The sequence below is a fragment of the Microcoleus sp. N9_A1 genome (genome assembly GCF_036701795.1).
Lineage (GTDB): Bacteria > Cyanobacteriota > Cyanobacteriia > Cyanobacteriales > Microcoleaceae > Microcoleus.
Genome location: NZ_JAUBRI010000038.1, coordinates 1,683 through 59,353, shown reverse-complemented (window position 1 = coordinate 59,353; position 57,671 = coordinate 1,683). Strand labels below are relative to the sequence as shown.

General features: G+C 44.3%; 50 protein-coding genes (1 of these 50 only partly in view). 20 read left to right on the top strand and 30 right to left on the bottom strand.

The features are described 5' to 3' along the window. Positions 1 to 197, top strand: partial view of a DUF3146 family protein gene (locus QUA58_RS18235; protein WP_194010069.1) — the 3' portion only. Its footprint begins 70 nt before the window's first position; 197 of the gene's 267 nt are visible here — the last part of the coding sequence; the start codon falls outside the window, past its left edge; its stop codon occupies positions 195 to 197. A gap of 176 nt (positions 198 to 373) precedes the next feature. Here QUA58_RS18235 and QUA58_RS18230 read toward each other — a convergent pair whose 3' ends face one another. Then, on the bottom strand, positions 374 to 766 hold the full coding sequence (locus QUA58_RS18230; protein WP_333395168.1) for an S-layer protein: 393 nt from the start codon (positions 764 to 766) through the stop codon (positions 374 to 376). 56 nt (positions 767 to 822) lie between these two features. On the opposite strand from QUA58_RS18230, the gene QUA58_RS18225 reads away from it, so the two are divergent. Beyond that, positions 823 to 2,763, top strand: coding sequence for a bifunctional serine/threonine-protein kinase/formylglycine-generating enzyme family protein (locus QUA58_RS18225; protein ID WP_333395167.1), 1,941 nt, complete (start codon positions 823 to 825; stop codon positions 2,761 to 2,763). Positions 2,764 to 2,913: 150 nt separating this feature from the next. Here QUA58_RS18225 and QUA58_RS18220 read toward each other — a convergent pair whose 3' ends face one another. Together QUA58_RS18220 and QUA58_RS18215 are read right to left on the bottom strand one after the other, a co-directional pair. Next, positions 2,914 to 3,303 (bottom strand): HEPN domain-containing protein, encoded by a 390-nt coding sequence (locus QUA58_RS18220; RefSeq protein WP_333395166.1) that lies wholly within the window; start codon positions 3,301 to 3,303, stop codon positions 2,914 to 2,916. Beyond that, entirely contained in the window at positions 3,300 to 3,626 is a 327-nt protein-coding gene (locus tag QUA58_RS18215; protein WP_333252099.1) for a nucleotidyltransferase domain-containing protein, read from the bottom strand. The genes QUA58_RS18220 and QUA58_RS18215 overlap by 4 nt, the downstream gene beginning before the upstream one ends. A 258-nt stretch (positions 3,627 to 3,884) precedes the next feature. Here QUA58_RS18215 and QUA58_RS18210 point away from each other — a divergent pair, with 258 nt between their 5' ends. Together QUA58_RS18210 and QUA58_RS18205 are read left to right on the top strand one after the other, a co-directional pair. Then, entirely contained in the window at positions 3,885 to 4,349 is a 465-nt protein-coding gene (locus QUA58_RS18210; RefSeq protein ID WP_333395165.1) for a hypothetical protein, read from the top strand. 156 nt (positions 4,350 to 4,505) lie between these two features. Beyond that, positions 4,506 to 4,970: a DUF29 domain-containing protein gene (locus QUA58_RS18205; protein ID WP_333252096.1), complete on the top strand. Its 465-nt coding sequence runs from the start codon at positions 4,506 to 4,508 to the stop codon at positions 4,968 to 4,970. Here the strand turns inward: QUA58_RS18205 and QUA58_RS18200 are convergent. The 5 genes from QUA58_RS18200 to QUA58_RS18180 form a co-directional block, all read right to left on the bottom strand. Continuing rightward, on the bottom strand, positions 4,967 to 5,152 hold the full coding sequence (locus tag QUA58_RS18200; RefSeq protein ID WP_333309746.1) for a DUF433 domain-containing protein: 186 nt from the start codon (positions 5,150 to 5,152) through the stop codon (positions 4,967 to 4,969). The two genes, QUA58_RS18205 and QUA58_RS18200, sit on opposite strands and share 4 nt — an antisense overlap. A gap of 88 nt (positions 5,153 to 5,240) precedes the next feature. Then, complete coding sequence (locus tag QUA58_RS18195) at positions 5,241 to 5,486, bottom strand: hypothetical protein (RefSeq protein WP_333252094.1); 246 nt, start codon at positions 5,484 to 5,486, stop codon at positions 5,241 to 5,243. Next, positions 5,449 to 5,880, bottom strand: a complete 432-nt coding sequence (locus QUA58_RS18190) for a hypothetical protein (RefSeq protein ID WP_333252093.1) — start codon at positions 5,878 to 5,880, stop codon at positions 5,449 to 5,451. The genes QUA58_RS18195 and QUA58_RS18190 overlap by 38 nt, the downstream gene beginning before the upstream one ends. Then, a complete protein-coding gene (locus QUA58_RS18185) occupies positions 5,873 to 6,091 on the bottom strand; it encodes a hypothetical protein (protein ID WP_333395164.1) in 219 nt (72 codons plus the stop codon). The genes QUA58_RS18190 and QUA58_RS18185 overlap by 8 nt, the downstream gene beginning before the upstream one ends. A gap of 63 nt (positions 6,092 to 6,154) precedes the next feature. Next, the gene (locus tag QUA58_RS18180) at positions 6,155 to 6,988 is read right to left on the bottom strand and encodes a lysostaphin resistance A-like protein (protein WP_333395163.1); all 834 of its coding nucleotides are present in this window, start codon (positions 6,986 to 6,988) and stop codon (positions 6,155 to 6,157) included. Between the two features lie 482 nt (positions 6,989 to 7,470). Between QUA58_RS18180 and QUA58_RS18175 the strand changes: the two genes are divergently transcribed. Continuing rightward, entirely contained in the window at positions 7,471 to 8,919 is a 1,449-nt protein-coding gene (locus tag QUA58_RS18175; protein WP_333252090.1) for a GTP-binding protein, read from the top strand. 324 nt (positions 8,920 to 9,243) lie between these two features. Here the strand turns inward: QUA58_RS18175 and QUA58_RS18170 are convergent, their stop codons facing one another. Together QUA58_RS18170 and QUA58_RS18165 are read right to left on the bottom strand one after the other, a co-directional pair. Then, a complete protein-coding gene (locus QUA58_RS18170) occupies positions 9,244 to 9,756 on the bottom strand; it encodes a hypothetical protein (RefSeq protein ID WP_333395162.1) in 513 nt (170 codons plus the stop codon). Positions 9,757 to 10,286: 530 nt separating this feature from the next. Further along, entirely contained in the window at positions 10,287 to 11,489 is a 1,203-nt protein-coding gene (locus tag QUA58_RS18165) for an argininosuccinate synthase (protein ID WP_333395161.1), read from the bottom strand. 380 nt (positions 11,490 to 11,869) lie between these two features. Between QUA58_RS18165 and QUA58_RS18160 the strand changes: the two genes are divergently transcribed. The 4 genes from QUA58_RS18160 to QUA58_RS18145 all read left to right on the top strand — a co-directional run bounded on the left by QUA58_RS18160 (position 11,870) and on the right by QUA58_RS18145 (position 19,591). Continuing rightward, entirely contained in the window at positions 11,870 to 12,808 is a 939-nt protein-coding gene (locus QUA58_RS18160) for a glycosyltransferase (protein ID WP_333252087.1), read from the top strand. A 572-nt stretch (positions 12,809 to 13,380) separates the two neighbouring features. Beyond that, the gene (locus QUA58_RS18155) at positions 13,381 to 16,593 is read left to right on the top strand and encodes a PAS domain-containing protein (protein WP_333395160.1); all 3,213 of its coding nucleotides are present in this window, start codon (positions 13,381 to 13,383) and stop codon (positions 16,591 to 16,593) included. 223 nt (positions 16,594 to 16,816) lie between these two features. Next, positions 16,817 to 18,931 (top strand): bifunctional arginine dihydrolase/ornithine cyclodeaminase, encoded by a 2,115-nt coding sequence (gene argZ / locus QUA58_RS18150; protein WP_333395159.1) that lies wholly within the window; start codon positions 16,817 to 16,819, stop codon positions 18,929 to 18,931. A gap of 144 nt (positions 18,932 to 19,075) precedes the next feature. Beyond that, a complete protein-coding gene (locus QUA58_RS18145) occupies positions 19,076 to 19,591 on the top strand; it encodes a DUF29 family protein (protein ID WP_333395158.1) in 516 nt (171 codons plus the stop codon). Between the two features lie 87 nt (positions 19,592 to 19,678). On the opposite strand, the gene QUA58_RS18140 is transcribed toward QUA58_RS18145, so the two are convergent. The 7 genes from QUA58_RS18140 to QUA58_RS18110 all read right to left on the bottom strand — a co-directional run bounded on the left by QUA58_RS18140 (position 19,679) and on the right by QUA58_RS18110 (position 33,220). Continuing rightward, positions 19,679 to 20,851 carry a hypothetical protein gene (locus QUA58_RS18140; protein WP_333395157.1) on the bottom strand — a complete coding sequence of 391 codons (1,173 nt, stop codon included), beginning with the start codon at positions 20,849 to 20,851 and terminating at the stop codon, positions 19,679 to 19,681. Beyond that, positions 20,841 to 24,350, bottom strand: a complete 3,510-nt coding sequence (locus QUA58_RS18135; protein ID WP_333395156.1) for a sacsin N-terminal ATP-binding-like domain-containing protein — start codon at positions 24,348 to 24,350, stop codon at positions 20,841 to 20,843. Before QUA58_RS18135 ends, QUA58_RS18140 begins: the two co-directional genes overlap by 11 nt. A gap of 349 nt (positions 24,351 to 24,699) precedes the next feature. Then, a complete protein-coding gene (locus QUA58_RS18130) occupies positions 24,700 to 25,872 on the bottom strand; it encodes a citrate synthase (protein ID WP_333252081.1) in 1,173 nt (390 codons plus the stop codon). Positions 25,873 to 26,107: 235 nt separating this feature from the next. Beyond that, positions 26,108 to 26,602 carry a phosphohistidine phosphatase SixA gene (sixA, locus tag QUA58_RS18125; protein WP_333252080.1) on the bottom strand — a complete coding sequence of 165 codons (495 nt, stop codon included), beginning with the start codon at positions 26,600 to 26,602 and terminating at the stop codon, positions 26,108 to 26,110. Between the two features lie 93 nt (positions 26,603 to 26,695). After that, the gene (locus tag QUA58_RS18120) at positions 26,696 to 30,340 is read right to left on the bottom strand and encodes a diguanylate cyclase domain-containing protein (protein ID WP_333395155.1); all 3,645 of its coding nucleotides are present in this window, start codon (positions 30,338 to 30,340) and stop codon (positions 26,696 to 26,698) included. Positions 30,341 to 31,209: 869 nt separating this feature from the next. Next, on the bottom strand, positions 31,210 to 32,484 hold the full coding sequence (locus QUA58_RS18115) for a bifunctional oligoribonuclease/PAP phosphatase NrnA (RefSeq protein ID WP_333252078.1): 1,275 nt from the start codon (positions 32,482 to 32,484) through the stop codon (positions 31,210 to 31,212). Between the two features lie 238 nt (positions 32,485 to 32,722). Next, positions 32,723 to 33,220 carry an HNH endonuclease gene (locus QUA58_RS18110; protein ID WP_190659271.1) on the bottom strand — a complete coding sequence of 166 codons (498 nt, stop codon included), beginning with the start codon at positions 33,218 to 33,220 and terminating at the stop codon, positions 32,723 to 32,725. 368 nt (positions 33,221 to 33,588) lie between these two features. Here QUA58_RS18110 and QUA58_RS18105 point away from each other — a divergent pair, with 368 nt between their 5' ends. Then, entirely contained in the window at positions 33,589 to 34,053 is a 465-nt protein-coding gene (locus QUA58_RS18105; RefSeq protein ID WP_333395154.1) for a COP23 domain-containing protein, read from the top strand. Between the two features lie 72 nt (positions 34,054 to 34,125). Here QUA58_RS18105 and QUA58_RS18100 read toward each other — a convergent pair whose 3' ends face one another. Next, positions 34,126 to 36,900: an AAA-like domain-containing protein gene (locus QUA58_RS18100; protein WP_333395153.1), complete on the bottom strand. Its 2,775-nt coding sequence runs from the start codon at positions 36,898 to 36,900 to the stop codon at positions 34,126 to 34,128. A 147-nt stretch (positions 36,901 to 37,047) separates the two neighbouring features. On the opposite strand from QUA58_RS18100, the gene QUA58_RS18095 reads away from it, so the two are divergent. Beyond that, the gene (locus QUA58_RS18095; RefSeq protein ID WP_333395152.1) at positions 37,048 to 37,806 is read left to right on the top strand and encodes a 5-formyltetrahydrofolate cyclo-ligase; all 759 of its coding nucleotides are present in this window, start codon (positions 37,048 to 37,050) and stop codon (positions 37,804 to 37,806) included. A gap of 459 nt (positions 37,807 to 38,265) precedes the next feature. On the opposite strand, the gene QUA58_RS18090 is transcribed toward QUA58_RS18095, so the two are convergent. Further along, on the bottom strand, positions 38,266 to 39,216 hold the full coding sequence (locus QUA58_RS18090) for a phytanoyl-CoA dioxygenase family protein (protein WP_333395151.1): 951 nt from the start codon (positions 39,214 to 39,216) through the stop codon (positions 38,266 to 38,268). A 117-nt stretch (positions 39,217 to 39,333) separates the two neighbouring features. Then, positions 39,334 to 41,199, bottom strand: a complete 1,866-nt coding sequence (locus QUA58_RS18085; RefSeq protein ID WP_333395150.1) for an AAA-like domain-containing protein — start codon at positions 41,197 to 41,199, stop codon at positions 39,334 to 39,336. 276 nt (positions 41,200 to 41,475) lie between these two features. Between QUA58_RS18085 and QUA58_RS18080 the strand changes: the two genes are divergently transcribed. Then, positions 41,476 to 41,649 (top strand): hypothetical protein, encoded by a 174-nt coding sequence (locus QUA58_RS18080; RefSeq protein ID WP_333252073.1) that lies wholly within the window; start codon positions 41,476 to 41,478, stop codon positions 41,647 to 41,649. 44 nt (positions 41,650 to 41,693) lie between these two features. Next, entirely contained in the window at positions 41,694 to 42,026 is a 333-nt protein-coding gene (locus tag QUA58_RS18075) for a hypothetical protein (protein ID WP_333252072.1), read from the top strand. A gap of 244 nt (positions 42,027 to 42,270) precedes the next feature. Here the strand turns inward: QUA58_RS18075 and QUA58_RS18070 are convergent, their stop codons facing one another. Next, entirely contained in the window at positions 42,271 to 42,447 is a 177-nt protein-coding gene (locus tag QUA58_RS18070) for a hypothetical protein (protein ID WP_333252071.1), read from the bottom strand. Here QUA58_RS18070 and QUA58_RS18065 point away from each other — a divergent pair. Continuing rightward, positions 42,446 to 43,777: a serine hydrolase gene (locus QUA58_RS18065; RefSeq protein ID WP_333252070.1), complete on the top strand. Its 1,332-nt coding sequence runs from the start codon at positions 42,446 to 42,448 to the stop codon at positions 43,775 to 43,777. The two genes, QUA58_RS18070 and QUA58_RS18065, sit on opposite strands and share 2 nt — an antisense overlap. Positions 43,778 to 43,987: 210 nt before the next feature. Here the strand turns inward: QUA58_RS18065 and QUA58_RS18060 are convergent, their stop codons facing one another. Together QUA58_RS18060 and QUA58_RS18055 are read right to left on the bottom strand one after the other, a co-directional pair. After that, on the bottom strand, positions 43,988 to 44,359 hold the full coding sequence (locus tag QUA58_RS18060) for a DUF4342 domain-containing protein (protein ID WP_333395149.1): 372 nt from the start codon (positions 44,357 to 44,359) through the stop codon (positions 43,988 to 43,990). A gap of 274 nt (positions 44,360 to 44,633) precedes the next feature. Then, positions 44,634 to 44,792, bottom strand: coding sequence for a hypothetical protein (locus QUA58_RS18055; protein WP_333395148.1), 159 nt, complete (start codon positions 44,790 to 44,792; stop codon positions 44,634 to 44,636). A 219-nt stretch (positions 44,793 to 45,011) separates the two neighbouring features. Here QUA58_RS18055 and QUA58_RS18050 point away from each other — a divergent pair, with 219 nt between their 5' ends. Then, positions 45,012 to 45,209 (top strand): XRE family transcriptional regulator, encoded by a 198-nt coding sequence (locus tag QUA58_RS18050; protein WP_333395147.1) that lies wholly within the window; start codon positions 45,012 to 45,014, stop codon positions 45,207 to 45,209. Positions 45,210 to 45,259: 50 nt separating this feature from the next. Here the strand turns inward: QUA58_RS18050 and QUA58_RS18045 are convergent, their stop codons facing one another. From QUA58_RS18045 to QUA58_RS18015, 7 genes are all read right to left on the bottom strand, one after another. Further along, entirely contained in the window at positions 45,260 to 45,922 is a 663-nt protein-coding gene (locus QUA58_RS18045; protein WP_333395171.1) for an MAE_28990/MAE_18760 family HEPN-like nuclease, read from the bottom strand. Between the two features lie 102 nt (positions 45,923 to 46,024). After that, a complete protein-coding gene (locus tag QUA58_RS18040) occupies positions 46,025 to 46,582 on the bottom strand; it encodes a DUF262 domain-containing protein (protein WP_333395146.1) in 558 nt (185 codons plus the stop codon). Between the two features lie 138 nt (positions 46,583 to 46,720). Further along, the gene (locus QUA58_RS18035; RefSeq protein WP_096830237.1) at positions 46,721 to 47,068 is read right to left on the bottom strand and encodes a DUF5615 family PIN-like protein; all 348 of its coding nucleotides are present in this window, start codon (positions 47,066 to 47,068) and stop codon (positions 46,721 to 46,723) included. After that, positions 47,058 to 47,441: a hypothetical protein gene (locus QUA58_RS18030; protein WP_096830236.1), complete on the bottom strand. Its 384-nt coding sequence runs from the start codon at positions 47,439 to 47,441 to the stop codon at positions 47,058 to 47,060. The genes QUA58_RS18035 and QUA58_RS18030 overlap by 11 nt, the downstream gene beginning before the upstream one ends. Positions 47,442 to 47,503: 62 nt before the next feature. After that, complete coding sequence (locus QUA58_RS18025; protein ID WP_333395145.1) at positions 47,504 to 47,839, bottom strand: hypothetical protein; 336 nt, start codon at positions 47,837 to 47,839, stop codon at positions 47,504 to 47,506. Positions 47,840 to 47,847: 8 nt separating this feature from the next. Beyond that, the gene (locus QUA58_RS18020; RefSeq protein ID WP_333395144.1) at positions 47,848 to 48,231 is read right to left on the bottom strand and encodes a hypothetical protein; all 384 of its coding nucleotides are present in this window, start codon (positions 48,229 to 48,231) and stop codon (positions 47,848 to 47,850) included. A gap of 68 nt (positions 48,232 to 48,299) precedes the next feature. Next, the gene (locus QUA58_RS18015) at positions 48,300 to 50,903 is read right to left on the bottom strand and encodes a DEAD/DEAH box helicase family protein (protein ID WP_333395143.1); all 2,604 of its coding nucleotides are present in this window, start codon (positions 50,901 to 50,903) and stop codon (positions 48,300 to 48,302) included. A 366-nt stretch (positions 50,904 to 51,269) separates the two neighbouring features. Between QUA58_RS18015 and QUA58_RS18010 the strand changes: the two genes are divergently transcribed. From QUA58_RS18010 to QUA58_RS17990, 5 genes are all read left to right on the top strand, one after another. Continuing rightward, on the top strand, positions 51,270 to 53,192 hold the full coding sequence (locus tag QUA58_RS18010) for an ABC-F family ATP-binding cassette domain-containing protein (RefSeq protein WP_333395142.1): 1,923 nt from the start codon (positions 51,270 to 51,272) through the stop codon (positions 53,190 to 53,192). Between the two features lie 77 nt (positions 53,193 to 53,269). After that, positions 53,270 to 54,388 (top strand): AAA family ATPase, encoded by a 1,119-nt coding sequence (locus QUA58_RS18005; protein ID WP_333395141.1) that lies wholly within the window; start codon positions 53,270 to 53,272, stop codon positions 54,386 to 54,388. Continuing rightward, entirely contained in the window at positions 54,375 to 54,932 is a 558-nt protein-coding gene (locus QUA58_RS18000) for a hypothetical protein (RefSeq protein WP_333395140.1), read from the top strand. The genes QUA58_RS18005 and QUA58_RS18000 overlap by 14 nt, the downstream gene beginning before the upstream one ends. A gap of 452 nt (positions 54,933 to 55,384) precedes the next feature. Continuing rightward, entirely contained in the window at positions 55,385 to 56,599 is a 1,215-nt protein-coding gene (locus QUA58_RS17995) for a hypothetical protein (protein ID WP_333252059.1), read from the top strand. A 165-nt stretch (positions 56,600 to 56,764) separates the two neighbouring features. Beyond that, the gene (locus tag QUA58_RS17990; protein ID WP_333252058.1) at positions 56,765 to 57,340 is read left to right on the top strand and encodes a TIGR04376 family protein; all 576 of its coding nucleotides are present in this window, start codon (positions 56,765 to 56,767) and stop codon (positions 57,338 to 57,340) included. Positions 57,341 to 57,671 lie beyond the last annotated feature (331 nt).

The following is a 57,671-nucleotide window of genomic DNA, read 5'->3' as shown; positions in this document are numbered from 1 at the left end:
CCATTGAGGGTGAAGTAAGTGCCGGCAATTTTGAGTGGCAGTTTCAGTGGCGTTTCACCGCAGAAAAAACACTGATACTGGAACCATCTCGGGGTAGGGCATTGATTCAAGAACCGCTGCACCGTTTTCTGGAAAAATGGGATTATCAGCTTGAACCGGGCGGGGACTATTCCTTTACGGTTCGGGCCCAGTTTTGATACTCAGAAACCGGGTTTTTACGAAATACTTCGTTACCGCACCCTAAAACTCTCAAAAACCCGGTTTCTTTGGCCTGGAAACACCTTGAGTCAGAAACCGGCTTTTTACGACAATACCGCACTGCAGCACGCTAAAACTCTCAAAAACCCGGTTTCTTTGGCCTTGACGCTACGAACTAAGAAACCGGGTTTTTCCGAGATTTATGGTTTTCAACAAGTATTTTCGTAAAAAACCCGGTTTCTAGCCTCTGATGAAATGCGGGATAATCAATTGATTGCAGTAATTCTTGAATTAAAGCAGGCGGGGTTGCTTCTCGGTAAGCGCCGCAATAATACATCGTCAAAACCGCTTTGTAAGCCCAGTGATTTGATGGCACATCGGTAAAAGGATTTGGCAAAGTTTCAGCCTGATTGAGCACGCAAGCATTGAGAATTTGTTCTCGCGTTGGCTGCACTTGAACTAAAGAGTTATTTTGCTTGATTTGTGCATAATTTTGTGCTTGTGCGGGAGATGAACAACAGGCACTAACTAGCAGTATAATTGTGGAAACGATTCTGAGTTTAAGCATCTCATTACTTTTTGTGCGACAATATATCCTAACTTCCACTGCATTCCCTGAAAACTATGCTGGGTCGTACCCTCCGCAATCATTATCAAATTATCAAATTCTTGGGACAAGGCGGTTTTGGTGATACTTACCTAGCCAAAGATTTAGACTTACCCGGACATCCTCAGTGCGTTGTCAAACATCTTAAACCGAAAGATCCCAATCCCGACCATTTACTAATTGCCAAAGGCTTATTCGACAAAGAAGCCGAAACGCTGCATAAATTGGGTAAGCTACACGACCAAATCCCCAGCCTTTCCGCCCACTTTGAGGAAAATGGCGAATTTTATTTGGTGCAAGATTTTATCGAAGGACATGACCTTACCAAAGAACTGATTCTCGGTAAAAAATCAAGCGAATCCCATACTATTAAATTATTGCACGAGATATTAGAAGTTTTAGCCATTGTTCATCAGCAAAATGTGATTCATCGTGACTTGAAACCTGCTAATTTAATGCGCCGCCAAGATGGTAAAATTATCTTGATTGATTTCGGGGCGGTCAAGGAAATTAGCACAATGGTTGTTAATGCTCAAGGACAAACTAGCTTCACCGTTGGCATTGGTACTTCGGGTTATATGCCCAGCGAACAAGCGAAGGGCAAACCTAAACTGTGTAGCGATATTTATGCAGTGGGGATGATTGGGATTCAAGCATTGACTGGTCAACCTCCTCATACCTTACCAGAAGATCCGCAGACGGGAGAAGTTATTTGGCAAAATCAGGCACAAGTTAGCAATAATTTAGCGAATATTTTGGATAAAATGGTGCGCGATAATTTCAGTCAGCGCTATCAAGATGCAGGGGAAGCATTGCAAGCAATTTTATCTTTGTCGTCGCCTCTCCCACCGCCAGCGACACCGACACCAACACCACCGCCGCCACCGACAAGGCGAGGTTTTTTACAATTAGTCGGTTTGGCTGGATTAGGACTTATCGGTTTAGTTGTGTATCAAAGTTTGGGGAACAAATCGCCTCAAACTTCAACGAATGAGCCATCGTCACCGATATTACCCAACGACGATATACCATCTCAGTTGCCACCACCTCCAGAAACCCGAACACTAGAACCACCATCACCAAAAACTCCATCGCCAAAAGTATCGTCAAATTCCCTAAAAACAGTTCAATTTGAAACGGTGACAGTGAATTCAACGGGGGAAATCACCAAGCGCAACCAAAGTCAAGCACAGGTTTTTACAGAAACTATCGCCAAGGGCATAACTTTAGACATGATGGCAATTCCTGGTGGCAGTTTTGTCATGGGTTCCCCCAATACGGAAGCACAACGAGATAACTATGAAGGGCCGCAGCATACTGTTAATGTTCCCGCTTTTTTAATGGGAAAATATCAGGTGACTCAGGCTCAATGGCGTGCGGTGGCAGGTTTACCAAAAGTCAAGATTGACCTCAAGGCTAATCCTTCTAATTTTAAAGGTGATGATTTGCCTGTTGAGGAAGTATCTTGGGATGATGCTACAGAGTTTTGTGCGAGGTTATCTCAATTTACTGGACGCAATTATCGACTGCCTAGCGAGGCCGAATGGGAATATGCTTGTCGTGCAGGAACCACTACACCTTTTTATTTTGGGGATACAGTTACCCCGGATTTAGTTAATTATGACGGCAATTATCTCTACGGTGCTGCACCGAAGGGAATCTATCGTGAAAAAACAACTGCTGTGGGTAGTTTTCCGCCTAATATCTTTGGACTTTATGATATGCACGGGAATGTGTTGGAATGGTGTCAAGATGTTTGGCACGATAATTATAACGGTGCGCCGACTGACGGAAGTGCTTGGGAAGCAAGTGGATCTGATGGTCGGCTCTTGCGCGGTGGTTCGTGGTACTACAATCCGTGGTACTGCCGTGCGGCCCTTCGCGGCTGGGATCCGTCGTCTTTCCGCGACGAATTCGTCGGTTTTCGGGTGGCTTGTGTTGCCGCGATGACTTCTTAGCCCTTTACACTTTTGCCCTTTTGCTCTTTACTCTTCTTTCTTTTTCACTTTTTTTGTCGTCTCTGGTGACTCGATTTATTTTTTGGCACTCGTGGATGCACTCCCGACAAAGAAACCGGGTTTTTATATCTTTAGGACTTAACTATAATTTTAAGGTGGCGGTAGAGAGCCAATTAGATTTTGAGCTAATTCGACAAATTGTTCGGCACAGTTAATTTGTTCCGCAGCTTGTTCGACAGTGACAGTATCAATTCCCCCGTAATCTCCACTATTTCGTAAATCTTGAGCATCAATCAAAAATCTGTGAAACTCAGCAGGGACTTTTCCTGTACGAGCAAATTCTCGACCGAAAGCTCCAATCACTGCGGAATGTTTAGAAAAAGACATTCCTTCACCATCTAAAAATGCCTCAGCAATATAAAACATAGCATAATAAGCGCGAGCAGCCGCATAGCCAGAAAAGCCATTATCTAGCAATAATCTTGCTGCTGAGATGCTTTCACGAGCTTTCAGAATCAAGTCTAATTGTTCAGGCTTCATAAAGCTATTCCTTCTTTACGAATGTTCCTCAACAAAGGCCCGTTGTAGTGCATGAACCGATTTTCGTCCATAAATAAACAGCTAATCACTTCATCATTTTGTAGACATAAGTCTGCCCGAATATAGCTGGTTTTTTTGATTTCTTCGCCTGGATTGACTGACCCTTTGAGAACCACCAAAACATCAATATCTGAGTCGGGCTGTGCGTCGCCCCGTGCTTGGGAACCGTAGAGTACCATTTGGGTGAGCCGATCGCCATACAGGATCTCGAATTGCGATCGCAATTGGGTTAAAATAGTCTTGAGCTTATCGTTGACGTTCATATTTGTGATTGATGCTGGGATGGCGATTCCCTACGGGATAGCTACAGCGCGTACTTTTCAATCCATGTACATAGTATATGTCTAAATGCACAAAGAGCGATCGGTTGAAATAGTTTGGTTTATTTACGGAGTAGTTGGTGCTGATTTAGGATGGGTTCCAGCGTAGTAAACTAATTTTTTTCCCCGATTCACCGCCGAACAGATTATAATTAGAAATATTGATTTTTATCACGAATAGTCGCATAGGAGATTTACAAAATGAATAACCTATTAGCAGAAAGTTTTGCCACTGTCTCTCAACTACCCGAAGCAGAACAAAATGCCATAGCATCCTTAATCTTACAAAAGATATCAGCACCCAGAGTCGCGCCTTTCCTCATTTCCCAATCCGACATCGAAACCCTAGAAAAATCCTACATTTTCCGAGACAAAATAGAAGTCATTGAATTTATTAACAAATATCCGTTTTTACTTCCCGTTGTCCTAGAAGCACCCGTTCAAATTAGCAATTATTTCCCCGAACAAAAACTATTACTTCAAGTCATCAATGACCCGGAAATCCCTAACTATGTTCATCTGGTTCTCTCAATCATCTTAACAGACCTCGATCCCGATGAAGCAATGGATAGAGAAGACGAATTGCGTAAAAATTGGTCTAGGGGATTATCCCACGAAATTCGGGAGCATTTTTATACAATTTTGGAATACACTGATGAGTTCTGATTGGTCGCAATACCTAAATTTAGCAAAAGAACTTGCTGGTCAAGCAACTATTGCTGCTGAACAGGAGGCGCGATTGAGGGATGCTATCAGTCGTTCGTATTATCTTGAGTTTTTTAAGCTATCATATCACTATCGGTTATTATTTGATTTATAACAATGCTTGAACCTCTCTATGAACAGGATTTTCAAATCTGGATTGATTCAACAATTCAGCATCTAAGAAATGGTCAATTTGAATCCCTTGATATTGAACATCTGATTGAGGAATTAAATAGTTTGGGTAAATCCGAGCAGAATGCACTAAAAAGTAATTTAATGATATTGTTAGCTCACTTGCTAAAGGTGAAGGTGCAATTTGATGCTCCAGATACTATGAAAATGAGTTGGTATAATTCAATTATTGAACATCGCCAGCGAGTCTTAAGCAGTTTAGAAGATACACCTTCTTTGAAAACTTTTCTTGTTCAAGCAATTGATAAAGCCTATCCTCAAGCTTGTAAATTAGCAATTAAGGAAAGTAAATTTGCTGCTTTGGGGGTGCGAATTCCTGATGTTAGTGAATATCCTAATGTTTGTCCATTTTCTCTTGAGCAGATATTAGATGATAATTTTTATGGTTAGTTATCGGCTCTAGCCTCTTCCAACAGAGCAATTACTTGCTCCCTAGTTACAGTTGGAAATCCTTCTAAAAAATCATCAATTGACTCTCCGGCTTCTAAATAGTCAAAAAGTGTTTGAACAGGAATCCTAGTGCCAATAAAAACAGGAGTTCCGCCCATGATTTCACCGGAAATGCTAATCATCTGAAAATTCTGAGACATAAGCCTAAGTAGTTGTAGGGTGCGTCGCCATGAAAATAGCGGGCACGGGGACACCGCCCCTACGAGCGAGCTACGAACCTTTGGACTGTTCGGACATCTGCCGCATTCCCACAGCCAATACGCTCAAAAACAAAAGCCCCACTGCCCCAGCCAACGGATTGCCGTTAATTCCTGTCACCCAATCGGGAACAGAGCCAGAATATCGAACTAACTCTCCGATGTTAATTATATAGTATCCCCAGACTAAACCTGCATGAAGCCCGATCGACAAACCCAGCCTATCTTTGCTCGCCTCTTCTTTTAGGACTAATTTCAAATAATAATTCAGCCCGGTAGAAGCAGACATCAAACTCCAGAAAGAAATTCATGTGTCCCATAATTAATGGAGCATTCCTGTCTTTTGTCCAAGCAAAAGCTAAATCCACTGGAGGAAAGCGCTCAATGTTCGCCCTCAATACCAATGCCCGCGCCTCAAACCTAGCCAAATTGCCTCCTAATGGAACAGAAAGTGTTTGACGTTCCCAAATTGCTCCTAATCTTAATCCCATTTCGTAGGGCAATACGTTAACACTAGAACCTGTATCTAGCAAGCCTGATGCACTTAAAGAGCAATTGTGATAAGTTAAAGTTAGTGGCAAGTAAGGCAATGTACTTAATGCACCCAGTTGCGGATCGATTTCGGTAAACGCAAATCTGACTTTATCAACCATGTTTTACTGCTTTTTCTTCTGATAATGCCTGCGCTAAAACAGCAGCGGCTTCAAAAGAGTTGTAGGAATTAGTGCTAGATGCTTTGCCTGGCTCTTCTAGCGGAACTATACCTGATTCTTGCAGTAATTCGGATACGATAAAATTCAGTAGTAAAAGTTTGTCAGTGTGAGGCAAATCTTTCACGAGTGGTAGAAGTTCAGCAAGCTGCATAAAAATTGCCCAAGGTTGGTGGTAGAGTATGGTCTTATCTATTATGCCATTTTCAAGGATTGATTAATCCGATCGCCCTTTTGAACGTTCTGACATCTGCCGCATTCCCACAGCCAAGACGCTCAAAAACAAAAGCCCCACTGCCCCAGCCAACGGATTGCCATTAACTCCAGTCACCCAATCGGGAACAGAGCCAGAATATCGTACTAACTCTCCGATGTTAATTATATAGTATCCCCAGACTAAACCTGCATGAAGCCCGATCGACAAACCCAATCGATTTTGACAGTTGCGCTTTGCCAAAACCAGTATCAAACCCAACAACAACAAGCCCGGAAACTGAGGCCAACTCCGCAGCATTGCCTCCACGGGTTTGATAAAATGAGATAGGGCAAATACCAGGCTATTCGCCCGCACAGAAATTTGATTGTTGTAATCCCGCTGCAACTCGTCGAGCAACCAACCACGGAATACCAACTCCTCCGCAAAACCCACTCCCAGGGCGCTTAATAGCCCTTCTGCGATGATTCGAGGCAAGTTATCAGAATTTTGCCACGAGACAAAGCCGAACAGTCCTTGCACTAAAAACAGGGTGAAAGTGATCGAAAGCCCGATCGCCAATCCAGTCAAAAGTTCAAAACCGTTTTGTCGCGTATTTACTAAACCGTAACTTTTGAGTAATTGGGTTTGTCCGTAAACCTGTTTTCCCCAGCGCCGCACTAGGAAAATAAATTCGACAAACAACAATCCCATTGTTAGAATAGTTGCGAGGTTGCTATCTTTAACTAAGAGATAAATTGGGGTGGCGACGGGCAGCCAGATTGTTGCTAAAATTAATAGAAAAATTATTACTCGTAATAGAAATGGATAATTTGCTATTTTGTTGGCGTTAATCATTGGTTGTAAATTATTTTAAATTCGGTAAATTCGACTGTTCGACAGTCCGACAGTCCGACAGGGATTTAAATCTCTGTCTCATAGCGAAAGTCCTCTGAAAGAAAACTGAAATTTATCAGATTATTATCGAGGTTTGCAGTCGGTTGAAACCGACTTTCGATATGAGACGGGGATTTAAATCCCCGGCGGGCTTGTGGGTGAATGGGAGGACTTTAGACTGAAATCCATCACACTCTAATCGAGGTTTGTAGTCGGTTTAAACCGACTTTTGCTATGAGACGGGGATTTAAATCCCCGGCGGACTTGTGGGTGAATGCGAGAATTTTTGGCTGGGTCAGATTTGAGTAAATCCGAGAGTTAGAGTTGAGTACATCCGAGAGTTAGAGTTGGATAAATCTGAGAGAATGTACAAAGGCCGCAGAAAAAGCTAGAATAGCATCATATCGGTTGAAACTTTAAGCAAAGCAAAGCCATAACATCAGATGACTGAAGTATCGGATTTCTCAAATGTCGATCGCGAATTAGACGACACAATATTAAGTTTCGCAGACATTCAAGCAGAACTCAACCTGCGCCGCGCTAAAGATGCTCTGCGAGATATAGTAGAACATCTCGATTTGACACCACAAGAGCGAACTGGACTGGAGCCGGAAATTGGCGGCTTGGAAACAATGCTCGACAAGCTAGAGCGCGCTTGCGTGCAAATCGCTGTGTTTGGGATGGTAGGAAGGGGGAAATCTTCGGTTTTAAACGCGCTACTCGGTCAAAATGTGTTTGAAACTGGCCCGACTCACGGCGTGACTCGTACCACAACTATTGGCCAGTGGGATGTCGGAGATGGTGTTGATGACGGTTTACCCGATCGACTTTCGCCTGTTATTTACCGTTTATCGCAAGTAGAATTAATCGATACTCCGGGAATAGATGAAGTTGACGGCGAAACTCGCGAACTTTTAGCCCGCCGCGTTGCTAAACAAGCAGATTTAATTTTGTTTGTAGTTGCTGGCGACATTACGAAAGTCGAATATCAAGCACTTTCGCAGTTGCGGGAAGCCGGAAAACCGATGTTATTAGTATTTAATAAAATTGACCAGTATCCCGATGCAGATAGACTGGCAATTTATCATAAAATTCGGGACGATCGCGTGAGAGAATTGTTATCTCCCGATGAAATTGTGATGTCGGCGGCTTCACCTTTGACAGCGCAGGCGGTGCGCCGTCCCGATGGAAGTATGGGAGTCAAAATGACGCGCAGTTTGCCACAAGTGCAAGATTTAAAATTAAAAATTTTGGAGATTTTAGACCGAGAAGGCAAATCTTTGGTCGCGCTGAATACGATGCTCTGTGCGGGAGATATTAACGAGCAGTTAGTACAGCGAAAAATGGAAATTCGAGATGATGCTGCTAATCGCATTATCTGGAATGGCGTAATGACTAAAGCTGTGGCGATCGCCCTAAATCCAATTACTGTAGTTGATATTCTCAGCGGTGCGGTAATTGATGTGGTGATGATATTAACACTCTCTAAAGTTTACGGCATTGCGATGACAGAAGCGGGGGCGGTGGAATTGCTGCAAAAGATTGCGATTAGTATGGGGGGAATTACTGCTGGCGAATTGTTGGCTAATTTGGGTTTGAGTTCTTTGAAAGGATTGTTGGGTTTGGCTACGCCGGCGACGGGGGGTTTGGCTTTAGGGCCTTATTTGTCTGTGGCGGTGACTCAAGCTGCAATTGCGGGGGTTTCTTCCTACGGAATCGGTCAAGTTACTAAGGCTTATTTGGCTAATGGTGCTTCTTGGGGAGATGATGGGCCGAAGGCTGTTGTGAGCAAGATTTTGTCTTCTTTGGATGAGGATTCTATTTTAAATCGGATTAAGGAAGAGTTGCGGGCTAAGTTGGATTTGGGAAGTGTGGAAAAACAGAAATTTTAGTGATAAGCAGCAAAAAGGAAGAAGGAGCAACTATGAAATAAATAAAAATCATAATAAACAACCAATTATTAATAACCAATTACCAATTGCCAGAAAGAATTGGTTTAAAGCCTCTCCCTTAAAGGCGAGAAATTAAAAGCAAACTATTCTCCAATCCTCTTCCTTCTAGGTAGAGGTCGCACTCATCTGTCAACTGTCAACTGTCAACTGAATGAACAATTATTACTATCGCCCTTGATGACGCCAATCGCTCGCTCTGACTTTGACAAGGCTGGCACTGCGTACTTTACCGCCTGCTTTGACGATCGCCGGGTAACTCTCACATTAGGAAGATTGGAACTTAAATTCTTGAGCTAGCGCGTCACAATTCTTCAAAAGAAACCAAAAAAGCCTGATAAATCCAAGCCTAAGAGCAATAACCCAAATGTAACTCAAAATAATTCCTTCTTGTAGGTAGCTGAAAATCAGTGATAAGGAGCCGAAAATCATTAAACCTACACGAGTCCAGAGCACTGTGGTGACAAAGCGCAAGTTTCTTAAAAGAACTCTCTTTAAGGAGATTGCAAATCCCAAAAAAGCAAGAGAAAACAGGAAATTTATTCCGACATCAAGATAACCTAAAAGCTGCTGACTTAAAATTTCTCTTAATTGTGGAATAAAAATTAAAGATATTGTCCGTAAGAACAGAGCCAGATCAATGGGGAAAAAGAATATCCTGATTACTCCGCCTGTCCATACACTTAATGTACCCTTTTTAACCAGCACATTATTTAGTTTAACACTATATTCTATTACACCCGAAAACTTGGCTTTGAAAACCAGTTCATAGCTTGACATTTCTCCATCTTCACTGACTTTAAAGTAGTGGTTAGAGGTCAGAGCGAGATAGTTTTTTTTTCGGAAATCGTTTTGTTATCATGAACAATACTTTCTTTTCCTCCCAACTGGCTTATAATTAATTGTATTTTATGACCACTGACATTAAAACATACTTTAGACATAGCAAATTTTTTCCTTATCTTATGCTTCAAATATTATGCTTCAAATATGCTGATGTCTAACTATTAATTAGACTGACTTTTTCAGTATAATACCCCGATGTGAGTGATGAGACTGAAACTTTTTAGGTTATTTACCGATGTTAATAATCATACACCGATTTTAATAATAACAGGACTTACGCAACTGGCACAGGTTGGGCGAGTGCGGCAAATAAGGTGTGCTGTGCACACCCTACTCTAATTCCGGGAAGGCGGACTTTGTTTGTTAAGCCACCAATTCGATTCGGCGGGTTAATATCGAATTTTTAATCCGAATTCGATTCGGCGGCTTAACATCAAGTTTTTAACCCTAATTCGCTCCTATTTCTAACCCCGATTTTTCTCCGACCAAATGCGGGTTGGTAGTCCCCAAACATAGACAAATCCTTCGGCAGCTTTGTGGTCGAATTCGTCCTCTGCGCCGTAGGTTGCTAAGTCGAAACTGTACAGAGAATTGTCAGATTTGCGGCCGACAATAGTCGCATTTCCTTTGAATAGTTTGAGTCGCACGGTTCCAGTAACTCGCTTTTGCGTGTCCTGAATAAATGCGTCTAAAGCTGTTTTCAAAGGATTGTACCAAAGACCGTTGTAAATCATTTGGCTGTAGGTTTCTTCGATGCCGCGCTTGTACCGAGTCACATCTGCTGTCAGCGTCAAACTTTCTAAGTCTCGGTGCGCGTGCATCAAAACTAAAATCGCTGGTGTTTCGTAAATTTCCCGCGATTTAATCCCGACTAGGCGGTTTTCAATCATGTCAATCCGGCCGACTCCGTGGTTGCCAACTATTTCGTTGAGTTGGGAAATTAGGGCGACTGGTGATAAATCTTTGCCGTTCAAACTGACAGGATTGCCGCAATCGAAACCGATTTCTAGGTATTCGGGTGTGTCGGGAGTTTGCTCGATCGCCTTTGTCATCAAATAAACTTCCTCCGGCGGTTCAGCCCAAGGATCTTCCAGGATTCCGGCTTCAATTGCCATTCCTAATAAGTTGCGATCGATACTGTAAGGCGAAGACTTTTTCACCGGGGACGGAATGCCGCATCTCTCGCCGTATGCGATCGTTTCCTCGCGGCTCATTTTCCACTCCCGCGCTGGTGCTAAGATTTTAATCTTGGGATTCAGCGCGCCGATCGACACATCGAACCGTACCTGATCGTTTCCTTTGCCTGTGCAACCGTGGGCGATCGCATCTGCACCGTATTTTTCCGCAGCTTCTACTAACAATTTAGCAATCAGCGGGCGAGCCAGGGCAGTCGAAAGGGGATAACGGTTTTCGTAAAGTGCGTTAGCTTGAATGGCTGGAAACGCATAGTCTTTGACAAATTCCTCGGTAGCATCAATAACTAAAGATTCCGAAGCACCGGATGCTAAAGCTTTTTTGCGGATCGGTTCTAATTCGTCTCCCTGTCCCAAATCAGCGGCCAGAGTAATTACCTCTTCCACACCCCACTCGTTTTTGAGGTAAGGAATACAGACGGAGGTATCTACTCCGCCCGAATATGCTAGTACAACTTTTTTAGCGCGACTCATTGCTCTTTACATCCTGAATTTAACTGACATCTTGCACCCGCTGTGAATCAGCCTTTTAGGGGCGGGCAAGATGCCCGCCCCACAATAAAATTAAATTTTTGCGGCACAGGCATCTTGCCTGTTCTGGAGAATGGTGTAAGATGCCTGCCCCACAATAAAATTAAATTTTTGCGGCACAGGCATCTTGCCTGTTCTGGAGAATGGTGCAAGATTTGATATTTAACCGACTTTTCATTATGCACCTAATTGAGATCGATTCTTGTCAGAAATAGTACAGATTTATATATTCTTTTTTTGCTAAACTTGGCTATTTCCTGGGGGAGTTGCTGCGAAAAATCTGCTACCGTGGAATACGGTAACTGTGGCAATGGGGAAAAGGCGTGTTTTTTAGTGTTGTGATTCCGACGTATAATCGTAAACCGATTTTGGCAAAATGTCTACTGGCTTTGGAAAATCAGCACTTCGGTGAGATTGTCAGAGAGTATGAAGTAATTGTCGTGGACGACGGCTCGACGGACGGGACTCTGGAGTGGTTGGCCGCAAATGCTGATTTTTTACCCCATGTGCGATCGATCTGTCAATCTCACCAGGGCCCGGCGGCGGCACGGAATTTGGGCGTTGAAGATGCTAAGGGCGATACGATTATTTTTATTGACAGCGATTTGGTGGTAACAGAGCATTTTTTGCAAGCACACGCCGATGCTTTACTACAGGGTTACAAAGATACTGATGCTGTTTTTACTTACGGCAGTGTGATTAATACTTGCAATTTCGACAATCCTACCTCAGAGCCTTACAAAATCACCGATTTTTCAGCGGCTTATTTTGCTACGGGAAATGTGGCAATCGCCCGCCACTGGCTGCTGGATGCTGGACTTTTTGACAATCGCTTTCAACTGTATGGATGGGAAGATTTAGAGTTGGGAGTTAGGTTGAAAAAATTAGGTTTGAAACTCATTAAATGTCCGAATGCTGTCGGCTATCACTGGCATCCACCTTTTAGTTTAGAGCAAATTCCGGGCATGATTGACCGCGAAATTCAGCGCGGGAGAATGGGAGTTTTGTTTTATCAAAAACACCCAACTTGGGAAGTAAAGATGATGATTCAAATGACTTTTTTGCACCAAATCCTGTGGGGAGTTTTATCATTAGGTGGGATGCTGAACGAGCGAACGATGACTCCTTTTTTGCAGTGGTTGATTGACCAAGGCAAGCCCCAGCTAGCTTTAGAAATTGCTCGGATTTTTCTGAATTGGTATAACGTGAAAGCCGTATACGCCGCTGGCGGGGAATTGCAGGCAGAGACAAAGATACCATAAATCAGCCCGACAGCGCAAATAAAATATAAGATATTGTAGGAGTTTTTCAGGGCCCATTGGTGTCAACTTAAGCTTATAATTAGTAACAGCATACTGTTTTACAATTATGCCTAGACTGCCCTAGCGCTGCTTAATAAGGGGAATTTATGGAACTCAAGACTTGGATACAAACCAGAAAAACACAGAATTTTAGTCTTAAGTTGACACCCATGTTCCGACCTGTTTTAATTAACCTTTCCAGTGAGGATATCTACTCAAAAAAATACAAAACAAAGCCACCTGATCAAGGCAGGCAAAACCGGGTTATAGAAATTTTAAAAGTTTTACCTTTAATCAAGATTGCTTGCTTAGCCTGTGATTTGAGGCATCTAGGCTGTCTTCTTACTCGGCTCCGATAATTTGAGCCACCAACATTTTCAAATGAGCATTATTTTTGATATAATCACAGATAATTTAGGAGTGTGCTATAGAGCCAATAGTTGTGCTGGTTTATCTGAGAGTGTTAGCTACAAGCCGTTAATGACTTTAAAAATATTCCCACATATACAACTTGAATAGTTTGAGGGTCTGCTGTGAATACAACTGACAATAAAAATCCAATACTAGAAACACTTAGAATTCAAAACACTGTCTTACAAGAAAATATTTTAATGGTAGACGACCATCCAGAAAGCTTGCGGCTTTTATCCCAGCTTTTGTCTAAGCGGGGATATAAAGTGCGGCCGACACGAGATGGCAAATTGGCTCTTAACTTTGCTCTGTCGAGTCCACCAGACTTGATTTTGCTGGACATCATGATGCCCGGTATGGATGGCTATCAAGTCTGCGAACAGCTAAAAGCTTGTCCGCAAACCAAAGATATTCCTGTGATTTTTATCAGCTCTTTAGATGAAGTTTTTGATAAAGTCAAAGCTTTTTCGCTGGGGGCGGCAGACTACATTACTAAACCATTTCAAACAGAAGAAGTGGTGAGTCGCGTCGAAAATCAACTGCTTCTGAGCCGTCTTTATAAACAAATTTTAGCACAAAATGCGCGGCTGCAAGCAGAAATAGAAGAACGCAAGCGGATCGAAGCCGAACTCCGAGACAGCCAATGCTGGCTGTCGGCAGTAATTAAAACACATCCTAATCTTTTGTACGTTTCCGATTTAATTGAACAGCGAACTCTGTATATCAACCGCGAAATCTATAGCGATATTGGCTATTCTTTTGAAGAAATCCAGCAGATGGCAGGAGGATTTCTTCCTAACTTAATACACCCTGACGATTTGCCAGGATTCTCAGAACACCTGAGCAAGATTGAGGCAGCAAAAGACGGTGAAAGCTTTGAGTTTGAGTACCGAATTCAGCACAAAAATGGTGAATATCGCTGGTTTGTTAGCGTGGATACAGTGTTTGCCAGAACAGCCGACGACAAACCTTGGAAAATTTTGGGAACGGCTACTGAAATTAGCGATCGCAAACAAGCCGAACTCGAACTTAAAACAGCTTTAGCTGCTTTGGAACGGCAAATCAAACAAAGATTTCTGATAGAAACAATTACTCTCGAAATTCGATACAGCTTAAATCAAGATCAAGTTTTTCAAACAGCGACTGCCCAAATAGGTCGAATTTTTAATGCTGATTGCTGCTTAATTCATACTTACACCGAACACCCAATTCCCCGAATTTCTAATGTTGGTGAGTACAGAAAAACAGCTTCTACATCGCTTTTAGATTTAGAAATTCCCATACAGGGCAATCCTCACATTCAGTTTGTATTTTCCCAAGACCAAGCTGTAGTTTTTGACGATGTTTTTTCCGAACCGCTGCTAGAAAATGTCCGAGATTTGTGCTTTCAAATAGGTTTGAAGTCGATGATATCTATCCGCACTTCCTATCAGGGAAAAGCCAACGGAATGATATGCTTGCATCAGTACGATCGCCCCCGCCACTGGACGCAGGAGGAGAGCCGATTATTGAACGCTGTGGCGGCACATATGGGAATTGCGATCGCTCAAGCCAATCTTCTCGAACAAGATAAACAACAGCGACTTAAACTTCAACACAGCGAAGCTAGTCTAGCAGCAGCCCAGAAAATTGCCCATATCGGCAGTTGGGAATTTGATGTCGTCACAAATAAAAGTATTTGGTCAGAAGAAGTATTCGGCATTTTTGGTCTTGACTCAACCGCACCTGAACCGACATCTGCCCAACTTTTACAGATGTGTCATCCCGACGACAGAGACTTGTTCCAACAAACTGTCACCCTCGCTATCTCACAAGGAATTTCCTACAAAAAAGAGTTCCGATTTTTGCATCCGGGGGGTCAAATCCTATACGTGGAAGCAAGGGGAGAAGCTGTTTTTAACGAAACCGGGGCAGTAATCAAACTGTTGGGAACAGTGATGGATATTAGCGATCGCAAACAAGCCGAAGCAGCTTTACAAATTAGCGAAGAACGTTTTTATCTGGCATTTGAAGGCAGTGCGATGGGATTGTGGGATTGGAATCTTGCGACGGGAGAAGTTTATTTTAATTCGCGGTGGAAGACAATGCTGGGATATGAAGTAGAGGAGGTAGAAAATAGTTTCCCAGGGTGGGAAAAACTGGTACATCCAGAGGATTTGCGTCCGGCTATAGCAGCGCTAAATGCTCACCTGGAAGGCAAAGAGCCGACTTACGAAAACGAATTTCGGATGCTGACAAAATCCGGCGAGTGGAAGTGGATTTTAGCTCAAGCGAAGGTGATGGAACGCGATGCTTCGGGAAATCCTTTGCGGATGACTGGCACGCATATTGATATTAGCGATCGCAAACAAGCCGAAGCAGCTTTGCAATTTAGCGAACAGCGAGAACGAGAAAAAGCACAACAGTTAGAAAAAACTCTGGAAGACTTAAAAAAGGCTCAATCTCAGCTCATTCAAGCGGAAAAAATGTCAAGTATCGGGCAAATGGTAGCGGGAGTAGCCCACGAAATTAATAACCCCATCAGCTTCATCTACGGCAATATTATTCCCGCCGCACAGTACGCTCGCGATTTGGTAAAATTGATCGATCTCTACCAGCAACACTATTCCGAACCAGTTCCCGAAATTGCCCAAGAACTGGCAGAAGTCGAGGTAGATTTTATCGCTGAAGATTTCCCAAAAATTATGGCTTCAATGCAAGAAGGTGCTAACCGAATTAAGCAGATCGTGCTGTCTTTGCGAAACTTTTCTAGACTCGACGAAAAGGAGTGCAAAGTAATCGACATTCATGAAGGGATAGAGAGCACTTTGGTGATTTTGCAGCACCGATTGCAGTCACAGCCAAAACGTCGGGAAATTCAAGTTATTAAAAATTATGGCGAACTGCCAAAAGTCGAGTGTTATCCGGCTCAATTAAACCAGGTATTTATGAATTTGCTGGTGAATGCGATCGACGCTGTGGAAGAGTCATTAGTCATCACTCATTCGTCATTAGCAAACAATATATCAACAGTTACAAATGATGCTGGAAAAATGTTTGAGAAAAATCCTCAGATTCGCATTAGCACTGAAATAAATAGGGACAATCAAGTTGTTGTGCGGATTGCTGACAATGGGCCCGGTATCCTTCCCGAAGTTCAGTCAAGGATGTTTGACCCGTTTTTTACTACAAAGCCGATCGGCAGTGGCACTGGTTTGGGGTTGTCGATTAGTTACCAAATTGTTAAAGACACCCACGGCGGTAAGTTGCGGTGTAATTCAGAGGTTGGGCGGGGAACAGAATTTGCGATCGAACTGCCGATTTCGCAAAAAGTGAAAAGTAAAACCTTTTATTAAGGTTAATTGACGGCAAATAATATCAAACCCTGACATTTGATCCGATATTTCATTGGAACCATCTGTGGTCTAGTTTAATCTTATCTTAATCGTGATAGAATTAAAAGCTACTTTTTTCGCTGCTAGACGTTTCACTCTTTCTCTTGGGAATGAATTTTACAGTTGATTTCATACATATTATCTCAACTCGCGTCTGTAGCATCTACTACATTTTAACTGACTTATGACTGACTCAATACGCTTCCTGATGTGCGCTCCCGACCACTACGATGTCGATTATGTAATTAACCCTTGGATGGAGGGAAACGTCCACAAATCATCGCGCGAGCGAGCCGTCGAACAGTGGGAAAAACTCTACCACGTCCTCAAAGACAACGCCGTTGTAGACCTCGTACCGCCCGAAAAAGGCTGGCCGGATATGGTGTTCACCGCCAACGCAGGCTTGCTTTTAGGCAATACTTTCGTCCTCAGTCGTTTCTATCACAAAGAACGCCAAGGCGAAGAACCCTATTTCAAAGCATGGTTTGAAAGCAAAGGTTTCACCGTGCACGAACTCCCGAAGGACTTGCCGTTTGAGGGTGCAGGTGATGCTTTGCTCGATCGCGAAGGACGCTGGCTGTGGGCTGGATACGGCTTCCGTTCCGAACTCGACTCGCACCCATTACTAGCAAACTGGCTGAACATAGAAGTGCTGTCGCTGCGTTTAGTAGACGAACGTTTCTATCACTTAGATACCTGTTTTTGTCCGCTCACAGGTGGCTATTTGCTCTACTATCCAGCAGCATTTGACTCCTACTCAAACCGCCTAATTGAAATGCGAGTTGCGCCGGAAAAACGCATCGCCATTGAAGAAGCAGATGCCGCAAATTTTGCCTGCAATGCTGTCAATATTGACAAAGTTGTGGTAATGAACAAGGTCAGCGAAGACTTGAAAACGCGCATCACTCAAGCGGGTTTCAAAGTCATTGAAACGCCGATGAGCGAATTTTTGAAAGCGGGCGGTGCTTGTAAGTGTTTGACGCTGCGGGTGAATGAACCTGTGCAAGAAGATCGATCGGCAAACGTGATGGTAGAAAGCCGCACAATCCGCATGGCAGGCCACTTGCTAGATGCGGGTTTAATCAGTCGCGCTTTAGACTTAATTATCGAAAACGGCGGCAGTTTCCAAGTGCTGAATTTCAATTTAGGAGAGCAGCGCCAAAGCACATCATCTGCGGATGTTAAAGTTTCGGCACCTTCCCACGATGTGATGGAAGAAATCATGGGATTGCTGATTGATTTGGGTGCAGTTCCACCACCGGAAGATATTTGCGACGCTATTTTAGAAGATGTTGTGCAGGATGGCGTCGGCCCGGATGACTTTTATGTTAGTACAATTTATCCCACGGAAGTGCGGGTAAACGGTCAGTGGGTGAAGGCGCGAAATCAGCGGATGGACGGTGCAGTTGCGATTACTGAAACCGCAGAAGGCCCGGTGGCTACGTGCAAATTATTGCGCGATTTGAAAATAGGTGAAAAAGTCGTTGTGGATGTTGTCGGTATTCGCACGATTCGCAAAACAGAATCGCGAGAACAGCGTAATGCTCAAGAATTCAGCTTTATGTCTGGTAGCGTTTCTAGTGAGCGCCGGGTAGAGTTGGTAGTGGAACAAGTAGCGTGGGAATTGCGCCAAATTCGCGATCGCGGAGGCAAAGTTGTAGTTACGGCGGGGCCTGTTGTCATCCACACGGGCGGTGGCGAACATTTAGCGCATTTGATTCGCGAAGGTTATGTACAAGCATTGTTGGGTGGAAATGCGATCGCAGTTCACGACATGGAACAATCGAGCATGGGAACTTCTTTGGGAGTTGACATGAAACGCGGCGTTGCTGTACGCGGCGGACACCGACACCACTTGAAAATGATTAACACGACGCGGCGTTATGGAAGTATTGCTAAAGTCGTTGAAGCAGGCGTGATTACCAGCGGTGTGATGTACGAATGCGTGAAGCACAATATACCGTTTTCGCTAGCAGGTTCGATCCGCGATGATGGGCCACTTCCTGACACGCAAATGGATATGGTTAAGGCTCAAGAAGAGTATACTGAGCTGTTACGGGGCGCGGATATGGTGTTAATGCTGTCGTCTATGCTGCACTCGATCGGTGTGGGAAATATGACTCCGGCTGGTGTAAAGATGGTCTGTGTGGACATTAATCCGGCTGTGGTGACTAAATTGAGCGATCGGGGGTCGATCGAATCTACGGGAGTTGTCACCGATGTGGGATTGTTCCTGAGTTTGTTGGTAAATCAATTGGATAAGTTGACTAGCCGCCATCATGTAACTCAATCTGTGTAGATTCGGCGGTTGAAACAATGTAGACTCGGCGGTTGAAACCGCGTCTACACAAACGCTGTAGACTCGGCGGACTCAAGAATAGAGCGCGTAGGGTGCGCCGCAGCGCACCTTACGAAATTCCTACAAATGTTGAGAGGAAAATCAATGGTACAGGAATTAATAGACCTGAGAAATTGTATTTTAGAGGGCAGAAATGAAGATGCTATCTTGATTGTCGATGAATTAGAGGGCATGAGCAAACAAGCAACTCTGCGGAATATCGGTTCTTTTTTACTAATTCTGCTAATCCACTTAATTAAAAACCAAGTAGAGCAGCGTTTAACTAATTCTTGGGCTGCTTCTATTGCTAATTCTGTCCGAGGTATTAAAAAGCTAAATCTCAAAGATAATAAAACATCTTACTATATCAATGCCGATGAGTGGGAGCTTTTCATAGAAGATGAACTAGAAGCCGCAATTCGTGAGGCTAGTAGGGAAGTGTTGGAAGGAAGGTTAAGCCGTGTTCAACTTGCTAAGAGGGTGGACAGAGAGCAAATGGTTGCGATCGCAAATCAGCTACTATCCCTGACATACACTTATGCTAGAGGAGAATTCGAGGATGCGATCGACGAATATTTATCGCAGTTACCTGGGGGTGAAGATTGGAATGTAGAGAGTTAAAAAACATTACGAGATCGTCGGTAATCTCGCCCGTAGGGTGCGCATTGCGCACCTTCCTGAGCAGATAATAATGCTGATTATTTTCGCTCAAAATGCGCCCCAATAAATTGAACTATCACCCTTTTTATCGCCGCTGGAACTTGCAGGGGATTTGATTTCTGAATTAGCTGCGGCGACGGGAGACAAATCGCTCGGTAAAGACCTAATCCGCAACTCGTTTAGCAAACCATTAATATTGTGCGGCTCAGCATCCAGAATGCTAGCTAGCGGCAGCAGATTTTGCACTGCATATTCGCCGAGTTGAGCGTTAATACTTTCTGCTAAATAGCATAGCATAATGTATCTGCTACCGCTACTGATAATATGAAATATTTTATTAAACTCGTCAAAATATTGAGTTCCCGGTATAGATGAAGCAATTTTGGTTTCACCCTTCCAAAATAAATCTACATGAATTTGACTGGCTGGCGAAACTTTAGCTTTGGCCATCCAGCTTGTATCGAGGATTGGTTCAGAGTCGTACTGGTGGAAAATCAGCCGCTTTAAACCAGAGATAAATTCCGGGGAATTTAGCGTATTTTGCCATTCTAGACACCAATCATTACTTTGAGTATTTAGGGCATTTTTGACTGCCACAGGACGTTCAATCACATCTTTTAATAAAGAAAGACTTCCGGCGGATTTGGCAAATTTTGGGGAGATTTGCTGGTGCAGTATCCGATTGGGGTCGATGTAATCTTTGCGCCAAGGTGCGTCGGGGATGAGAACTTGACAGGCGGGAGCAAGTGTGATATTAGCAGTAAGAATCGGTGGGTTTTTAACTGGGCGGCCTTCTAATGACTGTTGAGATTCTAGGCGGCTGATTACCTCGATTGCATAGTTTTTGTCTGCTGCGTTTAACGGTGTGTTGCTGTACTCGGCTGCTAATTCTTCCAGAAAATCTAGGTAATCTTGCACAACGGGCGATCGCCCTTGCCCCAAAAGCTGATAGACTTCGGAAAATGGATGAGAAACAGCTATAGTTGTGCGACGATTCCCGAAAAAAGGCACGTCATCCAAAAAAGCGTGTTTCGGCTGCCAAAACTTGCTGCTAGACTCATCCCACAGACATTGACGGCGAGCAAAACGCTGTTGAATTTGCTGGCGTTGTTCGCTGGAAATACTGCCTTTGATGAAAGTCTCATCGAGATATTTGTAAATTGCCTTGACTGATTGTAATTGTGCGTTTAAATCGTCGGATATTGTGATTTCAATTGTCATTTTCCCAAGTTTTTATTAATGTATCAAAGTGGTCAATAACTGTATTTCTATCTACAGGCATAAAACCAAGTGCTGTTTTGATTTCGGGTTTCAGCAAATCCCGCTGAGGGCGTGCAAATACGAATTTTTGGCTTGCAACTAACCGAACATCTTGAATAAAACAGACATCTTTAGCGCGATACAATCTCGGTTCAGGTATCGCAGCAGCGGGATATTGGCTTAACTTTTGAGGATTTTGCTCGACAGGAAGCCAAGGTTTATCTGCGAGTGTTTCAGCCAGTGTTTTGTTGGTGTTTCCAATTGATGTATATTTTAGGGAATCCCAATTATCGACGATGTAGTTAAAAACCGCAATCGAAGCATCGGTTACTGCGCCGGCACTTGAACGATTAGCGGTTTGAATTAGATTGTCAACACAAGCTGCAATGTCATCTGCACTCAATGTTTTTCGCATACCCAAATTCTCAAAAAAGTCGATCCACAGTGAATAATTGTCAGAGTAAAATCCCATGTCGGGAATAGCTGCTAAATTTCCGACAATGTTGCGGATTACTGGACTTTCGGGATTGTAAATTAATTCGGCAGAGCGTAATCTGCGATCGCTACAGCGTACCAAACGCGCCTTTTTCAGCTCTTCTTTGAATGAAAAAGCATCCTCTCCTGCCTTTTCTAGTTCTTTATAAGCTTCAGTGAGATGCTCTCGAATCCACGCCAGCGCGATTAACTGTTCTTCCGGGGCAAAGGACGCATACTCAGGCAACAAGCATTCGCGAATTAGTCTAGCACGATTGAGTACCGGAACTTGCAAAAGTTGGAACAGTCGCAGCCATTCTTGGTTTTTTTCTGTCCGTAACAGCCTCAATGTACCTGCAATTTCCGGCGGTTCGTATCCGCCGCCAGGAAGGTAGACATTTTCATCGTTGAGGGAAACTATTTCGTGGGAAGTTGTGGGGTATATTGGAAGTTGACGCAGTTTGTTGAGGCTATCTTGGTCGTAACTTGTTGGTTCTGAAGCTGCCAGGAAGTTGAGGAGAGATGTATAATGCTTTTGGTGGTAGGGTGGCAAACCTTCCTCGCACCGCGAAGATACTGTGTCTAGGACATCTGGGCCTGTCAGAAAATAGACTAACAGATTTTGGTGTCGTTGGGCAAATTGGGCGATCGCACTTTCAAGTTTTGCCGGTGCTTGGACAAGCGTCACCCCAAAATACTGTACAGCCTCGATGATTTCCGCTGCAATATTATCACTGCACAACAAAGGAGTGTCAAGTTTTCCTCCTTTGTAAAGCTTACCGTCATTTCCCGGAACCAGCGGAACTTTCTTCAATTCCTCGACTGTTTCTTGCGACAAATATCTGGGCGAGATATTGAAAAAATAATTGTATACGAGAGTCAACCAGTCTGTATTTGGTGGATTTACTGCATCAGCTTGCCAATCACATTCTGACTGCGTTGAATTAATGACATGAACCAATTTCCTCGCTACTTCGGTGGCATTCATCTCTGACACGCCAATCATGTTATGTGGAGGCACTACATTGGTTAAATCTTGATGCAAAAACCATTCTAGATGATTGGCAAATATCTGTCTTGCTGTATCATCTGAAATGTAAATAGTGCCTATCGGGTTGTAACCAAATACTTGTAAAGTATTATTCGCGAGAATAGCCAACGGCAAACCGCGCAAATCTCGATGATTGTCGCTGATGCAATAGCGCAGCATATTTGCAATCCACTGTCTATTTTGCAGGCTGGGTTTCGGTGCATCTTGCAACGGCACACCTAGCTGTTTGTTTTCAGTTAAGTGCTGGCGCACATTAGCCGGAGTGAATGTTGGCAACGGCAAACCTGCATCTTTAAAAGCTGCCAAAATTGAGTCGGGCAATGGCGGTTCGGGAATGTCGATATTGTCGGCACGCAGTGGTTCTAATAATTCGTCCCACGACTTTTTCGAGGGTAGATTTTTGACTCTCGGAGGTGTCACCCATCTTGTTTGTGACATCACTGATCCGCTGAATTGACGTTCAGTTACAGCGTGTTCTACAGCCGATCGCACAACTGGTCTCTGATACAATAACTGTATGACACAGCGGTGCAGTTCTTCGAGAGCTTTGCTGACAGTAATTTTGCCAACCGGCCAAAATTTGTAAAATCCCTCTGGCTGATACCTGCCGATATCTTGCACTAAATCAACAATTAAGTTAACATAAGCGTGGGACAAAACGTGCTGCGCGAGTAGTTGGTTCCAAATAGCTCTCGGTCTGTCTTTTCCAGTTTGTCCGCTGTCGCTGCTGAGGTTATCCCGCGAACTATTTAAGTTAAAAAAACCGTTGATGTGAACTGGTAGCCCAGTTTCCAGGGGAAGCGGTAAAAAACAGTAAACTTTGCCGCTAACAGGTTGAGAATTTCCCTCGGTGCTCACAGCATTAATTCTCGCAGCAGCGCCCGCCCAAGGTAATACTTTTTCTTGGCTTTCGTACATTGCTTGTATGACTTTTGCCAACTCGCCACCTTCGTCTGTGCGAATTAAACTGACTGTTCTCCAAGTTGATTTGCTATTGCGATGTTGGCTAATTGTTTCTATCTCATGGCGGTAAGAAACGGAGACTAAACCGGCGGGATTATTGCGGCACAATTCCAGCAATTTGTCTGGTGTATCGGGAATGGCATCGAGGAGTTGTTGCCGCGATTCTCGTACTTCTTGCTGGTTCTGGGTGACAATTGCGAGAATTTCTTGCCTAGTTTCTTGACTGTTGGCGGGGATTTCATAAACTCGAATTTCCTGAACTGATTTCAAAAACAGCAGCAATTCTTCACCTGAATTAATCAGTTCGTCTAGCAGTTCCTTGACGTTGGATTCGGTAAATGCTTGTTTGCGAATTTCGCTATTCTCCGCGTGTTCTGAGGTTCTTAAAGGCAAGCGAAACAAAGTGCCTTGAAAATTTGTATCTCCTAATGGCAATCCTCCCGCTGCGTAGACTTGCATAAAATCGGGATATTTTTCGTACCATTTAGCGTCGGCTAAATTCCACTCGCGTCCGGGTTCTTGTCGGGAAGTGCCGGGGATAGCTGCGCCGTGGGGATCAAAAAAGATGATGCGATCGCGCGAAACGAAGCTGGGATAATCTGTAACGTGATATATTGCATTAAACCCGACACCAAATCTACCAGTTTTCTGCAAGTCTCGCGCTTTCTCACTTTGTCCCAGGCTGCGGATGCTGTCAAAGTCTTTATCTGTAAATACGCGATCGTTGTAGACTAGCATCGCAGGCCCCATGAGCTGTATCATGCGATCGTCAGGCAATTGTTTGACCGGATGGTGGCGCCAATCCAGAGTAATTTCTACCCGCGTTGCTTTAGCGTCATCCGCATTTTGGATCAACTCCTTGATAATGCCAACGCCTTCGGGATAATCTCGGATAATCCCTCTCAAGCGGGCGATTAAGGGTTCGGATTGGTAGAAAGACTTGCCATCAAGTTCGTTGTTGCTGTAAGCCATAGATGTTCTGACGACTAAAAGCGGGAGGAATTTAAATGCGATCGCGCATCTTCACTTTCTACCTAATACTATACAAGCCAAGCGTAAATACAAGTAGGGTGCGCGCGCAGCAACCTACCAAAAGATATTCGTAATATTCCAATAAAAAACCCCAGACTCGCAAGTCTGAGGCCCGGAGTTCCTGAAAATCGTCACTTCTGACTATTGTCGCCAACGAACAGCACAACATACAAGAGGGGCGCAACCCAGCACCGCAGCTTGTGGCAGACAAAAATTGCTTCCTGACTCGCAACGCCAAAGCAATTTTTAATTCAACACTTCACGAAAGCCAAACAATTCCTCTCGTTATTTACATATCTGGGTTGATAATTGTGCTATAGGATGGGTGCCTGTCCTCGATCGCAATATAAGGAGCACCGTGAGTCCCCGTATATATTTGAGTCGGGCGGTAAATGCGGTTTGCCTCTAGCTGTTCCTTCCAGTGGGCCAACCAGCCAGCAACACGGGCGATCGCAAAAACCGGCGTAAACAAGTCGATCGGAATTCCCATTTTTCGGTAAACCAGACCCGAATAGAAATCTACATTTGCGTAAATTCCTTTATGACTCATTTTTTCCTCAACCACTGCTTCCAACTCGACAGCAATGTCGTAATAATCGTCGTGACCGAAGTTCTCAAACAACTGTTCCGCTAACCTCTGAAGAATAGTTGCTCTCGGATCTTTCACCTTGTAAACTCGGTGACCGAAACCCATGATTTTTTCCTTGTTTGCAACGCACTTCTCGACAAAAGGCCGCACATTTTCTACCGAACCAATTTGCTCCAACATATCAATCACTTCTTCATTAGCTCCCCCGTGCAGCGGCCCCGCCAAAGTGCCAACTGCTGAAGCAATTACCCCGTAAGGGTCTGTCAGCGTCGAAGCTGTTACCATTGCCGAAAATGTAGAGGCATTAATTGTATGTTCAGCGTGGAGAGTCAGACAAGTGTCAAAAATTCTAGCTAACAGCGGATCGGGCTCTTGCTCGTTGAGCATATAAAGAAAGTTAGCCGAGTAGTCCAAGTCATCCCTCGGTCGCACCGGGTCATTTCCCCGTCGCATTTGCTGGAACGCTGCTACCATTGTGGGAATCTTAGCTAGCAGCCGCACTACAGCTTCTCTAATGTATGCTGGGTTAGCCAGAGCTCTGCGGGAGTAGAACAAGCCCAGGGCGGCCGCTGAAGCTTGCAGGGCGTCCATGGGATGTCCTCTTTCAGGAAAGCATTTCATCATGTCCCGGATGCGATATTTGATCCGGCGGTGATAGCGAATTTCATGCTCGAAAGCTACTAGTTCTTCCTGAGTCGGAAGTACCCCCCAGATTAATAAATATGAAGTTTCGAGAAAGGAACTTTTCAGTGCCAGTTCCTCGATGCTAATCCCGCGATATTCCAGCAACCCTTTTTGTCCATCGACGTAGCTAATGCTGGACAAGGTGGCGGGAACACCTTCTAAACCTGGTTTGAATTCGCCGACGACCATTGCGATACCGTTTTGTGTGAGTTCAATCTACTAAAAGTACATTACCAGAAACGAAGATAGTGTCACAGTCTTGACAAATAATCATTTAATTGGGGTTCAGAAACCGGGTTTTTCAACAGACAGCCCGATCGCACCGCTGCGTATTGTCCCCCCCCTCAAATCCGGTTTCGCCGTCCCAGAATGCCGGTTTAAGAGGGCTGGCGCGTCCTGTTAATGTCGGGGCGGTTCGCTGTTTCTAGGGGAGCAAAAACTTGGGCGCAGTTAGCCAAAACATTTGGCTGCGGCCCACTGGGGAGCCGGTTTCCGGGAGGATTAAGCCGATGATACCTGCTTTTTTGAGAATCAGGGCATCTTGCGATCGAGCCCAAAGCAAAGTTTCTGCCCAGTGGCCTAAGTCTGGTTGATGGCCCACCAGGGCCAAGCTGCGGCTACCTATTTCCTGCCACTGTTTGTACCACTCCAGCCAGTTCCCGATGTCTCCTGAAGGTGCAAGGGTGGCGGATTCTTCTATTTGGGAACTCAGACCCGCTGACCGCAGGATTTGGGCGGTTTGCTGCGCCCGCAGTAGGGGACTGGTGAGAATCAGGTCAAACTGAATTTCGAGTTCGTACAGCCGTTGAGCAATTTTCCTGGTTTTACGATCGCCCTCTTTAGTCAGCGGGCGTTCTGAGTCTGTATCATATTCTTCGGGCTCGGCTGCAATACCGTGGCGGATCAGATATAAATGCACTGTGGCAGTCCTTTTTAGAGCTGTGCGATGGCTACGCCCCGGCTTACGCCTACGAACTTATGCGTGAAGTTTGGCGCGCTCGACATCTTTTGCCTATTCTACAACTGCATTGAAATCTGGCGCCGTCATCGGGTTGGCGCTTTTGTAGCGATCGCGCCCTTGTCGTTTCGCATCATATAATTCTCGATCGGCGAGGGCAACGAGTTCATCCGGTGATCTTTCCGCAGTGGGAATCACAGTTGCAATTCCCATGCTAACGGTCACGATCACGCTCACATCAGATTGCTCGTGAGGGATTGCCAAATCTCGGATTGCCTCTCGGATCGACTCAGCAACCGCGATCGCCCCTGCAGCATCCGTACTCGGCAGGATAGCAGCAAATTCTTCGCCCCCATAGCGCACAAACAAATCGGCGGAACGTTTAACCGAGGCTGCTGCGGCTTTCGCGACTTTCACCAAACAAGTATCCCCAGCTTGATGTCCGTAGAAATCGTTATATCGCTTGAAATAATCTACATCCAACATAATCAACGACAACTGTTGTTTGCCCTGCATCAGCCTGTGCCATTCCAACTGCAACCGCTCATCAAAACAGCGGCGGTTTGCTATTTGTGTTAACCCATCTGTCGTAGCAATTAATCTTTCTTTTTCCGCCCGGTGTCTGAGCATCTCCTCGGCTTGCTTGCGTTCTGTAATATCAGCAAAAGTCGCCACAACTGCATAGGGTTGAGACTGATTGAGATGGAACAGCGGTTGAGAATTAATCGAAATCCAAGTCAGGGTTCCATCCGGTTTGTGAACGCCCATCACCACATTCGATCGCGCTTCTCCCGTGCGCAGGGTGATCGTTGCCGGATGCTGTTGGCCGGGGAACGGTTTGCCATCCTCCCGAACGATTCGCCAGTCTAAATCTACGGATGTGCGCCCCATCATTTGCTCGGGGGTGAGCCCGAGAATTCTTTCGGCACTTGCATTACAGGCAGTAATTTGTCCATTTGCTAGCTGGAGTACGACACCTTCTGTCATGCTAGTAATCACAGAACGGTACCGTTCCTCGCTTTCCTGCAATTGACTCAGGAGAAAGTTTTTAGCATCAAACTCTGAAGCCAGATGCAGGCTACCCGCCAAAAACCCCGCCATCAGTTGTAAGGTATGAATATCTGACTCTGTAAAGGCACAGGGTGTAGCTGAAACAACTTTTAAGACGCCAACCCGATCGTCCTGATAGAACAAGGGAACAACCACCAGTGACCGGATACCAATGCGCTGACAGGCAGACTGATCCACCCGTGCATCGGTTTGTGAATCATCGCAAAGCATGATTTGGCCGGTCGCAATACATTTTCCCGATAAACTTGTCCCTACTTTGATCCGTAATCCAACATAGGCGCTGGCGATACCGCTGGCTGCCCGATACACCAACTCATCCCCTTCCAGCATTTCAATCACGGCCCCATCGGCACCGAGCGATTTTTGAGTTCGATCGATAATCACCGCCATCACTGCATCCAGGTTAGGATTACGAAGGGCGATTTCCTGTTGGGTAGCAATCACTATACCCAGACGCTCGAACTCTTTTTTTAACGCTGCTTCTGCTTGTTTGCGAGCAGTGATATCCTTCATAAAGCAGTGATGCCCGATCGATCGCTCCTGCCAGTCGTAGGCTGCCAACATCACCAATTGCTTGTAAAAAATCGAACCATCTTTTCGGATACCACGGGCCTCAACCTCGACTCGGCCGCCGGCTAGCATTTTTTGATAAGCCGCCCTCATCATGTCACAGTCGTCGGGATGAACTGTTGTCTGCCAATTCATACCAACCATTTCTTCAGATTGATAACCTGCTATATTCGCGTAGGCTTGATTAACGGTGATATACCGTCCGAAAATATCCAGTCGCGAGATGCCTTCGACGGCATTAGCAAGGGCTATACTCATTTCTCTGAGTTCTGTTTCGGCCTGGACAAGATCCGTAATGTCTTGGGATGTACCAAACAACCGAATGACTTGTCCCTCTGCATTGAGTTCGGCCTGTCCTCTGGCTTCGGTATGGCGCATAGAACCATTCGGGTGCAGGACTCTGAGCCGCAATAGATAAGGCTCTCCGCGAGTGAGCGTTCGTTGAACTACCAGGTGTAGCTGTTTGGCACTTTCGGGATGGTAAAGCCGCAGGTTTTCTTCATAGGTAGGTTCGCCCAGTGCCCGGTCGCGTCCCAAAATCTCAAATAGTTCGGGAGACCAGGTAATTTTACCCGTAATCGCGTCCCATTCCCAGTTACCGATGTGGGCAACCCGCTGGGCTTCTGACAACCTAATTTGACTCTTTTGCAGCGCTGTTTCTGTCTGCTGGCGGTCGGTAATGTCCTTTTCGTTCACGAGCAACATCGGGTTGCCTGTTACCGGGTCGTTGGTACACCGCACGTCCATCCCATGCCAGCGAATTCCCGCCAGAGTAATCACTTGAGCCTCCGTGCTAAATACCTCACCGGACTGAAGAACTGCCATTGCTCGCTCTGCTACCTCAGAGTCAACAAAGTGACTCACAAAAGCATTATCGGTCGCAGAGCCAGGGTGCAGCGCCTCCCCGTAACACCCCAAGGCCGCCGGGTTTTGCAGCAGCGGCACACCTTCGAGGGTGTACAGCGAAACCATCAGCGTGGTGTGTCGGATTGCCTCGATCGATCGCAGGGTCTCCGGTTCGATTTGAGGAGCGGTTTCGACCTTACCCTCGACCAGGATTGCCAAACGCCCGCTATCAATCCTGATGCCAGAGCACCGACAGCCTACAGAAACAGGCTCACCGGCCGGATAAAACGTCCACTGCTCGGACAAGGTTTGGCCTTGCTCAAACTGCTGCCGATAGCTCTGCAAGCGAATCCGAGTAGACTCTGAGAACATATCCCTAAAGTTGTGGCTCGCGAGTTGCTGGCGCGTGGAAGCATCCCACAGGTACAAGGATGCTTGGTTTGCCCACCGCATTTGCCAATCCTCAATATCAAATATCCAGATCGGGTTTTGCAACAAGTCAAAGGCTTTGAGGTGGAAAATATCCCCGCTCAGGGAACAGGCAAACTCTGGTTGTAGACAATTTTGATGATGATTGACTCTGGGCGCGCTTTCTGTATTGGGATCAGTTTGATTCGGTTCTGTTTCGAGTTCCGGCGGTTGATTTGACCCCAGCACAGGGCGGTGAGATTCCAAGTGCTGCATCCTCAACCCGATGTGCATTGCAACCTGTTGCAGGATTTGAACGTCGAGAGGTTCCCACTGACGCGCACTTCGGCAGTGATGAGCAATCAACAGTCCCCAAAGCTTCGGAGATTGCTGCTGTTGGCCATCTAGCAAGATTGGCGCAACTAAATTTGCCTGAACTTGGATTCGCGAGAGCAATTCGACATCACAAGCTTGAAGATCACCAGCGTGAATATCAGAAATGGCACTCGTTTGTCCCTGGCTGTAACGATCTACCCAGGTTGCTTCCAGGCAAGGGTCATGAATCAGTTGTCCCTGGATTGGCAGCCACTGATCACCAACAGATTCAGCAAATACTACCCTATCTCTATGCGGTAGGAAGCGATAAATAATTACGCGATCAGTTTGCAGCAGCACCCTGGTTTCTTGTAGCGCACATTGCAAAATTGTCTCCAGAGCCACGAACTCGTTGATTTTAAGTGCAATTTCTGAAACTTTTTCTATGCTTTTCTCTAACGACCAAGAGAAAGTCTGTTTTGTAGACATCTCCGTGTTCCTTGTTTTTTTAAGCTATTTTCTACTATTCTAACCGGCCACTAATAAATATAATATTTTTTTTGAACTCGTAGTAATCGCTGCCTGGGCTTAGAAAAAAACTAATATTTATGTGACGAACCCAACTTTTTTTGACTGTTACAATTACTTTTTTTATGTCATTTAGTCAAGGGTTTAGGTTGTTGGGTATCTATTTTGATTCTTCTCAAGCGTTTTTTACTAATTATTATCGAAAATATCCTGCACTAACTATAACAAATTGTGATTGATTTAGCGAGAAAATAAGAAAATATCAAAAAATCAACCCTGTATAATTGTTAAAACTTAAGAATTATTGTGGATTTAGTAAACTAGATAAAACTAAATTTGCCCTGCAACCTAGTTTTTTTGAGCAAAATACTTCGTTAATCCCTTGAAAATACTTAAAATACCCGGTTTTTTTGGTGTATATTTTGGGGAAATCGGGATAAAATTGATTAGTGTTAGTCCTGGAGCAGTCAACCGGGTTTTTCAACCTTCTTACTTCGTTAAAAGTGACATCTTGCAGGATTTTCAATAAACTTTTTAGGGGCGGATTCTCCTGCCCAACCCCTACTCCCCACAAGAAAATGCAGTTGTTTTGGAACAGGCCGGAAAGCCTGTTCATGGCAGAGGTGGACTGGGCGGGATTTCCAACCCTCAATAAGAGTTAAAAAAACCAGGTTGATGAGAGTTGAAGTGCGGGCAGGACTGATTACTAAGTTGAGAGTTAGCCCGGAATGAGAAAAAAATATGGCAAAACCTGGTAGCAACGGGAGGTATAACCCAGCGGCATTCCCAGGCTGTTGCTGGAATCAAAACCGCACCTAAAAACTCCAGAGTTAATGATCGTAAACAGGATTGTCTTTAGGACTAATTAAATTCAGCAATTTTTGCTTAATCTGAGCATCGAATACTTCCCATTTGTGCTTTGCATAATCGCTATTCTCATTCCCGCCGGAAAGAAATCCCACCGGTATTTCAAAACCTCCAGCTTGACTTCTGCCGCCGCCAAAAAAGCGTCCTTGAGCATCTTGACCGAAGGCTTCTTTGATAAATTCGTCGGGGTCGAGAGTAAGTTTATTAGTTCGCAGCGAGCCAATTACTACTTCAATTTCTTCGTCTTTGTCGTGAACAATTGCGTAGACAACTGCTGTGTGTACGTTCTCCTCTGTGACTAAAAAGTCCGCTGCTTGGGGAATAGAATCCCGATCGTCATAGCGGAGGTAGCCGATGCCGGCGATCGAAAAATTGTTCTGGACGGTCCGGTGTTTGAGCGCTCGCTCGATCGCATCCATCACCCACTTAGAACGAGACGACTGCAACACCGCATTCAACAACTGCGGGTCATAAAATCGGCTCAAATAAGCCGCAGCTAAAAAGTCCTCTTCCTGAGCTTGTCTGAGGGCGATCGTATCCGATCGCAAACCGTGCATCAAAGCTGTAGCGCACTTGATGTGCAGACTGACGCTGGCGTCGAAAGCTAAAAGTCCAGCCTGTAAATACTCGGAAAAAATCGTGGCTGTAGCGCGGATTTGAGGGCGCAAATCAATAAATTCTGCCTTCATTTCCCCTTGTAAATTGTGGTGGTCGATGACGGCGGCGATCGGAACTCCTGCCGCTAAAATAAACTCGGTTAAGTTACAAGTCGTCCCTTGGTTGTCGATGAAAGCACAGCCCTGATAAACCGACAAATCTTTAGTTTTGACTGTTTCCAGCGTCCACCGCTGCAACGGCAACCCTGTCAATTTAACTAAGGCAATGTTTTCTTGGTGGCTGAGGGCGCCGGCGTAGATAATCTCGCATTGGATATCATACTGTTCGGCGATTAATTTGTAAGCCCAAGCGCTGGAAAGTGCGTCGGGATCGGGAAAGTCTTGCAATAATATTAACTGGCGATTACCTTTGTGCCGATCGAACATCTGGCGCAATTGCTCGACTTTGCGATCGTGCAATTCCTCGCGGGGACGGCCGCGATTCTCTTCGGAAGCAACTTCGGCTTTGCTGCGCCGTTTCCCTGGCGCACTCACTCCGGGTACAACCTCGCTGCTGGCCTCAAGTTCACCTTCGCGGTTGCCGGATGTTTCATCGGAATTGTTAGGGGGATGGTCTTTCATCGTTGAAAATTAACTATTTAACTATTTCAGGATTTGCGCGACATTCGATCTTAAACCCGGTTTCTTTGTAGATGCCTGTTTGTCAAAGCCCATACTTTTTACGAGAAACCGGATTTAAGAGCGTAAATTCTCTCTTTAACTTTTTACCTCATGCAGAGAGTGTGCGTTGCGAGGAAGGAAGCAATCTCAGGACTCAGAACTTCGGCAAAAAACCCCCGCGCTTGCGCTGACAGGGGTTTTAAAGGCCTATTACATATTTTTGCCATTCTTTGTGCATACCGCTCTTAACGTGTTTAGTGACTTCAAAATAAAGACCGCTGTGAGGTTTCCTCGGCGGATAGCGCAGCGGCATTCCCGCTTCTTTTGGCGTGCGGCTGCCTTTATTGACATTGCAGCGCACGCAGGCGGTGACGAGGTTTTCCCAACTGTCGCCTCCTCCGCGCGATCGGGGAATTACATGATCGAGGGTTAAATCGTCCCCCGTATAACTGCAGTATTGACAAGAGTGTGCATCCCGGTGCAAGATGTTCCGGCGGGTAAGCGGAATATCCTTATAGGGAACTCGGACATAATGCCGCAGTCGGATCACAGTTGGTAGCGGGAAGTTTGGCGCAATAAATTTCCCATTGTGTTCTACCTGTTCTGCTTTTCCTTTCAGCAACAAAACTACCGCCCTTCGCCAATTGGTGATGTTAAGGGGTTCGTAGGAGGCGTTCAGCACCAGAACATTGCCCATTGTTGATTATTAAAGAGAATATTTTTTTCGATGTTAACACAGGTTCCACTTTAGGTGGGACGACATCAGGAACAGCGAGGCGATCGCAAAAAACGGTGCAAAACCACTCCTTCACCCTATACCTTCGCGCCTGCGCCCCCTGTGGCTGCACCTATTTTCTGCCTTTTGGTGTTTGTCAGCGAGCTTTTTTCCCTGAGTTTTGGTATAGATGAGTCCAGTGTGTGCGATCCTCTCCGAGGGCTTCGCTAACGGCAAAAATTTTCAGAATAAATTTTATTTTTTTCTCTAAATGCCTAATCTTCCCGGCAACAAACAGTTTAACTTTTTAGACTATTAGTAACCTTAAATGAAAAAGCTTATTACTGCTCATGAAATTTCGGCTCTTAAAGTCAGCTTTTAGCGCGTCAATTATTGCCCTGGCTGCTCCGATTTTAGCAAACAGTCCAGCCTTTGCCCAAGCGCCTTCATTCTTCTGTGGCGCTGCTGGCGGCCGCCCCGCTACAATTGCTGTCCAACAAGGCAAAAATATTCCCGTTATTTTGTGGCTAGCTGATAACTATTTCAATGAATCAGGAGAAGATGCCATTACTCGGTGTACCAGAGTCTCAGGAATTCTCAACAACTCGCAACCGCAAGGAAGCTGGGATAATATTGTCACAGCAGGTGCATCGACCAGCGGCCAACTAATTATTTGTGCAGCTAATCCTCAAGACGGTTCCTGTAGATTATTATATCAAGTACCCAAAGGTCAAAATCCCGAACAAGCCCGGCAAGAGCTCTTAAAAAGAGTTACAAATCCTAATGTAAGTGTTTCCCCTGTTAAAGTAAATTGATAGTTATAACTCATTAGCTACGGGTAGGACATGGCAATGCTGTGTCCTACGTGCTAAAGTCATGTATCCACCCTACTTGCAGATAGTTGAAACTCTGGTAAAATACTTCGGTTGAGTGGTGAAAAAATTGCAGCTTTGCTTCAGCAGTTCTTCTAACCCTTCAACCTGCCTCAGCCAGACAGTGCCGTTGCTTCCAGCTACAGCAATTTGCTTTCCGTCTCGACTCCAACCGACACTAACAACATTCTCCTCGAACTCAAATTGAGCAACCTGCCGCCCCGCTAAATTCCACAGCCGTACAGTCTTGTCAATTCCCACTGTAGCAAGCCGTTCTCCGTCGGGACTAAAACTAATTGATTTCGCATCTAAATGCAAGGTTTGAAATTCATTCACTAATTCTTTTTTTGACAAATTCCACAGCCCGACTTTGCCGTTCAATGTTACTGTAGCAAAGCGAGGCTGCTGTTGATCTGGACTGAAACTAATCCCAATTGCCTGAACCGGCAATGTTTTTTTCAGTTGTCCCGACAAATTCCAAATTCGCACTGTAGATTTGCCGTCTAAAGTCGTTAAAAAATCGCCCCGCGGGCTAAAATTCACGCTTCTCACTAAGCCGTTGTGACCGGGAAGTTTCACGCTCGATGATATTAACTTTGGCAGTTTTGACAACTTCCAAATTGCAGCATAGCTGTCTATCCCTGCCGCCGCTAATAACTTTCCTTCGGGACTAAAACTGATGCTGGTAACAGAGCCTTGAATTCCTTTCAAAGTAGAAATACTTTTACCTGATAAATTCCATATTTTAACAGTGCTATCCCTTCCGGCAGTCGCTAAAAATTTACCGTCTGGGCTAAAATTTACCATATTAACTGACTGCTGTAAAGCTTTCCATTCAGCAATTTTTTGCCCGGAAAAGTTCCACATCCTAACTTTATCGTCTATTCCTGCGGTTGCTAAAATTTGCCTATTTGGGCTAAAAGTGACGCTGGTAACTGCACCTTTATGAGCTTGCAACTTTATCTTTCTTTGTGGAATTAATGAGCCTTTGACCTGCTGTGTTTCACTAATTTTATCGAGAATTATTTGTAAGGCTAACAGCGGTCTAGTTGCTGGGTATTGTTCTAGCTTGTGTTTGTTTTTAACCAAGGTTTTTAATTTTTTCCCCGAGGCGATCGCCCTCAGTAAAGCTTCTGATAAAGCTTCGCTATTTTCGGTCTTTTGAGAGACAGCCAACAATAAAGCATCGCTGGCATTTTGTTCGATTTCAATACTTGCTTGTGCTAGTTTAAACCGCTGGTAAGCGAGAGTTGAAAAGCCGATCGCCCCCACTAACGATGCTGCCAGTACCGCAGAACCGATGCCGATCCACTGTTTGGCTTTTTGTTTGGCAGATTTAGCTTCCATCAAAGCTTTTTCGGCATCGCAGACAGCTTTTTTGGTTTCTAGTGTAGCTGAGCGCAGCAGTTGATTTTGGTCGCTTAAAATAACTTTCTGGCTAGCAGTCAAAAATTGAAAATCTTCGTTTCTCAAACTTTTTCCGGCCGCCCAAACTAATGCTGACTGCAAATCATCCCCTCGCAACAGTTGGGAATCATCTTCACAGCTAGAATTTAGCCATAGTTTGATCGCTTCCGAGTAAGGGGAGAGTTTTTCTAATTTTTCTTCAATTAATTTTTTGTTAAATACAGCTTGATAAATAGGATTAGAAATTGTTAATTTTTCCCCGCGCTTAACGATTAATCCGCTTAATCGCAACTCCATTTGTTCGGCACTACCATCGGGGACAATTTCAGTTTGTTCTAAAATTTGCTGATACAATCCCAGTCTCCTGACAATGCGCTGGTTTTCTTTGAAAAGCCGATCGCGAATTGTGGACAAATGTTCTGGGACATCCTGAGATTCCCAATTCTCCACTATTTTCAAGCGCACTACCTTTTCAACCCACTCTTTAGAAGAGTTAATTTTATCTTTTTCCCCCTCTTGGCAACGGGCGGCTGCATCTTCCTCCCCCCCTTGGCAAGGGGGGGCTGGGGGGGGTAAATTCGGCATTAATTGTGGGTTTTCCAGCAGGAGTTTGCACAGCTTTTGAGTCAAAAAAGGCTGCCCGCCAGTCCAATACAAAACCTCTCTCAAAACTTCATGAGAGCTGTCTGTCAGCTCTGCCAACCCCGCTGCTAGCGGTTGAGCTTCTGTTTCGTCAAAACCAGTTAATTCGATCGCCTTGCCAATATTAAAAGGGGTATTGCTGCTGGCATTTTGCTCGCGGCACAAATCCGTCGGCGATGCTACACCTAAGAGGGCCCAAGTTAGGCGATCGAACTCTGAATGGTTGGCGCGTTTGTTGTAGCACGATCGAATTAGGGCTAAAAAATCGTCGGCGGGAAAATCTAGGGCGAGAATGCTGTCGATTTCGTCAATAAAAATGACAATATTGCTGGAAATGTTGGGTAAAAGGACGGTTTCGATGAATTCGCTCAATCTTTGAACCGGAGTTAAAAAATTGCGATCGCGCCACCAAGTCCGCACGTTGACAATATCGGACAGGTTAAAGTTATTTTCGAGAATGCGGAGTAACCCAGCATACCACTGTTCGGGAGTCACGCCGCGGTTGCCAATTTCCGAAATGTCGATCGCAGCACAAGCAATTCCCTCATTTCTCAGCCGCTGAATTGTCCGCACCTGCAAGCTAGATTTGCCCATTTGCCGGGAATTCAAAACATAGCAAAATTCCCCCGCCTTCAATCCGTTATAAAGATCGTCGTCGGCTTGCCGCTTCACATAATTCGGAGCGTTATTTGTGAGACTGCCGCCGACTTGATAATAACTGGGTTTCGTGGTAAAATTCATAGGATAAAATGGTAAAATCAAAAAAATATATTGGGGTCATTCGGCGGTTGAAACCGCTACTACACAAACAAAGTCCGCCTTCGCGGACTGAAGAAATGAGGCGTATTAAAGGAAACTTTTGTATGATACATTGTACCACAATACAACATGAAAACTGATTGGACTGGATATAACGACGACAAAGACAAGTTAAGAGCTGAAATTTGGTCTTTGCTGAAGCAGCAAGCCGCATCTATTGGTGATCCGTTCGGTCATATTCCCAACTTTGTCGGTGCACACTTGGCTGCCGAAAGATTGGCAACTTTACCAATATGGCAAAAAGCAAAAACGATTAAGTGCAATCCAGATTCGGCACAAATTCCGGTGCGGATGCAAGCTTTGCAAGATGGAAAAGGCCTGTATATGGCAGTACCGCGATTGACAGACGATCGCTGTTTTGTAGAGTTAACTGCTGCGGATTTGCAGAGACAAAATGTATCTATTGCCGAAAGTGCGATCGCTCGCAAAGCACTCACTTGCGGAAAATTGGTAAGTTTTGCAGAAATGGAGCCGATCGATTTAGTAATAGTCGGCTGCGTAGCAGCAGGGCCCGGCGGTGGAAGAACCGGGAAAGGTGCAGGTTTTGCCGATTTGGAATTGGCTATGTTGCAGGAATTCGGCTTAGTACAACTCGATACGCCAATTGTAACAACAGTACATCCTTTGCAAATAGTCGAAGATTTGCGTTTACCAATGCAAGCTCACGATTGGGCGCTGAATTGGATTGTTACTGCTGAGGAGGTGATTGAGACTAATACAAGTTATCCGCGTCCAATTGGCTTAAACTGGGATAGTATACGGCCGGAACAGTTGGAACAAATTCCAATTTTGCGAAAGTTGAGACAGCAATTAACCAATAACCAATAGCTTTCAATCAAAATCAAGGCAAAAGAGCATCTACAGCGATCGCCCCAATTTCTCTTCCTTCAATAATAATCGGTATGGGCTAGTTGATTATTGTCTTATTTTACTGTTTATTTAACGAACCGCGAAGGCGCGAAGGACGCAAAGTAAGAAGGAAGAAGAAGAGGAAGCAGGTAATTTCATAATATATCTACTTTGTGGTGAACACGCGCCATGCAATGAAAGCAGTAAAACCTAGATAACCAAACACGGTTATCCAATCTAGCCAATTATCGGAAGTTATCAAAAAAATATCGTTCATGGGTATCATTCACCTGATTATTAATTACATAAATTATACCAAATCCAGGTTAGTTATCCCCATCTCTCTCTTCTGGAGACTCTGCGTACTCTGCGTCCTCTGCGGTTAAATCATTCCGATGGAACCGCTATTGAGATGACGGGCTTTTTGGGGAAATTATATTAAGTTTTTTTCAGACTTGCCGTATGCTTCCTCAATAAATATAACAGTGCTTCCGCCTGTGGGGATGGCTGTAAACTGGCGTAATAATAGCGATACAAACCTCTGCAAATCAGAGATAAGCGCGTTGGGAAATCAAGGACTGAGGGGATATCGACAATCACATCATCAACTGGTGGAATATCCCCTCGCTGACAATATACGGCATAGCTAATTCGAGGCGATTTAGCCCGACTGCTGCTGTGGCTTCCCCAGTGAAAAACGTATTGATTCCAGCACGATAGAGTACCAGCTTGTGTCGGTAAAGCCCGGATATCTTCCAAGGCAAATTTAGTAGCTTTTGTCTTGAGATTTTTGATGGCTTCAGCATACTCTGGATCGCGGTTTGCCGGAATCATGTACATACATGAATTGAGGGGATTGGCCTCAGTAATTGTCACCCAGAGAGTAAGCACTGTCGGCATACCGTTGGAGTCTATAGTATTTTCGTACTCGGCGTCGCGGTGAGGATCAAATCCTTTGCCGCTGTCAGAAGTTTCTATGTAATAAACCCAAAAATTGGGAACTAGCTTGTAGCCGTTTCCCAAAATTCCTGTCAATGTTGAGTTAAAGTAACCAAATGCTTGATAGAAGACATCGTAGACGAGGGCAAACATTGTCGGAAACCCTGCTTTTCGGACATTTTCTATACAGTCGCGCATCTCCTGAATAGTAGCAGCAGGTATGACGCTAGGTGTTTGGAAATAGCCTTCTTCTCGCAGTTGCAGCCTGTACTCGTCAATTTCTGCTTTTTGGATTCCCGACACTTCTGAAAAGCCTTCAAATGGTCGATCGGAAATAGTTAAATTGGGGTTGAGATTGCGCCAGTAGTTAATATCTTCTGCTTGTGGCAGAAGTGGAATTAATTTATCTAAGTCAAGAGACTTTCTCAGAGTGACGTTTTCTTCAATCATCGATCCTATTTTACGTTGATACTGCACAAGGGAAAGCCGGAGCGATCTTTTGCGATATTTGTGCTGAGCTTTCCCCCTACTGCTGATTCTACGTCATTAACGAGCTAAAATCTCCAATTAATTAACTCCCCAATTAGTTTTAAAATATTGCCGGTACAGTTCGCACCTCGGCACGCACTCATTTCCCTGCAATTTCACCAACCCCAAACTATCTAATTTAAACGCCTGCATCGCCTTTAATTGCACCGGAGAATCCGCCGCCACAATCTCTCTCATCCCCTGCGCTAACTCTGGATATTCTTCTAAATTCCACAATTGGCGGCGCAAATGGTCGCTGTAAATTCCCGCATCTGCGATCGCAGTTTCTTTTAATTCATCTAGGGTCAAATCCGATCGCGAAATGTGATATAATGCAACTCGCACTAAATACGGATGCCCGCCGACAATTGCCATCAATTTTTCTATTTCTGCCTCCGACCAATTCAAGTTATGGCGCGCTGCTAAATCTTGTATTTGCGGAGAGTTGAATTCGGGCAAATCTACGGGCAGTCCGACGTTGAAAGGCGATTGATTGATGTTCATCGGGATGTAAACTTCGGTGGAGTGAACTACAATTAATCGCAGTTTTTTCCAGATGTCGCGCCGCTTCGATTCTTCGTGCCACGCCCGCAGCAGTCCTAAAAAGTCTTCGGCAATGTCGGGATATTGGAAAACGCGATCGATCTCGTCTAATCCTAAAATTAAAGGACTGTCGATTTGCGGTAAAATGTATTTTTCAAAGTAATCTTTGCAGTTGACTTTGCTGCCAAAAATCTCGTCCCAATAATCGTCTAATTGATTGGGTAAGTGCAACTCGCGGCCGACGTAAGCGCAAAACCACTTTAAGAATTTATCTAAGTTGGCAAATACGGCTTTATCTACTAACTGAAAAGTTAGTGGCACGGTGCAATAGCCTTGACGAGCTCCGTGATGCAAAATTCTTGCCATCAAGGAAGTTTTGCCCATTTGTCTTGGTGCTTTAATCCTAATTAACGCGCTGGGCTGCACAATAGTTTGATAGCAGCGTTCTTCGATGGGCTGGCGTTCTACATAAAATTGAGAAGCGACATCGACTTGTCCTCCCGGCAATTCAGGTTCGGCGCCGGGTAGAGGTATTTCGTCGTTGCTAATTTCTAATAGCTGTTTTTGTGTTAAATCTTCTGTTTCTTCTATGACTGGTGCGGGAGTTTCTGCTAGCAAGTTCAGAACTTCTTCGATAATAATTGGAGTGTCTGCTGTAGCTTTCCATTCCCTCTGTTTGATGCGGTACAGATAGCCCCGCAAGTCGTGATTTAGAGGCGCATTCAGCGGAAAACCGACGCGGATGGGGAGAATTATTGGTTTCTTGTCAGGGCGGGAGTCTTGCAGTTCTTTTGCTTGCTGAACTTGATATGTTAGTAGTTCGCTTTGGTTTCCCGTTGGCGGCAACAGTAGCAGCAAATAATCGCATTCTTGGAGGAAGAAATTAATTCTATCGAACCAATTATCTCCCAATCTAATGTTATTTTCTGCTGTAAAAACTGTATGACCGATCGCGCTTAAGGCTATTTCTAACTGTTTTCCTAACTCGCGATCTGGTTCGGCGCTGCGATAACTGACAAATACTTTAACAATTCTGCTGCTGGTGGCTGTTTCTTCCGCTACCGGCGAATTGTCCAGCTCGTCTAAATTTTCCGGTTCCTCAAGTTTAGCCGATCGATGGTCGCTAGCAGCCAGAGTCATTTCAAAAGCCGCGAACAACTGGCGAATTTTACTCAAATCCGCACCTTCTCTACCCTGCTTAATTTTGCTGACTGTATCGATACCAACGCCAGACTCGGCCTCGATTTCAGTCAGAGTACCTTTAATGTTATATCGGTCAGACCATTCTTGGAGCGCCTCGTTAAGTTTCTTTAAGCCAGAGGCAGTGAGAATGCGACCGCGATCGCGTTTTGACTTGAGCACTTCGCTTGCAGTGAAAGGGGAACGAATCTAGAAATTTTAACGCCTTAAGTTCCTATTTTGGGGGATTTTAAGGAAGATAATCAGCCAGCCGGAATTTAAGGAATTTTACTTGGGGAGGTTTTTTTAGCGATCGACTCCTCAAACTCTGTCCTGATAACGGCTTCAACAGTTGAATATATTTTAGGATAAAAAGTTTTTCTTAACTCCCCAATCTCCGCCACTAATCACCACTTAACTTTTTAGAGTAGATACACCAAGCAAAAAAGGAGCAGCCAAATGAGCAAAATCTTACACAGACTGGCAATGGCCGCTTTGGGAACCGCCGCCATTTTTACAATTAATACACTTAATAATTTAACAGAAGCATCAGCCGCTGGTAAATTTGACCAACCAGAAATTTATCAAAACACAATTTTTCCACTTGGCGTACCGGGGCAGTCCCATAAATAGGGCAATTCATTGATTGATTGATTTAATTAAATTAAGGAGAAATTATGAAGTCTACACTGTGTTCGCCACAACCTATAGCTACCAAATCTGACTCGGTTGACGCTGATGCGATCGATGCCTGCACTGCACTTGCATGGGTTGAATTGGTAGCATTAGACGCCAGCGCTCTCACGGGGGACGATTGGCTGGCTTTGTGCGATGATATAGATGACGGGGAAATCTACCGCTGCTGGTTTTTGTGGCGCGATCGCGAAGTTAGCGGTAATTGGGAAGCTTACGATCCTTTGAGCGATCGCCGATTTGTTGCTAAAGGAAAAGTTTTTCTCAAAGCCGCGATCGACTCTTTTGAAGATGCTAGAAATCGAGAAGTCGCCTAACTTAAATTCATCTCAGGTGAATAAAATTTGTGCCTACAAAACAAGAATTTTGCCAAGAGAATCCGCCAGTGTACAAAGTTTTGTCTGCCTGCGCGAGACTGGAAGAAAAAGGGGTAATAGAACCAGATTTGAGATCAGTAGACCTCTTGCAAAAATCCTTTTCATCAATTGATGGGACGGGCTCTCCGGCCCATCCCACAAGAGTTATTTTTTCTTGTGGGATGGGCCGGAGAGCCCGTCCTAATTATTTTTGCAAGAGGTCTAGTGCCGGAAACGGAATACTCTCAAAGAAAAGAAAAAAAAATACGGCTGCGGGCAAGAGTTGACTGTATGATGCTAGGTGCTTCATCTCAAAAGCTGTTGATAAGGTTTTTCCAGCCGCTTTCTCGTTGCAGCCGTTAAACTCTTTCTCTTTAAACATGACTCCTAAACTGCGATGGCTGTTGCCGGCCGCCCTTAGTCTTTTCTCGATCGCCCTGCCCGCAAAAGCTGATACACTAACATCTTGGCACTTCGATCCCAAAGGCAACCAACTCAATTTAACCACAGATTCAGGAGTTCAGCCGGAAGTCAAACTAATCGCCAATCCCACCCGCTTAGTAATTGATTTACCGGGAATAGTCTTGGAGTATCCTGAAAGTCCTCAAAGCTACAACTCAGCTATCCAACAAATTAGAGTCGGACAGTTTGACACCGGAACTACCAGGTTAGTGATACAATTAACTCCCGGTTATAAGTTAGACCCCCAAAAAGTCCGAGTCATTAGAGAATCTGCCACGCGCTGGTCATTTCAGTTGCCAAATCCCGAGCAAATAGCCGGCAACGAGTCTTTTATACCCACAGCTATTACCCGCATAGAACAAGCAGCAGGTCAAGTTACGCCCACTGTTTCGCCGGGAAATCAGAGAAACTATTCGGCTGATTTGGGGCTGTCAACAGGCTCGGAAATGATAGCCATCAAGCCTCAAATCGAAAGTGCGATCGAACAGTATAGATCCCTGAGCGCCGGAATGTTTTTTCTGGATTTAGATACAGGAAACTATTTGGATATCAAGGGCGATCGAGTATTTCCGGCCGCGAGTACCATCAAGTTACCAATTCTGATTGCTTTTTATCAAGATGTAGACGCAGGCAAAGTTAGCCTAGACGAAACATTAGTTATGAAGTCCGACTTAGTTGCCAGCGGCTCTGGAACTATGCAAGACGAACCAGATGGAACTCGGTTTAGCATCAGAGAAACCGTAGATAAAATGATTACCATCAGCGACAATACAGCCACCAACATGATTATTGAACGTTTGGGGGGAATTGCTAAACTCAACGAGCGTTTTCGCAGTTGGGGATTAACTGATACGAGAATTCGCAATTGGTTGGGAGATTTTCAAGGAACAAATACAACAAGTTCTGTGGATATGGTAAAGCTGCTGGCGATGCTGTCTCGCGATAAATTAGTTTCTGAATCGAGTCGGGAACAAGCTTTAGAATTATTGCGGCACACAACAACTAGAACGCTGTTACCTTCGGGTTTAGGCCCCGGCGCAGTTATTGCTGACAAAACCGGAGATATCGGCTTTGTGGTTGGCGATGCGGGAATTATTGATATGCCCAACGGTAAGCGTTATTTAGCTGCAATCTTTGTTAAACGTCCTTACAATGACCCGATTGTCAGAGATTTTGTCCGTCGAATTTCGCGCATTGTTTACAATTATTTAGACCAACCTGCGGCGAGAGTACCGGATAATTTGCGTTGATCTGAGATGTTGCACCAATGTCAATCAGCCTTTTGAACGGGCTCTGGGGCCCCTTCCACAAGAAAATCTACTCTTTGTGGAACAGGCATCTTGCCTGTTCTTGAGAAGCAATATCTCAGGTTGATCAGACAATTCGGCGATTGAAATCGCTACTAAACAAACAAAGTCCGCCTTCGCGGACTTGAAGAGAAGATTTTTAATTACTAATGACTATTCTTTGCGCTCGATTGCTACAGTCAAATGAGCCGCAACTGCCCCCACTGTAGCAAGTACAGCAGCAATTGGAAAGACTACTGAGCCGGCAACGCCGCCTACCAATCCAGCCATCAGCGGAATGTCGGCCAAAGTCCGCCCTTGCGGGTTTTTGATGACAAGGCGGCGGAGTTTTCCTTGCTGAATTAGTTCTTTGACTTTACCAATTAGGCTGTCGCCACTAATCTTAAATTCTTCCACTCTGACTTTTTCCTCTGTTACAAATTCTGAGGCGAATACATGAGTTTCAACTGTTGGGTTGGCTGAATTTTCGGCCGCTGCTGTTTCGTCTTGTAGAATTGTTACTTGTTGTTCTAGTTGTGAGTTCATTTTGTGTAAGGGCGGGTGAAAACCAGCCGTTTAATTTCTATACTCTTATCTTCGGCGATCGCACTTGGGAATGACAGGCAAGGAAACCCTACAATTTGCATTCGTACTTTCCACCCCTGCTTTTTTACTCAAAACTTTATTTTTGTGGCGTTAAATCAGGGCGGGTTTATGTATTCCTAAAGATAGAGAAGATATTGTTCAAACAACCCATCTCCAGATACAAGTAAGGTGCGTACTGCCAGCTATGCCAAGGTGGCGGCTGTCTGTTGAATCTTTAAGTTGAACACCAAGCGGCGATCGCTTGCACTAACCAACCAAGCCCATCATTTTGCTTGTTGGGAAATTTTCTTTTTCTGTGACATTCGTCGTCTTCAAGTTCTGACAAAGCTTCAATACAATTAATCTTTAGCTCGTCCTCTGGCAAAATCTTCATGGCTTCGTGAGTAATGCCATATTCATCGCCGATCGTAATAGTGTGTCTTATGATCTAATAACTGTTCCCACGCCAAAGGAGGAGAAAAAAGAGCGAGGAAATTAAGGCGCGATCGAGTAGTGGCACTATTTTTGCGGATCTAGGGCTGCCAAATTCTTCATAATTATTGATTAAAGCGGAACTTTTCGCCAAATTAGTTCACTAACTACAGTACAAAAATTGACCCAGATTGAAGCAGCAAAACGCCTGGGAATCGATCGCTCTAAAATCACTGATTTGCTGCGTGGCAAACTATTTGAGTTTTCAAGCGATCGCCTATTCCGGTTCTTAAACGCGCTTGGTAGTGATGTGGAGATTCGGGTGATCGCAAAACCTGAATCTGATTCTCAGGCTAAGACAAGAGTGATTGTTATCTAGGTGCGATCTAGTGAGGGTTTGCAATTTGTTAGCCTACTCGCTACTGACGGCTATATTCTGTATTTCTTCTTCTCAATGTAATCATCAATATTATTTAGCAGATGAGTCAGATATTTAACCAATTTATTTTTGTCATCAACTAACTTGCTCCAAAGTATTTGACTCGAAGCATCAGAAAACGAAACATTTCCATGTGCCAAATCACATCGAATCTTAACCACAAAATTCAGAATGTCATCTATTTCTCTACTCGCAACTCCTAAATTTCCAAAGAAGCCATACATATCTATGAGTTCCTTGATAGTTTTAGCATCCAAATTTCCCGATATGGGAATATTAGATGGATCTAACAAAACCATCTCATCCTCCAAAACCGATTTAATTAATTCCTGAAGATTGTCAGCTACGTTATCCTTTTTGATATATGAGTCTCTGAAACTTTTACTTTTATCGTTCAGCAACCACAATCTCTTTATTTTCGGACTTAAATCTTTATAAGTTAATTGCTCGACTAAAATAACATCATGAATGGCAGTTATACCATTTCTAACAGAGGATTCGACAAGGTTGTATAATAGCAGGTAACAATGAGACTGCAAGATTTTTTTAATCTCGCTATCAACAATATATTCACCTGATGGGAAGATGATTGATTTAGAAGATAATGCACCAATTTGTTCAATTTTATCTACTAATTCAAAATATTTCTGGATTTATGCCACTCGCCTGTTAAAGTCTTTAATGAACTCTTTCATAGGCTTTGATTTAAAAGCTTATCCTTAGCACAGTCAATTCTTGGTTTCATACTCTCAGGGTTATGAGTTTGGTAGCAGACTATTAGAATTAGGAGCTAGATCGAGATTACTGGTGTTGATGCGATAGAAAATATCATTCCTTACTTTTTCATCAGCTTTGTCTGAGAGAATTATCATTCTAAGCGAAGTATATTTAAACTTTCTTTGGCGTGAGGGTGCAAGATCCTTAAAATAGGAACCATTTAGAGAATCTAATGTTTGGAGATTACTCAATTGCAACTGATTTGTCATGAAAGCTGCAAGAGTCCTCACCCTCTGAGAGCCATCCACAATTTCTAGTCTTCCAGTTTCATAGATTTCTACGACAATCATGGCAGGAATAGGAACACCAATAATAATGGATTCAATGAATCGAGATTGATGATTAATATCCCATCTCAAGTTTATTTGATATTCAGGGATATAAATCTCACTGAAATCATCGTCATCTTTTTCTAGGTATTTATCGACTATGAATTCGATGGTGTATTCTGTGGTATGGTAGTCAATCTTTTGCCTTATTTCGTCAATCTGCTCTTCGGCGATATTGATGATGTCTTGCCTAATTGCTTGAGACATAAGCACCTGCGTCTATAATAACAAGGACATAAAAAGATACTTCAACACAAGTTGGTATCTATATTATAGTACATTGGCAGGCATGGGCGATCGCGGTTTTCATTAAGCTTTCTTACTTTATAATAAATTTTTGGTAAATTAATAACTCCATTGATTGAGAACAACAAACTGATTTTTTAGGTCATACTCTGCTGTCTCTAAATTATCAATTGCCTTCACTATCGCCTGATAACTCATATTCTTAGAAGCTTCAGAATCTTGATAAACTGCCAAAATTCCTGAATGTTCTGGGTTCGCTTGATGTAATTCCTGAAAGTCATCACAATTGCGTGTCAGCACGACTCTCTCATTTTCTCTGGCAGCCTGTAACACGACTGAATCTGGACGATTCATTAAATCCAATGTATTAACTGTCGCTACATCGTGACCGGCTGCCTGAAGAAGATTAACTAAATACTTTGCTTGAGAATCTTCGTCAAGCAGCATTCGTAGGCTCAAGTTGGACTCCTTTTACTTCTAATCGATAGCGTTCCTCCTCTGCTTCTAATTTTAAAAGTTCTTGATTATTCTCACAGTAATCAATCACCTCATAGATAGCATCAAGTGGTAAATCCCAATTTTCGGATGCTTGTTCCGATGACATATGATTAGCAGTCATGTCTCGCCAAATAGTCGATGCCAGTAATTTATGTCCTTTAATATAAAGTTGTTTTCGCCAAGGATGAGGACGTGCAATTAAATATTGCCAATTCTCGATTTCTGGTGTAGTTTGGAGCGATTGAACGATCGCACTTAGCAGGGCAAGGCGATCGCTGACTGAGAGTTGACAAGCTTTTTCTTTAAGCTGTTGCAATGACATATAAAAATGCTCCAACAAAGGTTGGTATCTGAATTATAGTACAAATGTCGTTTTACTGACAACTACTCGTAGCGTAGCTTCTTAGATTTAATCACCTTACTTACATCATCGTGCTTTTGCCCCTCAATAATATCCTTGAGATGAATTTGTCCATTAATGTATTGAACGTGGATACGCCAGCCTGAGACTTTATCGATATCAGCACGATAAATTGCCTGCTTCACACCCTTTACTTTGTGCAGTCTCGTCTTTGGAAATTTTCTCGTTCTGTGACATTCGTTGTCTTCAAGTTCTGCCAAAGCTTCAAGAAAACAAATCTTTAGCTCGTCATCTGGCAAAATCTTCATCGCTTCGTGAATAATGCCATATTCATCGCAGAGCGTAATAGTCTGTGCCATAAATAAGCTTACGAGATTTGGGCAGTTTCTAGATTGTGGTGAAGCATATCTTGATATAAAGACTCTGCTACACCTTGATATGCTTTATATAGTTCATCGTCTTTGACTACTCGAAAAAGAGTAAAAATAACTTGCCCAAAAATTGGATCTTCGTCAACTGCCCAAATTACTGTTAATGTTCGAGAAACCTTTAGTGTGTACAGTGAAGATTCGTAACCATTAAGATTTGTCGGTAAGCTAAGGGGATGTAGCTTACGATAGACATCAGCTTTTTGAGTTGGGAAGAGGCTGGCGCAATCGTTAATTTTTTTAATCGCTGCTGCTTTTTCATCTTCACTCAACTTAGCAATATCTTTCTCAAATCCCCTTGTTGACTCAATTAAAACATCCACGTTACGAACCGCCAGTCTGATTAACTCTATTATAGCGCTGTTACGATTCAAGCTCTAATAGAAACTAATTACCCTGTCTGCTGAACTGGTAGATCTTTTAATTTTATCTTGAGGAGCCGATGTTTGATGTTTTGAAGCGATACACCTCTCTCACTATAAACTTGTAATGCTGTGACCTGTAAAGCTTCCTCTGTGCTACCACTGGCAAAAGCTCGGACTCGCTCAAGTGCTACTGAAGCATCATGAAACAACTTAATCACTTCATCATGGGAGATATAAGAAGTTTCATCAATATGAGGAATTGACAATCTGTGTATAGAAGTGCGTGGAGAAATTACAACAGTGAAGCACGGTACAAATGAGGGAATTAGCTGATCCGATCTCACTCGCTCTTCGTGCCTGCGTAATTGGGTAACTGTCTCTAGAGAAATTCCACTATCAGGGCTTTCGTTAGTTTTTGCCTCAAACACAAACGCACACCAGCTATCAAAAATCCATAGTCCATCAGGAGCACCGTCATCCGTCCACTGGTGAGTATTGGCACCCAGCATTTGTCCAAGTGAATTTAAACCACTCTCGAAGATTTTAGCCTCCTTATTTTCGATGTTGTTTTGAACCTTAGATACTTGCTTTGCATAGTTCCCGCCTACAATCTTCCACTTTTGTAGCAAACTGAAGATTCTTGAGAACCACTCTTGTGTAGGCAAAGTTTTATGAGTATTGTCTACATCCTGTCCTGAAAGCAGAGAACGCAATTTGTCAATCCAAGTAATATTTTGTGAAGTAGCTGAGGCTTTTTGTAAATTTGAAATAGCCACTAATTTAAAGCTATCATTCTTAGAGTGATACCAAGCTAAGAAGGCAGAAGTTGCAGCTTGATGATACCAGAAGGCTCGATAGGGTTTAAGGTCTTCTCCGCCTGCTAAAGATTCTAACACCTTAGTAGCCCAGTTTAGAGCATCTTCATGTTGTCCCTTCCATGAGGCGTAGACATGATCGAGTTCGTAAGGCATCGATTTCTTAAGAGCTTCTGCTGTAGAGTCTGGAATTTTTGAACAAGAATCACGCCGATTACGTATATCTTTTTCTGCTTCTTGCCAATCTGGTAAACGTTTCAAAAGCGTTTCCGCAAGTTCCACAAAGTCTGCTGTTTCATGGTCGTTAGAATTGTCTAGCCCAAACGCAATTTCGGCTTGAAGTTCAGGATGTATACCTTGAGTAAAAGAAGTAGTACAGCATCGCTGTGTCAACTTGTCTCCCAGCACTACTACTACCGAGTAATCACTCTCGTCGCGTGTACACCTACCCAATGCTTGAGTAATTCTGGTGCGAATGCGGTTATGTAGCTGAGAAGAAGCACCAAGCCCAGTTCGGATATACATTTCTTGTAGCCCTGAAGCTGATGGCTCTCCATCCAGGATCATGAATCTGCAATCATCACCTGGTAAATCAATTCCATCATAACGAGTAGCCAAAAGTAGTACAGATAGTTTTGGGCTTTTGGTAAATGCCTCCAAATTCTGTTCAATTTGACCAGACTTAATAAGTGTGTGTGACTTCGGCAACTTCTCCTCCCATCCCTCAAGTGTTTTGTTGTCCGGGACAAGGACAAGAGCACGGTCAACCTCCTTGAGCATTGCAATTGCCGTATCCATTGGTTTCTGATTACCCGATAGACATGGAAATAGAATTAGTCGTCTTCCTGTACTTCTTCTATGCCATTCTTCGGGTATTGGTAACCGAGCAATTTTTTTAACGCCGAATACTCTCTCTATATCTCCGTCCTCTCCTAACGTAGCTGACATATAGATACGTTGTTTTGCCTCTGAAAATGGTGGATGAGTTTGAGTAGGCGGAATTAGAGGGCGAATCTCAATATTCCTGGGAGATATGTAAAGTGAGCAAGCTTCGAGATGAGACGATAATAAGCCCCATGAATATTTTAGATCATCATATTCAGACGATACAAACCCTCCAATTATTTGAGCAATCTGATTGATATATCTATGAGAAGCAATCGTAGAAATCAAATCTACTGAATGTTCGTCAAACCGACTACTTCCACCTGTTTCAATTTTGTGCTTCATGTAGTCAGGAATGACTGACTCAAGTGCTCGATATATAGACATATACAGATTGTTATGCTTCGCACGACTAATAGAAAGTGTCCAGAGGTCGGCAATGTAGTTATCGGCTGCATGTGCGTCATCACAAATAATTACTTCAGGATTATTAATACGAGGATTAGTGTTAAATACTCCACTGTATGTAGTCAAAGCAATTGCTTTACCTTGCTGATATTCATAAAATAATACTGGATTATATTCGCTTTGAGAACCAACAAGTAAAGCAGTTTTTATGCCATATCGACGAGCTTGTTCGTTAACCTGAAAGCAAAGCTGCTTAGTTGGACATAAGAATACGATGCGCTCTTTAAAAGCTCGCCGACGATACTCGGCAATAAGAAGACCAACTAAAGTTTTGCCTGTACCTGTAGGTAACTCAATCGCTAAGTCCTTACTCTGAAGATGGTTCTGATAGTATCCTTCAAGAACTTTATCTTGGTGAGAATACAAATACTTTACCGATGGGTCACGCTCAAGATCCCGAAACATGAGTACAATAGACTCTGGTTTAGGGGCTTCGGATGTTGATGTGCGGAACTTAACCATTGAATTCCCTGTATTCAGTAATTTATAGACATTTTACCGCCTACGGTTTTTGTTTGTCAATCCCGGCTCCCGATCGCCATTCACCCAAAATCAACCCATAAAACCTGGTTTATTATACTGCTGCATCAGTACAATAACCTGTCTAGATGTCAAATACTGCAAATAGCTTCTTTATGTCTAACTCCGCTCCCTCTGATCCGCCATCAGCATCTCCTATTCTTAACATTTATTAAGATTTAGATACTCATAAAAATCCAGTTCGCCCTTGTCTTGAAGAAGTTTCATCGGAACGATAGATCATATCCATGCAACCGGAAGCGATCGAACTTGCGTTAAACTAAGTTAGGTAAACGATCTTATATACTCATGACTATTTTTACTCTGCGATCGATCAAAAAAGACTTCGGCATCAAGGAACTCTTGACAGATGCCAGCTTCAGCCTCGATGAAGGCGATAAAGTCGGACTCATCGGCACCAACGGTTCCGGGAAATCCACCCTGCTGAAAATGATTGCCGGTATGGAGTCGATCGACTCTGGCGATCGCTGGGTCAATCCAGGGTCTACAATTGTCTATCTCCCGCAACAGCCGGATTTAGACGAAAATCATACGGTTTTAGAGCAAGTATTTGCCGACAGCGGCGAACAAATGGCTTTAGTGCGCGAATACGAGGAAATTTCCGATCAATTGTCCCACGGCAAAGGCGATACAGACAAGTTGATGGCGCGTTTGTCTGCGGTGTCCGAACGCATTGATCAGGTGGATGCGTGGGATTTGGAAACCAAGGCGAAACTGATTTTGACTAAGTTGGGAATTGAGGATTTTGATGCAAAAATTGCCGATTTGTCCGGTGGCTACCGCAAGCGAATTGCTTTAGCAACGGCTTTACTTTCCGAGCCCGATGTGCTGTTGATGGATGAACCGACAAACCACTTGGATGCGCTGTCTGTCGAGTGGTTGCAGAACTATTTGAACGGCTATCGCGGTGCACTGCTGCTGATTACGCACGATCGCTATTTTCTCGATCGCGTTACCAATCGCATCCTGGAGATCGATCGCGGCGACCTTTACAATTATGCTGGCAATTACGCTTATTACTTGGAGAAAAAAGCCCTAGCTGAAGAATCCGCAGCCAGCACTCAGCGCAAATTTTCGGGAGTATTGCGGCGCGAGTTAGAATGGCTCAAAAAAGGGCCAAAGGCTCGCAGTACCAAGCAAAAAGCCCGGATCGATCGCATTAAAGATATGCGAGCAGAGGAATTCAAAACAGCCAACGGTAAAGTCGAAATTGCCACAGCGGGCCGCCGGATTGGTAAGAAGGTGATTGAGTTACTGAATATCAGTAAAGCTTACGACGATCGCACTTTAATTAAAGATTTTACCTACAATTTCACTCCCGAAGACCGGATTGGAATTATTGGCTGCAACGGTGCGGGAAAATCGACGCTGATGGATATCATCACCGGACGAATTCAGCCGGATTCGGGTACTGTCGAAATTGGCACAACCATTCATATCGGTTATTTTGACCAGCATTCAGAGGATTTGACACCGAATGAAGACCAGCGAGTTATTGAATACTTGAAAAGTGTGGCGGAGTTGGTGCAAACGGCGGACGGGGAAATCATTACCGCTTCTCAAATGTTGGAAAAGTTTCTGTTTCCGCCGAACCAACAGTATGCGCCGATTAACAAACTTTCGGGCGGGGAAAAGCGCCGATTATTTCTGTTGAAAGTGCTGATGAGCGCACCCAACGTGCTGATTTTGGACGAACCGACAAACGACTTGGACGTGCAAACTCTGGCGGTTTTGGAGGATTATCTCGAAGATTTTAACGGCTGCGTGATTGTGGTGTCGCACGATCGCTATTTTCTCGATCGCACGATCGACATGGTTTTCGCCTTGGAACCAGGAGGCAATTTGCGTTTGTATCCCGGCAATTACTCGGTGTATTTGGACTATAAAAAAGCCGAAGAAGCCAAGGAAGTGCAAGAACAAAAAGAAAAAGAAAAACTTGCACGCACCGCAGCATCTAACAACTCAAAACCCAAAGCTGTTACTTCAAAATCTACCAAAGTTTCGTTTAATGATAAGCGGGAATACGAGCAGTTAGAGACTAAAATTCCGCAGTTGGAAGCTGAGAAAGCAGAGATTGAGAAGATTTTGTCTAACAATGCTCCGAGCGGGTTTGCTGAGGTGAAGAAATTATCCGATCGTTTGGCGAAATTGACTCAAGAGATCGATCGGGCGACTGAGCGCTGGTTGGAATTGGCGGAACTGGTGAGTTAATTTTAGTTGTCTGAGTGTTGTGTTCAGCTCCTGTTAACAATGACAGGAGCTAGAGGAATTACAAGTGAAAAAAGCCCATGCTGAAACGAATATATATTAACAATTTTCGCTGTTTGGTAAACTTTGAACTGCATTTTGATGCAATTAATCTATTTCTCGGTGCTAACGGCTCGGGTAAATCAACAGTTTTTGAGGTGTTGCAGAAAATCCAAGCATTGGTTAGCGGCGACAGTAAGGTAGAAGGAATTTTCAAACCAGCGGACTGCACCCGCTGGCAAACCTCACAAATTCAGCGTTTCGAGCTAGAAATTCTCGGTAATGGCGGCTGCTACACATATCAATTACAAATCGATGACTATAGAGATAAATGTCGTGTTAGGTACGAGAGTCTGCTCTTTGATAACCAGCCTTTACTACAATTTGAATTCGGCGAAGTTCAACTCTATCGAGATGATTATTCACCGGGCCCGAAATACCAGTTTGACTGGTCGCAATCTATTCTGCCTTCATTAATGCCAAGAAACGACAACACGAAGTTAACTTGGTTTAGAGAACGGATGGCGCGATTTATCATCGTGCAAGTTGTTCCCAGCTTGATGGTCGATGAAAGCAGCCAAGAACAAATGCGTTTGACTCCTAAAATGGAAAATTTTGTTTCTTGGTATCGCTACTTATCTGAAGATCAAGGTAAAGTTGCGGAAATTGGCATAATTTTAAGAGAGGTTTTGGATGGATTCACAAATTTCAAGTTTGAGCGAGTCAGCGAAGATAATTTAGTGTTAAAACTGCGGTTTTCAGGAGAAACCGATAACAGCAAGCCAATTGAATATCGTCTCAGAGAATTGTCGGATGGACAAAAAACATTGGTGGCTTTATACGCGCTGATTTACGGCTGCAAATCTGAAGATTATACCTTGTGGATTGATGAACCGGAAAATTTTTTAGCATTGCCAAAAATTCAACCCTGGCTGATTGAGATTTATGACCTTTGTAGCGAAGGGAAACTTCAAGCATTACTAATTTCTCACCATCCTGAATTAATTAACTACCTTTTGGCTTCACCGATTGGCTATTGGTTTGAGCGTCAAAGCAATGCTGCTGTTCGAGTCAAACGAATTAGCAGTGAAGTAGCTGAAAATTCTGGATTGCCAGTTTCTGAACTAATTGCACGGGGATGGTTGAATGAGTCAGCGTAAAGTTCAGATTGTCATTCTCTGCGAGGACAGACAGCAGGAGGTTTTTGCGCGTTATTTTCTAAAAAAACGAGGTTTTACAGGTCTATTTCGGGCTAAAATTTGTCCGAAAGGTAGCCAATCAGGAGAACAATATGTACGCAGTCAGTATCCGGTGGAAGTGAAAGCTTATCGACAGAAGAAAAACCGGGTGTCGATTGGATTAGTCGTGTTAATTGATGCAGATACGGGTACCCTCGAAGCAAGACTCAATCAGTTAGCTAGTGTCCTTGATGAAAATGATCTGGAAAATAGGCGATCGAATGAAGCGATCGCGATTTTTGTTGCTAAGCGCAATATTGAGACTTGGATACACTATTTGCAGGGAGAAACCGTGAATGAGGAGACTGTTTATGCAAAATTTGAGAATAATGAGGCTGTTTGCAAAACCGCTGTTGAGGATTTAGCCGATCGATATTATTCTCAGAGCTTACCAGAAGATGCGCCGCGATCGCTTCAGGCAGCTTGTGAGGAATTACAGCGGTTGTTACCACTTGTGGATCCATGAGTTATGAAAAAATTTGGAATTTGTGATTATTTTTAACCAAACAGACCAACAAATTTAAAACTGGTAAAAGTCTGAAATTCTTTTCAACGCTGCAATGCAAGCGGACACAGCGGCAAAAACCCGCTTTTTTTGTGAGATCCTCAAGTAAAGCTTTGTGTCAAAAACTGTGAATGCCCGGAGGGTGGGGTTGACAAAAGCAGTAGAACGTGCATTAAAAGTCAGGGTAAGCGAGTAAGACTGGCAGCAGAAAGCAGGGGCGAAAAAAGCCCAAAAGTAAGTACAACAAAAGTCGATCGGGCAAAGTAAGTTGGCTGAACACTAAAAATATGGTGATGGGTGAGATACAATTGACCTGTTCTTAACCAAGAATTGGTTAACATCACAAGTATCCTGTAGAAGTCTGATAGTTGAGAATCTCAGGGTTGTCGAGGAGCGGGAGCAAACAGAAAACTATGCCTCAAAAAGTAATCGCCGAACAGATGTCTTTGGAATCAGCGTCAGAGCCGATCGCCGTGGTGGCGACAGTGGAAACAGTGCCAGCCGAAGCAGTGGCAGTAGAGTCCTACGCCGATCGGTTGATGGATGAACTGTTTGAAGGAGTCGATCGAGCATTCGACGGTAGCGGCGGACTGGCAGCCGAACCCGTGCAGCCAGAATTCGTGGCGCTCAAGTCGATCTCGGTACCTCAAATAGTTTTGTCGCAGTTGGCGCCCGCGCCGCAGCGAGGCGAAAAAGACGTAGAAGCGATCGCCCGCCAAGTCGCCCTAGAAACAACCAAAAAACAGCAGTCCAAACAATCATTCGACAGAATGCTGCTCGGAGCAGCATTTGGGTCGCTGCTGCTAGTCATGGGGTTGTGGCTCGCAAGCAGGTCGGGACTGGTGCGCTTGCCCGCCGCCCCCGCACCAGAGAAGCCGACAGCAAGTGGCAAAACAGCACCAGACACCCCGTTTGTCGAATATGTGCAGCGCTCCCTAGAAGCGATCGAACAAAAAAAAGCACCCCAAGCTAACCCCCAACTTGCAGGAGTTCCCGGAGCCCCCATCCCGGGGACGCTGCCGAGCATTCCAATTTCCGGCGCGCCGCCGGCAACCGCAGGTCTTTCGACAGCAGTCAACCGCATTGCTAATGCCCTCGAACAAGCTGCCTCGCAGCCAGGAGCACCAGCACCCCAAGTCGTAGTCATCCCTCCCCCCGCTCAGGTGACGGTGGCTCCGGCTCCTCCGACTCAGGTGACAGTGGCTCTTCCAGCCGTCGCAGGTTCCCCCTCGCCGGCAGATCCCGTCTCAGGTAGGGCGATCGCCGCGGCCGGGAATCGAAGTCCCGTCGCCGCTTCCCCTGCCACGTCGGAGTCTCCCCAGCCGAAGATTTTGGCTCGCGAAACCGAACCGGCACCAGCGCTCCCAGCTCAGCAATCCGCGCCCGCGCCCGAGCAATCCGCACCGGCCGTCAGCAGCGCCCCGACTTCCGCGCACACGTTGGTAGGGATTTTGGAGTTGGGCGATCGATCGGCTGCTTTGTTTGAAGTAGACGGCGTAGCCCGCAGAATTTATGTCGGCGAAAGCATCGGCGCTAGCGGTTGGACGCTGGCAGAAATCAAAAATCAAGAAGCAGTGATTCGCAAGGGAGGAGATGTGCGATCGGTTTTTGTCGGGCAGAAATTTTAATTAGTCAGTTGTTAGTTGTTAGTTGTCAGTTGTTAGTTGTTAGTTGTCAGTTGTTAGTTGTTAGTAGCTAATAAATTAATCACTGGGGAATCTCAAATGCGAAAAACTAACAACAAATAACAAATAACAAATAACAAATAACAAATAACATAGGAATAATAACAAATGGGCTTATTTGACGATTTCAGCCGCTTTCTAGAAACCAGATTAGAAGAATTTTTGCGTAGCAATCCCCATCTGGAATTGCAGGCAATAGAAGAACAACTGAAGGAACAAGAAGAAGACACTCTGCGGCTGATTCTCGATATCCAAAAACAAGAGAAACAACTGCAAGCCGAAATTCTCTCCGCCGCTCAAGAAATTCAGCGCTGGAACGATCGAATCAACAAAGCTAAAGCTGCTCAAAGGCTCGATTTAGCTCAAGCCGCCCAAGAGCGGCAAGCAGCTTTGCTGCGTCAGGGAAATCAGCGCTGGGGTCAAATGCAAGGCTGCAAAGAACGGATTGAAAAAGCAAAAGAACTGTACCGCCAAATTCAAGTACGGCGAAAAGAAGTCCGAGCAAAAGCGGCAGAAGCTGCAACTCGAACTACCACTAAAACAGAGCAGAATTGGGATACAAAGGGTTGGAATCAGAGCTCAACTTATAGAAGTTTTACGGCTGCAGACCCTTTAGAAGAAAAGTTTCAACGCTGGGAAGCAGACGAAGAACTCGATCAAATGAAGCGGAATATAGGCCGATAGTTACCGGGAATTTGGGTAAAAGCCCCCTCCTTTTAGGACTGCTTTAATTAATCCCGCTTGATGATGGAAGTCCCTTAATATAGTCGTCAATCAACTCAGAAACAGGAACTCCCTTTTCGTCAGCCATTTTGGTAATCTTCTCTTTCAATTGTTTGGTTGTTCTAACATTTATTCTCTCAGTTTTCATGGCACGTTATCCCATTGGGATATATAATATAGCCTTTCTCAGAAAGATGAGGTACCATCCGGGCTATGGCTATGGCTATGGCTATGGCTATGGCTATGGCTATGGCTATGGCTATGGCTATGGCTATGGCTATGGCTATGGCTA

Coding starts and splice junctions, on each gene's coding strand:
- QUA58_RS18215 (WP_333252099.1), bottom strand. CDS start 3,626: ATGAACGTCAACGATAAGCTCAAGACTATTTTAACCCAATTGCGATCG.
- QUA58_RS18070 (WP_333252071.1), bottom strand. CDS start 42,447: ATGTTTAAAGAGAAAGAGTTTAACGGCTGCAACGAGAAAGCGGCTGGA.
- QUA58_RS18135 (WP_333395156.1), bottom strand. CDS start 24,350: ATGGCTTACAGCAACAACGAACTTGATGGCAAGTCTTTCTACCAATCC.
- QUA58_RS18185 (WP_333395164.1), bottom strand. CDS start 6,091: ATGCAGCTTGCTGAACTTCTACCACTCGTGAAAGATTTGCCTCACACT.
- QUA58_RS18190 (WP_333252093.1), bottom strand. CDS start 5,880: ATGGTTGATAAAGTCAGATTTGCGTTTACCGAAATCGATCCGCAACTG.
- QUA58_RS18110 (WP_190659271.1), bottom strand. CDS start 33,220: ATGGGCAATGTTCTGGTGCTGAACGCCTCCTACGAACCCCTTAACATC.
- QUA58_RS18095 (WP_333395152.1), top strand. CDS start 37,048: ATGAAAACTGATTGGACTGGATATAACGACGACAAAGACAAGTTAAGA.
- QUA58_RS18100 (WP_333395153.1), bottom strand. CDS start 36,900: ATGAATTTTACCACGAAACCCAGTTATTATCAAGTCGGCGGCAGTCTC.
- QUA58_RS18035 (WP_096830237.1), bottom strand. CDS start 47,068: ATGCTGCTTGACGAAGATTCTCAAGCAAAGTATTTAGTTAATCTTCTT.
- QUA58_RS18130 (WP_333252081.1), bottom strand. CDS start 25,872: ATGGTCGTCGGCGAATTCAAACCAGGTTTAGAAGGTGTTCCCGCCACC.
- QUA58_RS18060 (WP_333395149.1), bottom strand. CDS start 44,359: ATGAACTCACAACTAGAACAACAAGTAACAATTCTACAAGACGAAACA.
- QUA58_RS18055 (WP_333395148.1), bottom strand. CDS start 44,792: ATGAAGATTTTGCCAGAGGACGAGCTAAAGATTAATTGTATTGAAGCT.
- QUA58_RS18180 (WP_333395163.1), bottom strand. CDS start 6,988: ATGATTAACGCCAACAAAATAGCAAATTATCCATTTCTATTACGAGTA.
- QUA58_RS18230 (WP_333395168.1), bottom strand. CDS start 766: ATGCTTAAACTCAGAATCGTTTCCACAATTATACTGCTAGTTAGTGCC.
- QUA58_RS18065 (WP_333252070.1), top strand. CDS start 42,446: ATGACTCCTAAACTGCGATGGCTGTTGCCGGCCGCCCTTAGTCTTTTC.
- QUA58_RS18210 (WP_333395165.1), top strand. CDS start 3,885: ATGAATAACCTATTAGCAGAAAGTTTTGCCACTGTCTCTCAACTACCC.
- QUA58_RS18025 (WP_333395145.1), bottom strand. CDS start 47,839: ATGGCACAGACTATTACGCTCTGCGATGAATATGGCATTATTCACGAA.
- QUA58_RS18170 (WP_333395162.1), bottom strand. CDS start 9,756: ATGTCAAGCTATGAACTGGTTTTCAAAGCCAAGTTTTCGGGTGTAATA.
- QUA58_RS18090 (WP_333395151.1), bottom strand. CDS start 39,216: ATGATTGAAGAAAACGTCACTCTGAGAAAGTCTCTTGACTTAGATAAA.
- QUA58_RS18075 (WP_333252072.1), top strand. CDS start 41,694: ATGAAGTCTACACTGTGTTCGCCACAACCTATAGCTACCAAATCTGAC.
- QUA58_RS18105 (WP_333395154.1), top strand. CDS start 33,589: ATGAAATTTCGGCTCTTAAAGTCAGCTTTTAGCGCGTCAATTATTGCC.
- QUA58_RS18000 (WP_333395140.1), top strand. CDS start 54,375: ATGAGTCAGCGTAAAGTTCAGATTGTCATTCTCTGCGAGGACAGACAG.
- QUA58_RS18140 (WP_333395157.1), bottom strand. CDS start 20,851: ATGACAATTGAAATCACAATATCCGACGATTTAAACGCACAATTACAA.
- QUA58_RS18030 (WP_096830236.1), bottom strand. CDS start 47,441: ATGTCATTGCAACAGCTTAAAGAAAAAGCTTGTCAACTCTCAGTCAGC.
- QUA58_RS18010 (WP_333395142.1), top strand. CDS start 51,270: ATGACTATTTTTACTCTGCGATCGATCAAAAAAGACTTCGGCATCAAG.
- QUA58_RS18205 (WP_333252096.1), top strand. CDS start 4,506: ATGCTTGAACCTCTCTATGAACAGGATTTTCAAATCTGGATTGATTCA.
- QUA58_RS18080 (WP_333252073.1), top strand. CDS start 41,476: ATGAGCAAAATCTTACACAGACTGGCAATGGCCGCTTTGGGAACCGCC.
- QUA58_RS17990 (WP_333252058.1), top strand. CDS start 56,765: ATGGGCTTATTTGACGATTTCAGCCGCTTTCTAGAAACCAGATTAGAA.
- QUA58_RS18040 (WP_333395146.1), bottom strand. CDS start 46,582: ATGTCTCAAGCAATTAGGCAAGACATCATCAATATCGCCGAAGAGCAG.
- QUA58_RS18175 (WP_333252090.1), top strand. CDS start 7,471: ATGACTGAAGTATCGGATTTCTCAAATGTCGATCGCGAATTAGACGAC.
- QUA58_RS18220 (WP_333395166.1), bottom strand. CDS start 3,303: ATGAAGCCTGAACAATTAGACTTGATTCTGAAAGCTCGTGAAAGCATC.
- QUA58_RS18120 (WP_333395155.1), bottom strand. CDS start 30,340: ATGTCTACAAAACAGACTTTCTCTTGGTCGTTAGAGAAAAGCATAGAA.
- QUA58_RS18015 (WP_333395143.1), bottom strand. CDS start 50,903: ATGGTTAAGTTCCGCACATCAACATCCGAAGCCCCTAAACCAGAGTCT.
- QUA58_RS18005 (WP_333395141.1), top strand. CDS start 53,270: ATGCTGAAACGAATATATATTAACAATTTTCGCTGTTTGGTAAACTTT.
- QUA58_RS18145 (WP_333395158.1), top strand. CDS start 19,076: ATGGTACAGGAATTAATAGACCTGAGAAATTGTATTTTAGAGGGCAGA.
- QUA58_RS18200 (WP_333309746.1), bottom strand. CDS start 5,152: ATGATTAGCATTTCCGGTGAAATCATGGGCGGAACTCCTGTTTTTATT.
- QUA58_RS18165 (WP_333395161.1), bottom strand. CDS start 11,489: ATGAGTCGCGCTAAAAAAGTTGTACTAGCATATTCGGGCGGAGTAGAT.
- QUA58_RS17995 (WP_333252059.1), top strand. CDS start 55,385: ATGCCTCAAAAAGTAATCGCCGAACAGATGTCTTTGGAATCAGCGTCA.
- QUA58_RS18115 (WP_333252078.1), bottom strand. CDS start 32,484: ATGAAAGACCATCCCCCTAACAATTCCGATGAAACATCCGGCAACCGC.
- QUA58_RS18225 (WP_333395167.1), top strand. CDS start 823: ATGCTGGGTCGTACCCTCCGCAATCATTATCAAATTATCAAATTCTTG.
- argZ (WP_333395159.1), top strand. CDS start 16,817: ATGACTGACTCAATACGCTTCCTGATGTGCGCTCCCGACCACTACGAT.